The 57169-nt window shown below is 50.1% G+C and carries 61 protein-coding genes and 1 other annotated feature (1 of these 62 only partly in view); of the genes, 33 read left to right on the top strand and 28 right to left on the bottom strand.

All coding sequences use genetic code 11. The features are described from left to right. Positions 1-329: 329 nt before the first annotated feature. Positions 330-860 (top strand): disulfide bond formation protein DsbB, encoded by a 531-nt coding sequence (gene dsbB / locus B4923_RS14195; RefSeq protein ID WP_109055015.1) that lies wholly within the window; start codon positions 330-332, stop codon positions 858-860. Between the two features lie 74 nt (positions 861-934). Here the strand turns inward: dsbB and B4923_RS14190 are convergent, their stop codons facing one another. From B4923_RS14190 to B4923_RS14175, 4 genes are all read right to left on the bottom strand, one after another. Beyond that, a complete protein-coding gene (locus B4923_RS14190; protein WP_109055014.1) occupies positions 935-1132 on the bottom strand; it encodes a DNA polymerase III subunit theta in 198 nt (65 codons plus the stop codon). A gap of 84 nt (positions 1133-1216) precedes the next feature. After that, positions 1217-1663 carry a YcgN family cysteine cluster protein gene (locus B4923_RS14185; protein WP_109055013.1) on the bottom strand — a complete coding sequence of 149 codons (447 nt, stop codon included), beginning with the start codon at positions 1661-1663 and terminating at the stop codon, positions 1217-1219. 100 nt (positions 1664-1763) lie between these two features. Then, entirely contained in the window at positions 1764-2420 is a 657-nt protein-coding gene (locus B4923_RS14180) for a fumarylacetoacetate hydrolase family protein (RefSeq protein ID WP_109055012.1), read from the bottom strand. 417 nt (positions 2421-2837) lie between these two features. Next, positions 2838-3095, bottom strand: coding sequence for a YcgL domain-containing protein (locus B4923_RS14175; protein WP_109055011.1), 258 nt, complete (start codon positions 3093-3095; stop codon positions 2838-2840). Positions 3096-3232: 137 nt separating this feature from the next. Between B4923_RS14175 and minC the strand changes: the two genes are divergently transcribed. From minC to minE, 3 genes are all read left to right on the top strand, one after another. Then, positions 3233-3919, top strand: coding sequence for a septum site-determining protein MinC (minC, locus tag B4923_RS14170; protein ID WP_109055010.1), 687 nt, complete (start codon positions 3233-3235; stop codon positions 3917-3919). A 91-nt stretch (positions 3920-4010) separates the two neighbouring features. Further along, positions 4011-4823 (top strand): septum site-determining protein MinD, encoded by an 813-nt coding sequence (gene minD, locus B4923_RS14165; protein ID WP_109055009.1) that lies wholly within the window; start codon positions 4011-4013, stop codon positions 4821-4823. Positions 4824-4826: 3 nt separating this feature from the next. Next, positions 4827-5096, top strand: coding sequence for a cell division topological specificity factor MinE (gene minE / locus B4923_RS14160; protein WP_015840174.1), 270 nt, complete (start codon positions 4827-4829; stop codon positions 5094-5096). A gap of 297 nt (positions 5097-5393) precedes the next feature. Here minE and rnd read toward each other — a convergent pair whose 3' ends face one another. The 5 genes from rnd to yoaA form a co-directional block, all read right to left on the bottom strand. Continuing rightward, entirely contained in the window at positions 5394-6515 is a 1122-nt protein-coding gene (gene rnd / locus B4923_RS14155) for a ribonuclease D (protein WP_109055008.1), read from the bottom strand. A gap of 209 nt (positions 6516-6724) precedes the next feature. Then, positions 6725-8416 carry a long-chain-fatty-acid--CoA ligase FadD gene (gene fadD, locus B4923_RS14150; RefSeq protein WP_146187260.1) on the bottom strand — a complete coding sequence of 564 codons (1692 nt, stop codon included), beginning with the start codon at positions 8414-8416 and terminating at the stop codon, positions 6725-6727. 229 nt (positions 8417-8645) lie between these two features. Beyond that, complete coding sequence (locus tag B4923_RS14145; RefSeq protein ID WP_170116065.1) at positions 8646-9242, bottom strand: Slp family lipoprotein; 597 nt, start codon at positions 9240-9242, stop codon at positions 8646-8648. A 150-nt stretch (positions 9243-9392) separates the two neighbouring features. After that, entirely contained in the window at positions 9393-10091 is a 699-nt protein-coding gene (gene tsaB, locus B4923_RS14140) for a tRNA (adenosine(37)-N6)-threonylcarbamoyltransferase complex dimerization subunit type 1 TsaB (protein ID WP_109055005.1), read from the bottom strand. Between the two features lie 130 nt (positions 10092-10221). Then, on the bottom strand, positions 10222-12141 hold the full coding sequence (gene yoaA / locus B4923_RS14135) for a DNA repair helicase YoaA (RefSeq protein WP_109055004.1): 1920 nt from the start codon (positions 12139-12141) through the stop codon (positions 10222-10224). A 190-nt stretch (positions 12142-12331) separates the two neighbouring features. Between yoaA and B4923_RS14130 the strand changes: the two genes are divergently transcribed. Next, positions 12332-12676, top strand: coding sequence for a RidA family protein (locus B4923_RS14130; RefSeq protein ID WP_109055003.1), 345 nt, complete (start codon positions 12332-12334; stop codon positions 12674-12676). 35 nt (positions 12677-12711) lie between these two features. Here B4923_RS14130 and B4923_RS14125 read toward each other — a convergent pair whose 3' ends face one another. Then, positions 12712-12954, bottom strand: a complete 243-nt coding sequence (locus tag B4923_RS14125; RefSeq protein ID WP_109055024.1) for a YoaH family protein — start codon at positions 12952-12954, stop codon at positions 12712-12714. A gap of 125 nt (positions 12955-13079) precedes the next feature. Here B4923_RS14125 and pabB point away from each other — a divergent pair, with 125 nt between their 5' ends. The 3 genes from pabB to sdaA all read left to right on the top strand — a co-directional run bounded on the left by pabB (position 13080) and on the right by sdaA (position 16725). Continuing rightward, positions 13080-14504: an aminodeoxychorismate synthase component 1 gene (gene pabB / locus B4923_RS14120; protein WP_109055002.1), complete on the top strand. Its 1425-nt coding sequence runs from the start codon at positions 13080-13082 to the stop codon at positions 14502-14504. Next, the gene (locus B4923_RS14115) at positions 14485-15090 is read left to right on the top strand and encodes a CoA pyrophosphatase (RefSeq protein ID WP_109055001.1); all 606 of its coding nucleotides are present in this window, start codon (positions 14485-14487) and stop codon (positions 15088-15090) included. Before pabB ends, B4923_RS14115 begins: the two co-directional genes overlap by 20 nt. A 270-nt stretch (positions 15091-15360) precedes the next feature. Continuing rightward, positions 15361-16725 (top strand): L-serine ammonia-lyase, encoded by a 1365-nt coding sequence (gene sdaA, locus B4923_RS14110; protein WP_109055000.1) that lies wholly within the window; start codon positions 15361-15363, stop codon positions 16723-16725. Positions 16726-16954: 229 nt separating this feature from the next. Here sdaA and B4923_RS14105 read toward each other — a convergent pair whose 3' ends face one another. The 3 genes from B4923_RS14105 to B4923_RS14095 all read right to left on the bottom strand — a co-directional run bounded on the left by B4923_RS14105 (position 16955) and on the right by B4923_RS14095 (position 20746). Beyond that, entirely contained in the window at positions 16955-18505 is a 1551-nt protein-coding gene (locus tag B4923_RS14105; protein ID WP_109054999.1) for a TerC family protein, read from the bottom strand. Positions 18506-18830: 325 nt separating this feature from the next. Continuing rightward, positions 18831-19934 carry an amidohydrolase gene (locus B4923_RS14100; RefSeq protein WP_109054998.1) on the bottom strand — a complete coding sequence of 368 codons (1104 nt, stop codon included), beginning with the start codon at positions 19932-19934 and terminating at the stop codon, positions 18831-18833. A gap of 158 nt (positions 19935-20092) precedes the next feature. After that, positions 20093-20746 carry a YitT family protein gene (locus B4923_RS14095; RefSeq protein WP_245929590.1) on the bottom strand — a complete coding sequence of 218 codons (654 nt, stop codon included), beginning with the start codon at positions 20744-20746 and terminating at the stop codon, positions 20093-20095. A gap of 193 nt (positions 20747-20939) precedes the next feature. Here B4923_RS14095 and B4923_RS14090 point away from each other — a divergent pair, with 193 nt between their 5' ends. The 6 genes from B4923_RS14090 (at position 20940) to mntP (ending at position 26013) form a co-directional block, all read left to right on the top strand. Further along, positions 20940-21410, top strand: coding sequence for an Lrp/AsnC family transcriptional regulator (locus tag B4923_RS14090; RefSeq protein WP_109054997.1), 471 nt, complete (start codon positions 20940-20942; stop codon positions 21408-21410). 372 nt (positions 21411-21782) lie between these two features. After that, positions 21783-22748, top strand: a complete 966-nt coding sequence (gene manX, locus B4923_RS14085; protein WP_109054996.1) for a PTS mannose transporter subunit IIAB — start codon at positions 21783-21785, stop codon at positions 22746-22748. A 68-nt stretch (positions 22749-22816) separates the two neighbouring features. Continuing rightward, positions 22817-23614: a PTS mannose/fructose/sorbose transporter subunit IIC gene (locus tag B4923_RS14080; protein ID WP_109054995.1), complete on the top strand. Its 798-nt coding sequence runs from the start codon at positions 22817-22819 to the stop codon at positions 23612-23614. 14 nt (positions 23615-23628) lie between these two features. Beyond that, positions 23629-24471: a PTS mannose transporter subunit IID gene (locus B4923_RS14075; RefSeq protein ID WP_109054994.1), complete on the top strand. Its 843-nt coding sequence runs from the start codon at positions 23629-23631 to the stop codon at positions 24469-24471. Between the two features lie 96 nt (positions 24472-24567). Next, positions 24568-25026: a DUF986 family protein gene (locus tag B4923_RS14070; protein WP_109054993.1), complete on the top strand. Its 459-nt coding sequence runs from the start codon at positions 24568-24570 to the stop codon at positions 25024-25026. Positions 25027-25440: 414 nt separating this feature from the next. Further along, positions 25441-26013, top strand: coding sequence for a manganese efflux pump MntP (gene mntP, locus B4923_RS14065; RefSeq protein ID WP_109054992.1), 573 nt, complete (start codon positions 25441-25443; stop codon positions 26011-26013). An 87-nt stretch (positions 26014-26100) separates the two neighbouring features. Here the strand turns inward: mntP and rlmA are convergent, their stop codons facing one another. From rlmA to B4923_RS14050, 3 genes are all read right to left on the bottom strand, one after another. Continuing rightward, the gene (rlmA, locus tag B4923_RS14060) at positions 26101-26931 is read right to left on the bottom strand and encodes a 23S rRNA (guanine(745)-N(1))-methyltransferase (protein ID WP_109055022.1); all 831 of its coding nucleotides are present in this window, start codon (positions 26929-26931) and stop codon (positions 26101-26103) included. A 112-nt stretch (positions 26932-27043) separates the two neighbouring features. Next, complete coding sequence (gene cspE, locus B4923_RS14055) at positions 27044-27253, bottom strand: transcription antiterminator/RNA stability regulator CspE (RefSeq protein ID WP_005968829.1); 210 nt, start codon at positions 27251-27253, stop codon at positions 27044-27046. Between the two features lie 39 nt (positions 27254-27292). Next, positions 27293-27409 carry a DUF2627 domain-containing protein gene (locus B4923_RS14050; protein ID WP_109054991.1) on the bottom strand — a complete coding sequence of 39 codons (117 nt, stop codon included), beginning with the start codon at positions 27407-27409 and terminating at the stop codon, positions 27293-27295. A gap of 934 nt (positions 27410-28343) precedes the next feature. Here B4923_RS14050 and B4923_RS14045 point away from each other — a divergent pair. The 5 genes from B4923_RS14045 (at position 28344) to B4923_RS14025 (ending at position 33057) form a co-directional block, all read left to right on the top strand. Continuing rightward, positions 28344-29258, top strand: a complete 915-nt coding sequence (locus tag B4923_RS14045; protein ID WP_109054990.1) for a metal ABC transporter substrate-binding protein — start codon at positions 28344-28346, stop codon at positions 29256-29258. Then, positions 29255-30145 (top strand): manganese/iron ABC transporter ATP-binding protein, encoded by an 891-nt coding sequence (locus B4923_RS14040; RefSeq protein ID WP_109054989.1) that lies wholly within the window; start codon positions 29255-29257, stop codon positions 30143-30145. The genes B4923_RS14045 and B4923_RS14040 overlap by 4 nt, the downstream gene beginning before the upstream one ends. After that, on the top strand, positions 30145-31008 hold the full coding sequence (locus B4923_RS14035) for a metal ABC transporter permease (RefSeq protein WP_109054988.1): 864 nt from the start codon (positions 30145-30147) through the stop codon (positions 31006-31008). The genes B4923_RS14040 and B4923_RS14035 overlap by 1 nt, the downstream gene beginning before the upstream one ends. Beyond that, the gene (locus B4923_RS14030; RefSeq protein WP_109054987.1) at positions 31005-31865 is read left to right on the top strand and encodes a metal ABC transporter permease; all 861 of its coding nucleotides are present in this window, start codon (positions 31005-31007) and stop codon (positions 31863-31865) included. The genes B4923_RS14035 and B4923_RS14030 overlap by 4 nt, the downstream gene beginning before the upstream one ends. A 331-nt stretch (positions 31866-32196) precedes the next feature. Next, positions 32197-33057: a fructosamine kinase family protein gene (locus tag B4923_RS14025; RefSeq protein WP_109054986.1), complete on the top strand. Its 861-nt coding sequence runs from the start codon at positions 32197-32199 to the stop codon at positions 33055-33057. 55 nt (positions 33058-33112) lie between these two features. Here B4923_RS14025 and B4923_RS14020 read toward each other — a convergent pair whose 3' ends face one another. Beyond that, positions 33113-33661: a YniB family protein gene (locus B4923_RS14020; protein WP_109054985.1), complete on the bottom strand. Its 549-nt coding sequence runs from the start codon at positions 33659-33661 to the stop codon at positions 33113-33115. A 340-nt stretch (positions 33662-34001) separates the two neighbouring features. Between B4923_RS14020 and hxpB the strand changes: the two genes are divergently transcribed. Then, positions 34002-34667, top strand: a complete 666-nt coding sequence (gene hxpB / locus B4923_RS14015; protein ID WP_109054984.1) for a hexitol phosphatase HxpB — start codon at positions 34002-34004, stop codon at positions 34665-34667. A gap of 75 nt (positions 34668-34742) precedes the next feature. Here hxpB and B4923_RS14010 read toward each other — a convergent pair whose 3' ends face one another. Then, positions 34743-35075 (bottom strand): cupin domain-containing protein, encoded by a 333-nt coding sequence (locus B4923_RS14010; protein ID WP_109054983.1) that lies wholly within the window; start codon positions 35073-35075, stop codon positions 34743-34745. A gap of 331 nt (positions 35076-35406) precedes the next feature. Here B4923_RS14010 and kduI point away from each other — a divergent pair, with 331 nt between their 5' ends. The 8 genes from kduI (at position 35407) to B4923_RS13970 (ending at position 44404) form a co-directional block, all read left to right on the top strand. Continuing rightward, entirely contained in the window at positions 35407-36243 is an 837-nt protein-coding gene (kduI, locus tag B4923_RS14005) for a 5-dehydro-4-deoxy-D-glucuronate isomerase (protein ID WP_109054982.1), read from the top strand. Positions 36244-36324: 81 nt separating this feature from the next. After that, entirely contained in the window at positions 36325-37086 is a 762-nt protein-coding gene (gene kduD / locus B4923_RS14000; RefSeq protein ID WP_109054981.1) for a 2-dehydro-3-deoxy-D-gluconate 5-dehydrogenase KduD, read from the top strand. A gap of 280 nt (positions 37087-37366) precedes the next feature. Beyond that, positions 37367-38998: a pectate disaccharide-lyase PelW gene (gene pelW, locus B4923_RS13995; protein ID WP_109054980.1), complete on the top strand. Its 1632-nt coding sequence runs from the start codon at positions 37367-37369 to the stop codon at positions 38996-38998. 45 nt (positions 38999-39043) lie between these two features. Next, a complete protein-coding gene (locus tag B4923_RS13990) occupies positions 39044-39934 on the top strand; it encodes a carbohydrate ABC transporter permease (protein WP_109054979.1) in 891 nt (296 codons plus the stop codon). Then, on the top strand, positions 39927-40832 hold the full coding sequence (locus tag B4923_RS13985) for a carbohydrate ABC transporter permease (RefSeq protein ID WP_109054978.1): 906 nt from the start codon (positions 39927-39929) through the stop codon (positions 40830-40832). The genes B4923_RS13990 and B4923_RS13985 overlap by 8 nt, the downstream gene beginning before the upstream one ends. Positions 40833-40845: 13 nt before the next feature. Next, positions 40846-41973: an ABC transporter ATP-binding protein gene (locus B4923_RS13980; RefSeq protein ID WP_109054977.1), complete on the top strand. Its 1128-nt coding sequence runs from the start codon at positions 40846-40848 to the stop codon at positions 41971-41973. A gap of 15 nt (positions 41974-41988) precedes the next feature. Continuing rightward, positions 41989-43278, top strand: coding sequence for an ABC transporter substrate-binding protein (locus tag B4923_RS13975; RefSeq protein WP_109054976.1), 1290 nt, complete (start codon positions 41989-41991; stop codon positions 43276-43278). A gap of 406 nt (positions 43279-43684) precedes the next feature. After that, complete coding sequence (locus tag B4923_RS13970; RefSeq protein ID WP_109054975.1) at positions 43685-44404, top strand: oligogalacturonate-specific porin KdgM family protein; 720 nt, start codon at positions 43685-43687, stop codon at positions 44402-44404. Positions 44405-44740: 336 nt separating this feature from the next. On the opposite strand, the gene B4923_RS20925 is transcribed toward B4923_RS13970, so the two are convergent. Then, positions 44741-44878: a hypothetical protein gene (locus B4923_RS20925; RefSeq protein WP_170116063.1), complete on the bottom strand. Its 138-nt coding sequence runs from the start codon at positions 44876-44878 to the stop codon at positions 44741-44743. Positions 44879-45092: 214 nt separating this feature from the next. Between B4923_RS20925 and B4923_RS13965 the strand changes: the two genes are divergently transcribed. Further along, a complete protein-coding gene (locus tag B4923_RS13965; protein WP_109054974.1) occupies positions 45093-46487 on the top strand; it encodes an L-cystine transporter in 1395 nt (464 codons plus the stop codon). 103 nt (positions 46488-46590) lie between these two features. Here B4923_RS13965 and B4923_RS13960 read toward each other — a convergent pair whose 3' ends face one another. Together B4923_RS13960 and osmE are read right to left on the bottom strand one after the other, a co-directional pair. Then, entirely contained in the window at positions 46591-47076 is a 486-nt protein-coding gene (locus tag B4923_RS13960; RefSeq protein WP_109054973.1) for an RcnB family protein, read from the bottom strand. 361 nt (positions 47077-47437) lie between these two features. Next, positions 47438-47770, bottom strand: a complete 333-nt coding sequence (osmE, locus tag B4923_RS13955; protein ID WP_109054972.1) for an osmotically-inducible lipoprotein OsmE — start codon at positions 47768-47770, stop codon at positions 47438-47440. A 225-nt stretch (positions 47771-47995) separates the two neighbouring features. Between osmE and nadE the strand changes: the two genes are divergently transcribed. The 4 genes from nadE (at position 47996) to B4923_RS13935 (ending at position 52090) form a co-directional block, all read left to right on the top strand. Continuing rightward, entirely contained in the window at positions 47996-48820 is an 825-nt protein-coding gene (nadE, locus tag B4923_RS13950) for an ammonia-dependent NAD(+) synthetase (RefSeq protein ID WP_109054971.1), read from the top strand. Positions 48821-48904: 84 nt separating this feature from the next. Continuing rightward, positions 48905-49792: an aromatic amino acid DMT transporter YddG gene (yddG, locus tag B4923_RS13945; protein ID WP_109054970.1), complete on the top strand. Its 888-nt coding sequence runs from the start codon at positions 48905-48907 to the stop codon at positions 49790-49792. Positions 49793-49882: 90 nt separating this feature from the next. Next, positions 49883-51601, top strand: a complete 1719-nt coding sequence (locus B4923_RS13940; protein ID WP_109054969.1) for an ABC transporter ATP-binding protein — start codon at positions 49883-49885, stop codon at positions 51599-51601. A gap of 135 nt (positions 51602-51736) precedes the next feature. Next, the gene (locus tag B4923_RS13935; protein ID WP_109054968.1) at positions 51737-52090 is read left to right on the top strand and encodes a nitrous oxide-stimulated promoter family protein; all 354 of its coding nucleotides are present in this window, start codon (positions 51737-51739) and stop codon (positions 52088-52090) included. Between the two features lie 54 nt (positions 52091-52144). On the opposite strand, the gene ihfA is transcribed toward B4923_RS13935, so the two are convergent. From ihfA to infC, 7 genes are all read right to left on the bottom strand, one after another. After that, positions 52145-52441 (bottom strand): integration host factor subunit alpha, encoded by a 297-nt coding sequence (ihfA, locus tag B4923_RS13930; protein WP_009112984.1) that lies wholly within the window; start codon positions 52439-52441, stop codon positions 52145-52147. Positions 52442-52445: 4 nt separating this feature from the next. Continuing rightward, positions 52446-54833, bottom strand: a complete 2388-nt coding sequence (gene pheT / locus B4923_RS13925) for a phenylalanine--tRNA ligase subunit beta (protein WP_109054967.1) — start codon at positions 54831-54833, stop codon at positions 52446-52448. Between the two features lie 15 nt (positions 54834-54848). After that, positions 54849-55832 (bottom strand): phenylalanine--tRNA ligase subunit alpha, encoded by a 984-nt coding sequence (pheS, locus tag B4923_RS13920; protein WP_109054966.1) that lies wholly within the window; start codon positions 55830-55832, stop codon positions 54849-54851. Between the two features lie 104 nt (positions 55833-55936). Further along, positions 55937-56062: a sequence feature (Phe leader region), on the bottom strand. Further along, entirely contained in the window at positions 56012-56056 is a 45-nt protein-coding gene (gene pheM, locus B4923_RS20790; protein WP_121514181.1) for a pheST operon leader peptide PheM, read from the bottom strand. It overlaps the preceding feature by 45 nt. Positions 56063-56203: 141 nt before the next feature. Continuing rightward, complete coding sequence (gene rplT, locus B4923_RS13915; RefSeq protein WP_109054965.1) at positions 56204-56560, bottom strand: 50S ribosomal protein L20; 357 nt, start codon at positions 56558-56560, stop codon at positions 56204-56206. A 42-nt stretch (positions 56561-56602) separates the two neighbouring features. Further along, complete coding sequence (gene rpmI, locus B4923_RS13910) at positions 56603-56800, bottom strand: 50S ribosomal protein L35 (protein ID WP_109054964.1); 198 nt, start codon at positions 56798-56800, stop codon at positions 56603-56605. 98 nt (positions 56801-56898) lie between these two features. Further along, positions 56899-57169, bottom strand: partial view of a translation initiation factor IF-3 gene (gene infC, locus B4923_RS13905; RefSeq protein WP_109054963.1) — the 3' portion only. It continues 272 nt past the right edge of the window; the window shows 271 of its 543 coding nt (coding positions 273-543); the start codon falls outside the window, past its right edge; it ends in the stop codon at positions 56899-56901.

Below are 57169 nucleotides of genomic sequence, written 5' to 3'. Positions count from 1 at the left end.
ATATTCCCGCTTGATTATAAAAAATTTCAGATATGATGCTACTCCCTGCCGGAGTTGAATTCACGCTCGTGCCGCTTATCGTTTCCTGCTACGACGCTGGATTTGCATGAGCAGGCAGCCACTAATCGTCACAATCGTGTATAGTAGTTGGACGGTGGGAAAGTGATGGCGGAGAACCCGATAGCTTCTTCGCCATCGCCGTACCGTCATAGAATTAAAGAAAAGAATCAAATAAATAGATTGTTACGTTTTGCACAGTGAAATGATGGTGGTGAAACCAAATCGGTTTACACTGCTGATTCGATCATTTTTAGCATGGAATACTTGTTATGTTGCGATTTCTTAACCGTTGCTCACGCGGGCGCGGTGCCTGGTTGTTACTGGCGTTGACAGCCTTGATTCTGGAATTGGTCGCGCTTTATTTCCAGCACGTCATGCTCTTGAAGCCTTGCGTACTTTGCATCTATCAACGCAATGCGCTTTTTGGTGTGATGGGCGCAGGTTTGCTGGGGGCAATTGCCCCGGCCAGCTTGCTGCGTTATCCCGCGATCGGACTTTGGATATACAGCGCATTTGAAGGTCTGCGCCTCGCCTGGAAACATACGGATATACTGCTTAACCCGTCACCTTTTAACACCTGTGACTTCTTTGTCAGTTTTCCATCATGGCTGCCGCTGGATAAATGGATTCCAGCGGTGTTCAATGCTTCGGGAGACTGTTCCGAACGTCAATGGCAGTTGTTGTCGCTGGAAATGCCACAGTGGTTAGTCGGTATTTTCGCGGCTTATTTACTGATTGCGGTATTGGTCCTGATTGCTCAGCCTTTCCGTCCTAAACGTCGCGACCTCTTCAGTCGCTGAGTATCAGAAAAAAACAAAAAGCCCGGGATCACACCCGGGCAGAGTGTGATCAGGTTGAAACACAGAACGCTCCTTCACTGCTGAGGGCGATAGATACGCCGGTAATGGACTAATCTCTCTTTGAAAAATTGTCTCTTCTCTTTAGGAATATTTTTCGACACCTCATCAGCGTTGATCGCTTTCTGCTGACTTTCCATAAAAGCGATCGTGGAGGCAGCAAAATCAGTGTACTGATCGCTGTATTGAATAATGATTTTTTCAAAGTTAATCATCTGTTCTTCCTCCTGTGCTTATTGCTGGTGTATTAAAATTATACAGCATATTGGAAATTGCACAGGGAAGAACACGGATTATGGCTACCTTGCCCACGCCGGTTTGTTCAAAATGTGATCTTGCCAGTCAATAACCTCACTTTCACGCACGGCAATATGGCGCACAGAAATCCGTTCACCATGCATCGCGGCCTTGGAGCCGGTAATCAGCGGGTGCCAATGCGGCAACGTTTTCCCTTCATTAATCAGACGATAGGCGCAGGTTGCCGGTAGCCAGTTGAAAGTCAACAGGTTTTCTCGAGTCAGCTTGATGCAGTCAGGCTCATACTCAAAACGACGTTCATAGTTCCGACATTGACAGCTTTTTATATTCAGTTGATTACAGGCTACGTTGGTGAAATAAATTTCCTCCGTATCCTCATCAATCAGCTTATTCAAACAGCACTGACCGCAGCCATCGCACAGCGACTCCCATTCATCATCGGACATCTCTGACAATGTCTTGTGCTGCCAAAAAGGGCGTTCAGTCATTTTCTTTTCCAGTTAATCTTTTTTGGGTGCTCTGTATAACGGGTTTAGCAGGCGGGAGCAAGTTTTGCTACCCATCCGCGCGGAACGGGTAGCCAGATAATCAGATAATGCGGGTGTTCAGGGTACGATCGTTGACGGTGATTTTCAGCATATCGCCGGATTGAATCGGCCCGACGCCTTGCGGCGTACCGGTCAGGATGATGTCACCCGCACGCAACGTAAAGAAGCGGCTCATATAGGCAATTAACGGCAGAATCGGCGTAATCATGTCACGGGTATTCCCCTGCTGACGAACCTCGTCATTCACTTTGACACCCAGTTCAGTTTGCTGCGGATCGCCGAACTCGGATACCGGAATGAAACCGGAAAGAGGACAGGAGCCATCAAACGCCTTCGCTTTTTCCCATGGCCGTCCGGCCTTTTTCAATTCGGACTGCAAATCACGCAGCGTCAAATCCAACGCGACGCCGTAACCGGCAATTGCCCGCGCGACACGTTCTTCATTCGCCTGCTTCAGCGGCGTACCGATAAGTACGGCCAGTTCAACTTCATGATGGACGGTGCCAAGGTTTTTAGGAATGGCCACTGGCTGACGCAAATCACACAGTGACGTTTCAGGTTTGATGAACAACACTGGCTCGGTTGGCGTTGCGCTGCCCATTTCTTTGATATGTTCCGAGTAGTTACTACCGACACATACTACTTTGTTGACTGGGAAATCAAGCAATGCGCCTTGCCAGTCTCTGTGTTGATACATGGATATTCTCCTGCCCTGTCTGTTGAGTGATTATGTAAAAACAGTTCGTTCCCGCTGTCTTGCGCCGTCGGCTATCGCCCTGAAGGCAACCGCATACCTATCATAATGCCAACGCACGACAAAGAGTATGGCATCGCCGATGCTGAAACAGGAACCTCTTCTACATGATTCCGGATAGCAATTCTGCCACCAGCGTCACCAATCGCTGTAGAGAACGCCACAGTATAAAACAAACGGACAAATTTCTATCGCTGACAATAGTGAGTAAAGTCATCCGGCGATGATGCCGGTTAAATACGACGCTGACGATTCCAACGAGAGATCTGATTATTTAGGTTGCTTTTTGGAATACGCCACAGCGTAATATTACGGCTAAGGCATTATCTGAAAATAAACGCCGGTATTAATTTTTTACATTTACCAAAGCGTCTTTAATAACGTTTCCACCGGAGGTGGGATCTGCAGATAAAAGCCCTGATCCCGGAGTGCTTGTTTCACCTTTTCAATATCGGCATTGGCCAATTTCTTACTGCCATCCAGCGGCAATAACATGGCTAAATGCGGCGTACCAAAACTTTTCATCAGATCTTCCGGAACGCGAGAAAAATCGTCTTTTTTTTCGACATAAAGATATGTCTGGTCACGTTTGGCACTTCGATAGATCACACAAAACATCTTTTTTACTCTGTTTAATGGGAATGGCGTCTTGCCTGTATATAATTGTGACTATAACATGCTTACAGCGCTCTGGAATATCATGTCTCAAATGTTACTCTGGGGATTAAAAAGATGCTGAAACTGAGTCAGGATAGATGTCACTAACGCCAATTGAGCTAAAAGGCAGCAGCTTTACCTTATCGGTTGTTCATTTGCATGATTCCCAACCCGAGGTAATTTATCAGGCACTGCAGGAAAAGATCGAGCAAGCGCCCGCTTTTCTGAAAAATGCCCCCGTTGTCATTAATGTCGCCGCATTGACGGCGGAAACCGACTGGATAACATTACAACAGGCTATTTCATCGACCGGACTGCGCGTCGTTGGCGTCAGCGGCTGTAAAGACGAACAGTTGAAACAGGCGATTACGCTGGCAGGCTTACCTTTGCTGAGCGAGGGCAAAGCGCAACGCCGTCCGATCGAACCCGTTGCTGATGTTCCTGCCGCGGTAAAAACCAAAGTCATCAATACACCGATACGCTCCGGTCAGCAGATTTACGCCCGGAACTGCGACTTGATTGTAACCAGCAGTGTCAGCGCGGGCGCCGAGGTGATTGCCGATGGCAATATTCATATTTATGGCATGATGCGTGGCCGCGCCCTCGCCGGCGTGTCTGGCGATGTACAAAGCCAGATATTTTGCACGCATCTGGCCGCTGAGCTTGTATCCATCGCCGGCCGTTATTGGCTGAGCGATCAGATACCCGCTTCATACTCCGGGCAGGCTGCAAGGATAAACCTGAACCTGCTGGACAATGTTTTAAACATAAAACCTCTAGACTAGTACCTATGCCAGCGGGCGTTGTCGTCACCGACCGTGACAATGAGAACAGCCTGACGGGATACGTTCTGAACCCTTTGACAAGGAAACATTTATGGCACGCATCATTGTTGTTACATCGGGTAAAGGGGGCGTTGGCAAGACCACTTCAAGCGCGGCCATTGCTACCGGTTTAGCCCGGAAAGGGAAAAAAACCGTTGTCATCGATTTTGACATCGGTTTACGTAACCTCGACCTGATTATGGGATGCGAGCGTCGCGTGGTTTATGATTTTGTTAATGTTATTCAAGGTGATGCGACACTGAATCAGGCGCTGATCAAAGATAAGCGCACGGATAATCTGTACATTCTGCCCGCGTCGCAAACGCGTGATAAAGATGCGTTGACCCGTGAAGGCGTCGAGAAAATACTGAACGATCTGGGCGAAATGGAATTCGACTTCATCGTTTGTGATTCGCCGGCGGGCATCGAAACCGGCGCGCTGATGGCGCTTTATTTCGCCGATGAAGCTATCATCACCACCAACCCGGAAGTGTCTTCCGTTCGCGACTCCGACCGTATTCTTGGCATTCTCTCGTCAAAATCGCGCCGGGCGGAACGTTCAGAAGAGCCTATCAAGGAACACCTGCTGCTGACCCGCTATAACCCAGGCCGGGTAAGCCGCGGCGATATGCTGAGCATGGAAGATGTGCTTGAGATCCTCAGAATTCCGCTGGTGGGCGTGATTCCTGAAGATCAGTCAGTACTCCGCGCGTCGAACCAGGGTGAACCGGTTATTCTGGATGTCGAATCCGATGCCGGCAAAGCCTATGCGGATACCGTAGACCGCCTGTTGGGCGAAGAGAAGGCTTTTCGCTTTGTAGAGGAAGAGAAGAAAGGTTTCCTTAAACGACTTTTTGGGGGATAAATCATGGCATTACTCGACTTCTTTCTGTCCCGCAAAAAAACGACAGCCAATATTGCCAAGGAACGGCTGCAAATTATTGTCGCGGAGCGACGTCGGGGAGATAGTGAACCCCATTATCTGCCGCAACTAAAACGGGATATACTTGAGGTCATCTGTAAATATGTACAGATTGACCCGGAAATGGTAACCGTTCAACTAGAGCAAAAAGGAGATGATATTTCCGTACTTGAGTTGAACGTCACATTGCCAGAGGCGGAAGAAACACCTAAATGATTTTTCTGCCATAACTATCCCCTGCTAATTTTGCAGGGGATATTGTATATATATCCAGTCTTTATTGGCCATCCAGACTTTGTATTTCCTTTTTTATTCCTGCTTTTTATTTCTGGACGATCGTTTTATCTGACGCTCGCCGCCGTCTCGTGTTTAAAAAACAAACGCCCAATAAATAGATTGGTGCAAAAACGCCGTCAATATTTTCTGAGAAATATCTGAAATAATCGCTCCCCCCATATTGAAAATACGTCTATCAATAATGGGTGAACAGCGATTAATTTCAGTTAGCGCTGATTAATATCCCCGCAGGATTTCCCGTAGCGCATCGCCATATAAATTATTGCGCCAGCCGGAGAACATTTCAGGTAAGGCATCCTGCCCGGTTAATTTCCAGTGCCAGTTAAGCACCCGGTTAATTTGACGCCGTGACGCCAGCAGTTCAGCAGATAATCCACTGCTTTCGCTGTAGCGTTGCACCATGGCTTTAATATCCTTGAATGCCTTTTTATAGCCAGGGTAATCAATCAAATTGATTACCGGCGCCGGGCAGTCAGCGTCGGCAATACCGCTCGTTTGCGCGACCAGAGACAATAGCGTTTTACCGTGGTAACGAATTTCCGGACCGCTAAGCCCCAAAGAGTCCAACTCCCCTAATGACGATGGCAGGCATCGGGCAACCTGTAAAAGGTTTTCCTCGCGCACTACAAAATTTACCGCGCTGTCGCGCTCACGGGCCTTACGCAAACGCCACTCGGCAAGGCGTTGCAGGCAAGCCAGATGACGACCGTGTAACTGCCAGGCATTTCCTATCTCACGATAAGCCACCTCGGGCGCCAGAATTTCCTGTTTGCGCTGACAAAGCAGGCGACACTCATCCTGCGCGGCCATTGTCCATCCGGCAGCGTTGATTTCTTCGACCAGTTTAATCGCCATCGGCAATAGATAGAACACATCCGCAGCCGCATAGTCACACTGTTTTTCACTCAGCGGACGAGCCAGCCAGTCAGTGCGTGATTCACTTTTATCGAGCGTCACGTCCATATACTCGGCGACCAGCGCAGCAAAGCCGTAAGAAAGTGGTTTACCCAGGAAAGCGGCCAGAATCTGGGTATCAATAAATGGCGTAGGCGACAGATCAAAAGCATTGAGAAATACTTCCAGATCTTCGCTGCCGGCATGCAGAAATTTGGTGACCTGCTCATCGCGCAACAGTTCCTGAAAAGGAAGCCAGTTGGTAATCTCCAGCGGATCGATAAGCGAAAGCTGTTCGCCATCATACAATTGAATCAACCCTAACTGCGGGTAGTACGTCCTCGTTCTGACGAACTCCGTATCCAACGCGATCCGTTGATACTGGCGCGCCTGTGTGCAAACTTGTTTTAACCCGGTATCGGTGGTGATCAACTGATAATTCAAAACATCATTCTCTTGATAGCTTATAAATATAAAAAGTCACGCCGGACGAACCGGCGTGAATGGGATAACAGGGGCTGACGTCCCTCTTGCGGATCTATTCCCGCAAGCCGATCGACACGACGCCACTTTCTATGGCGATAGCCATGATATCGTGTCCTTCCGGCTTCTGGCAGACGTTTATTGATAAATCATCGCAATTGCTCCGGAATTCAGGCGTTGACAGCCTTTTTCATCTGAGGATTTTTATCATCCCGCAACTCCCGGCGCAGAATTTTTCCTACGTTTGATTTGGGTAAATCCTCACAAAATTCAATTTCCTTCGGCACTTTATACCCCGTAAGATTACGGCGGCAATGCGTAATCAATTCATCTTTTGTTAACGAACGATCCCGGCGCACCACAAAGGCCTTCACGGCTTCTCCCGACACGTCGTTCGGTATCCCCACCACCGCAGACTCAGAAACTTTTGGATGACGGGTCAGCACATCTTCAATTTCCGTAGGATAAACGTTAAAGCCGGATACCAGAATCATGTCTTTCTTGCGGTCGATAATCCGCAGAAATCCTTCATCATCAGAAGTGACAATGTCACCGGTTGCCAGCCAGCCCTCTTTCAATACTTCATCGGTGGCTGCCGGCTGCTGCCAATAACCCAGCATCACCTGCGGGCCGCGAATCCATAGTTCGCCAGACTCACCGGGGCCGACGTCATTGCCATCATCATCAAGGATCCTGACATCCGTGGAAGGAACCGGCAATCCGATGCTGCCAGTGTAATGCTTCATGTCATAGGGGTTACCCGACACCAGGGGTGAACTTTCCGTCAGCCCATAGCCTTCCAGCAGATGTTTACCCGTGAGTTTTTCCCAACGTTCGGCAACCGCCTGCTGTACCGATGCGCCGCCGCCTACAGATAATCTCAGGGTGGAAAAATCGAGCTCATGAAATTCTTTGTTATTCAGCAAGGCATTAAATAATGTGTTCACCCCGGTGACCGCCGTAAAGGGATATTGTTTCAATTCCTTAACGACGGCCGGAATATCACGCGGATTGGTAATCAACAGATTTTTGCCGCCCAGTTCAAGAAACAGCAGACAGTTCACCGTCAGCGCAAAAATGTGATACAGCGGCAGTGCCGTCACCACCAGCTCTTGCCCCTCCCGCAGTACGGGTCCGTAAGCGGCTTTACACTGCGCCAGATTCGCCTGCATGTTGCGGTGCGTCAGCATCGCGCCTTTGGCAACGCCAGTCGTTCCCCCGGTATATTGCAGAAAAGCCAGATCGGTATTGATAATGTCAGGCTTGACATATTGCAGTCGGCGCCCCTCCTGCAATGCCCGACGGAAAGAGATCGCATCCGGCAGATGATATTTCGGCACCAGCCGCTTGATATATTTGACAACAAAATTGACTAACGTCCCTTTTGCCGTGGAGAGTTGATCCCCCATTCGGGTCAGGATAACGTGCTTTATCGGTGTACTATCGACAACCTTCTCCAGCGTATGGGCAAAATTGGACACGATGACGATCGTGCTGGCCCCGCTATCTTTAAGCTGATGTTCCAGTTCCCGCGGCGTATACAGCGGATTCACGTTCACCACCACCATTCCTGCCCGCAGCACGCCAAATAGCGCGACCGGATATTGCAACAGGTTGGGCATCATCAAGGCGACGCGGTCACCTTTTTTCAATCCAAGCCGGTTTTGCAGATAGGCCGCGAAAGCCCGGCTACGCTCTTCCAGTTTGCGGTAGGTCATCACTTCACCCATGTTGATGAATGCCGTCTGATCGGCATACCGCGCTACCGTACTTTCAAACATGTCAATCAGTGAGGCAAAACGATCCGGATCGATTTCGGCAGGCACCGCGGCCGGATAGCGTGATAACCAGATTTTTTCCAAGACGTCACTCCCGAGATATTTTTTCAGTGGCATCGCTCACCTCAGCATTAAACCATCAATTAACATTATTTTAACTCAGCTTACCAGTTGGCTAGCAAACAATGTCAAGGTTGCGAGAGCGATCACTTATTTAATGTTAATAATTTGTTCAAAAAATGCAGGAGCGGCAGGCCACAAAAAAAATCAGGCAACCTAAGTCGCCTGATTTTCTTTCATCCGTAACAACTTTTTATTCTGTTACGACATTTTCAACCTGCACAGGACCATACCAACCGCCGCCGAAACCCCATCCGGGTCCCCAGCCTCGGCCATAGCGCATATCCCATCCCCACGGACCATAAGCGCCAGGCGGCATCATCACCTGCTGTCTTACATTCCAGCGCTTGTATCCCTGCACGTCCACCACGACAAAGCGGTAGGGTTTGTCACCGATGGCACCTTGCTCAGATCCCGTAATGGGGCCGACGACGGTGATCAATCGATTTTTAAAATCAACCGGCTCCAGGAAGCGATTCACATAGGCAACGAAACGGCCTTCCGAAGGCTGATTCAGTTGCGGCCTGGCTCCGCTGTCGAGAGGCAGGCTGACGATTTCCAGTCGGGTTCGGTTGGCATCATTGTGCACATTGACCACCCGGCCACCAAAACGCGATTCCTGACCGACATACAGCTGCGGTGCATTCATTACCCGCACGAGATCGTCCTGCGGGGTTGGGGACGTTCCCTTAATTGCATCAGGCACACTCACGCAACCAGACAGCATCAACACAGCAGCAACAGCAATACCGCGCCATGCGGTCCGTATCGGCAATGTTTTGGGTTTCATATGCATTGTAATCATTGTCATGACATACACCTTTTTCAATGTCTGATAATTAGACTATAACGCATCGAATAAGTTGCTGTTTTCTTCCATCCGGGAACAACGGCTCCCATGACTGAAAGCCGTCATCTTATAGGGTAATAGTTTGGATATTCAACGTCCCGGCAGTTTTTTCCAGGCCACTTCGTTACGCAGATAACGCGGCTGGGCCTGTTCAACGCTCACCGCCCGCCCGGCACGCCATTGCTGGTACGCCAGCGGCAACATATCCTCGGCCTGCGGTAACAACATGTCGCCATCACGCAAGGTCAACGCAGCCTGGCTCACCAGACCGGGATAGGTTTGCCAACCCGTTCCCGCCGTTGCCCATTCCCCCTGCAACCCGGCCGTCAGCGTTTGCACCTGCTGTGGCGTCAGGACGGCCTCGGAAGCGTCGCCTTGCCAGACGCCATCGACATCACGCTGATACTGCGCCCAGTAAACTTCACCCATGCGGGCATCAATGGCGGCCAATACCTGTGAGGCATTAACCCGCCGAAACGCGCCCTGAGCCAGAGTTGCCAGTGTGGAAACGCCAATCATCGGCAATTCTGCGCCTAATGCAAGCCCCTGAGCGATGCCAATACCAATTCGCACGCCAGTAAAACTACCCGGCCCCTGACCAAACGCCACCGCATCCAGTTCGCCAAGCGTTACGCCGCTTTCAGCCAGCACCTGCTGGACCATTGGCAACACTCGCTGAGTATGCTCACGAGGACAAACTTCAAACAAAGAATGAATTTCACCATCATTCCAGAGAGCGACAGAACAGGCTTCCGTCGCGGTATCAAGCGCTAGAATTCGCGTAGACATGCCAACCTCAGGCGGGGATATAAATCTTAACGGCGCGCATGATAACATACCACCCGGCACCCTCGTCATCTTTCAAACCATCAGCGTATTGCATTCCTTCATCTCACGGTCTATCCGACATCATTACCCGTTACGCTTTTTGGGTAAGAAATGCAATGGCCTGCGCCATATCCCGGGTGCGGGGAGCGGGAGGCAGACTGTTGAGGAAAACGGCGCCATAAGGGCGCATCACTAATCGGCTATCGCAAATCACCAGTACCCCGCGATCGTCCGTGTCACGAATCAGACGGCCAACGCCCTGCTTTAACGTAATTACGGCGTCAGGCAGTTGGACGTCGTCGAACGGCTCCCCGCCACGCAGGCGACAATCTTCAATGCGCGCTTTCAATAACGGATCGTCTGGCGAAGTAAAGGGTAATTTATCGATGATCACGCAGGACAAGGCGTCGCCGCGTACGTCAACACCTTCCCAGAAGCTGCTGGTTGCCACAAGAAGCGCATTCCCCGCAGACACAAACTGCGACAGTAGCTGCGCTTTGCCGGTTTCCCCCTGCAACAGCACAGGCAATGTCATCGTGGCGCGAAATTCGGCGGCCAAATCGCGCATCATCTGGTGCGATGTGCACAGCATAAAACAGCGACCCTGATTGGCCTCAATCAACGGGCGCAAGATGGCTGCCAGCTTACGCGCGGCGCCCGGCTGATTCGTTTCCGGCAGATAGCGCGGCACACAGAGCAACGCCTGGCGCGCATAGTCAAACGGACTGGGCAATAACAGCGTACCGGCCTCTTCCAGACCAAGCCGATCGGTAAAATGTTTCAGCTGTTCGTTGACGGATAACGTGGCGGAGGTAAATATCCACGCCGCCGGTTTTTCTTTCATCAGTTCCCGGAAGCGATCGGCGACGGACAGCGGCGTCAGCGCCAACACAAAGTGGCGGGAATTGCACTCATACCAGTAACTGTAGCCCGGTTGTTGAACATCCCGCAGGCGTTTCAGGCGACTGCGATATAACGTTGCCCGCTCAAAGGCGGCATCAAGCAGCGCGGAGCGTCCCAATGAGAGCCTGGCGACGTCATAGCAGAGTTCCAACGCGTCATCCAACAGCACCAGCGCACGCTGAAGATGGGGTTGGTTGAGCACTTCCCGCAGATTGCCGCGAAAGCCGGGGTCGCCCAATGCCAGCCGAAAATCCTGCGTACTCTGGCTCAGACGATCGGCGCTTTTCTGTAGCTGAGCCGCATCCCGCACTTCCGTCCGATAGGCAATGATAATGTCCTTGGCCAAATCCATCAGTTGGCGACTGGAGAGCTGCTGACCAAAATACTGACTGGCAATATCTGGGATCTGGTGCGCCTCATCGAAAATAACCACGTCACTTTCCGGGATCAGTTCGGCAAAACCGCTTTCTTTCACCACCATATCCGCCAGATAAAGATGGTGATTTACCACGACGATATCGGCATCCATCGCCTTGCGACGGGCTTTTACCACAAAACACTCTTTGTAACGCGGACAGTCGCTGCCCAGACAATTGTCGTTGGTGCTGGTTACCAGCGGCCAGATCGGACTGTCTTCCGCCACACCGCCACAGGTGGTTACGTCGCCTTCCGTTGTTTCAGAAGACCAGCCCCGCAGCCGGACCAGTTCACTGAGTGTTTCCGCGGATAAGTCCCCTCCCGCCAGCGATTGCTGATCGAGCCGTTCGAGACAAAGATAATTGGAGCGGCCTTTAAGCAGCGCCAGTTTGCCCTTGTATTTCAGCGCCTGCGCGACCGTGGGCAAATCCCGGCTGTAAAGCTGATCCTGTAAGGCTTTTGACCCCGTTGAAATGATGACTTTTTTATCCGACCGCAGCGCAGGCGCCAGATAAGCGTAGGTTTTCCCGGTACCGGTTCCCGCCTCGACCACCAGCGCCCGCTTGCTGTCAATGGCCTGAACCACCGCCTGCGCCATCTGTCGCTGCGGTTCACGCGGTTTAAATCCGCTGATAGCCTTGGCTAACGCCCCATCGGTTGCAAAATCATCAATTACACGATCGCTTGTCACGCTGTCTCTCTTAAGTCAGGTTCAGACTGCCAGCGCTATCCAGTGACGCCGCCCGGCTGATTATGCCAATACTCCACTATCACTACCACTCTAAATCCGCCCGGACTTTCCCCTGAGAAAGTAATGAACGCGGAAAAGATTATGTTACGCTTAGCGCCATTATTTACCCCCAAATGGAGACGATATCCTCATGCCAATTCAGCGAATCAATCCTGAAGACCGCTGGTCTGACGCGGTTATTCACAACAACACGCTGTACTACACCAGCGTGCCGGAGAATCTGGATGACGGGGCGCAAGCCCAGACAGAAAATGCGCTGGCCGCGCTGGATGCGATCCTGCAACGGGTGGGAACAGATAAAAGCCGGCTTTTGGATGTCACGATCTTTTTGGCTGACGCCGGTGATTTCGAGGCCATGAATGCCGCCTGGGATGCCTGGGTAGTACCGGGCCACGCGCCCGTGCGTTGCACCGTACAGGCCAAGCTGATGCACCCGAAATTTAAAATCGAAATCAAAGCCATCGCGGCGGTATAGCGGTGTATTAATTCGTATCAGGAGAGGAATAACGATCAGTGTTCTTCCTCTTCTTCACCATCGTCAAACGTACCCTCGTCGTCGTCCTGACCGTTGTCCCGATCGTCTTCATCATCGAACATTGCAGTGACACTGTCACCTTGATGGGTTTCACGAATTTCTGCCGCGACCTGCGCAATCGCCTGACCACTGCTCATTCCCTGTGACATCAGTTCCTGAATCCGTTCTACTGCTTCTTGCTGCTGTTGATGCGTCAACGCGGGCATGCCTGCAATCATGATAAATTCCTGATAACCAATCTGGCGCGTATCATCGCACGCTCTTTCGGTCATACACCAGCAGTTATGGTTTGTGATACGCTAGCCGAACAGACAGAAAACAAAATAAACGTCACCTGCCAAGCATGAAATTATACGAAAACATCCCGAGCGCCTCCTGTGTCCATCATGCGCTACCGTATCGGCCGGATGCACTCTTGACGCGCTTTGCCGCCTTTTCCCGGCAGCCGTGGGCGATGCTATTGCACTCAGGTTTTGCCGATCATCCACACAATCGTTTCGACATTATGGTCGCCGACCCGCGAATGACCCTTTCCACCCGCGGCGAAAAAACGACGATAACGCAGAACGGAACAACGCAAATAGTGGAAGGCGATCCGTTTGCGCTTTTACAGCAAGCGCTGGCGGACTGCGGCATTGCCGCAGAAACGCAGCCTGATTTTCCTTTTCAGGGCGGCGCGCTCGGCCTGTTTGGCTACGATTTAGGACGTTGTATTGAAATACTGCCGGTTCGGGCCGAACGGGACATTCATTTACCCGATATGGCCGTCGGTATTTATGACTGGGCATTGATCGCCGACCATCAGCGTCAGACGCTAACCCTGATCGTACAAGGCTCACTTCAGGAACGACTCGACTGGTTGTCAACACCGCCCGCTGATGATGATCGGGCGACGTTTCAACTCAGCGGCCCCTGGCACGCCAACATGTCCCGCACGGAGTACGGCGAGAAATTTCGCCGGATACAGGACTACCTGCTGGCGGGAGACTGCTATCAGGTTAATCTGGCCCAGCGTTTTAGCGCGGAATATGAAGGGGATGAATGGCAGGCGTTTCTGCGTCTGTCTGCGGGCAACAAGGCCCCTTTTTCCGCTTTCATCCGTCTGCCTGAAAATACGGTGATCAGCGTCTCTCCCGAGCGTTTCCTGTGGCTTGAAAATAACCGCATTCAGACCCGACCGATCAAAGGCACGCTGCCTCGGCTGGCCGACGAACACGCTGATGCCTTGCAGGCCGAACGCCTGGCACAGTCCGATAAGGATCGCGCCGAGAACCTGATGATCGTGGATTTATTGCGTAACGATATTGGCCGGGTTGCAGAACCCGGTAGCGTCCACGTTCCTGAACTGTTCGTCGTTGAACCCTTCCCGGCCGTCCACCACCTGGTCAGCACTATTGAAGCCCGACTTCCAGATACATATCATGCCGCCGCGTTACTGCGAGCCTGTTTCCCCGGCGGTTCCATTACCGGCGCCCCCAAGATTCGGGCAATGCAGATTATTGAAGAACTGGAGCCTCAACGGCGTAATGCCTATTGCGGCAGTATTGGCTATCTTAGTTTCTGTGGCACCATGGACACCAACATCACCATCCGCACGTTATTAACCGAGCAGGGGAAAATATACTGCTGGGCAGGCGGCGGTATTGTGGCAGACAGTCAGGAACAGGCGGAATATCAGGAAACCTTTGATAAGGTCGGCCGCATTTTACCCTTATTGGATCATCAACCAAACGTTCAGGTAGAGAGTCGTGACCCATTCAGTCATTGACAGGCAAATCGCGTCAGCGCCATTTGATTTGGCGGCGTTTATTACTCGTTTTCAATTGCAAACACTGCGCCCCCGCTCTCCGGCGCATCAACCGCGTCAGGCGGCCGTACTGGTGCCGATCGTTTGCCGCCCTTCCCCGACATTACTGTTGACCCGGCGTGCGCCGGGTTTACGAAAACATGCGGGTCAGGTTGCGTTTCCCGGAGGGGCGGCCGACCGGGAAGATGGTTCGCTGATCGCGACGGCGCTACGCGAGGCGCAGGAAGAAGTCGCGATTCCACCACAGAATGTGACGGTGCTCGGCACATTGTCGCCCACGGACAGTATCAGTGGATTTCAGGTCACGCCGGTTGTCGGATTGATCTCGGCCCAGACCCATTTTCACCAAAATGAGACGGAAGTTGCCGAACTATTTGAAATGCCGCTGGAAGATGCCTTTGCGCTGGCACGCTATTACCCGTTGGATATCGAACGACAGAAGAAGCGCCACCGCGTTTACCTTTCCTGGTATCAGCAGCAGTTTGTCTGGGGATTGACCGCCGCCATCATCCGCCAGCTTGCCCTGCACGTTTCCAGTACGCCATAACCGCTATTAACGCATAAGCACTTTTTTTGCACCACCAATTATCCCCACCAACAGCATGGGTATGGCGCTGTTTAATTCTCCTTTTTCGACTATTCTGTAAGCAATACCGGCTATCGCATCCTCTCTGATATAAGTTCTATTGTGAATTAGCATAAGTTTATTTCATGCGAAAAAGAAAACTTTGCAACATATTCCACACTACAATAGCGTGATTTAACGAGTTTTATTCTAACCTCCGGGTGTAACCTGCGCTTTTTAAGGAGTTTTTGCGTGATAAGCGTTTTCGACATGTTTAAAATCGGTATTGGCCCCTCTAGCTCTCATACGGTTGGACCGATGAAAGCCGGTAAGCAATTTGTCGATGATTTGATAAATCAGGATTTACTGATCTCCATCACGCGCATTGCCGTCGATGTCTACGGCTCACTGTCATTGACGGGAAAAGGTCACCATACCGATATCGCGATCATCATGGGGCTTGCGGGCAACATGCCTGATACGGTCGATATCGATGCCATTCCGGGGTTCATCCGTGATGTCGAACAGCGCGAGCGTCTGTTACTGGCCGGCGGTCGACATGAAGTCGACTTTCCACGCGAAGGCGGCATGGTTTTTCGCAGCGAAAACCTGCCGTTGCATGAAAACGGCATGACGATCACGGCATTTGCCGGAAGTAAAGCGGTTTACAGCAAAACCTATTACTCAATTGGTGGTGGGTTCATCGTCGATGAAGAGAATTTCGGTAAGTCTTCGCAAACGGAAGCCTCTGTCCCCTATGCCTTTCACTCCGCCAAAGAGATGTTGGCGCATTGCAAACAAAGCGGCCTCTCGCTGTCCGGCATGGTGATGCGTAACGAACTGGCGCTGCATAGCCGTCAGGATATCGAAAATTACTTCGCAGATATCTGGCAAACCATGCGGGCCTGTATTGACCGCGGTGTCAATACCGAAGGCGTTCTGCCCGGTCCACTGCGTGTTCCACGTCGCGCGTCTGCGCTACGCCGGATGCTGGTTTCCTCGGACAAAAACTCTAACGATCCGATGAACGTCGTCGATTGGGTAAACATGTTTGCTCTGGCGGTGAATGAGGAAAATGCGGCAGGCGGACGTGTGGTCACCGCGCCAACCAACGGCGCATGCGGTATCGTCCCGGCGGTATTGGCGTACTATGATCACTTCATTGAACCCGTAGGACCTGGCATCTATACCCGCTATTTCCTCGCGGCAGGCGCAGTTGGCATTTTGTACAAAATGAATGCCTCAATCTCTGGCGCAGAAGTCGGTTGTCAGGGTGAAGTCGGCGTTGCGTGTTCCATGGCGGCGGCAGGTTTGGCGGAGCTGATGGGCGCCAGCCCGGAACAGGTTTGCATCGCGGCTGAAATCGGGATGGAGCATAATCTGGGCTTAACCTGCGATCCGGTTGCGGGTCAGGTTCAGGTCCCCTGCATTGAGCGTAATGCGATCGCCTCGGTGAAAGCGATCAACGCCGCCCGTATGGCGATGCGCCGCACCAGCGAACCTCGCGTCTCTCTGGATAAGGTCATTGAAACCATGTACGAAACGGGTAAAGACATGAATGCCAAATATCGCGAAACCTCTCGCGGCGGTCTGGCGATCAAGGTTCAGTGCGACTAATTCCCTTTAGTTCATGATCCCTCGGCGGGAAGCCCTTTCCGCCGATAACCTGCTCCCTCGTTTTTGTTGGCCTTCACCGTCTATGCATTGGTTAAAGGCCGAGACCAGCCCCTCGGATTCACGCCGCATCGCCGCATGCGCAAACGCGATCAACGTTATTGATTTAGCGGCAACACCGCCGGCTAGCGGCAATGTTGCGCGCAAATTGTTTGTTGCGTACAAATGGTTATTACGCGTCTTCGTCCTCAACCGGGTCGGCGATTTTCTCTACCCTCACCAGCTCGATACGATATTCCGAGACTTCGAGAATCTGAAAGCGCAGTTGGTGTAATTCGATAATTTCACCCACTTTAGGAAACTCATCGCTGTGTGCCAGCAACAGCCCGGCCAGCGAGGCATAATCCTCTTTGGGACTCACCAAATCGCTGCTGTTGACCACCTGCTGTAACGAGTGCAGATCCGTGCCCCCTTTTACCAGCCAGCCGTCGCCATCAGCCACAATATCCAGCGTTTCATCTTCGTCAGGAAACTCACCGGCAATCGCTTCCAGCACGTCCAGCGGCGTCACCAACCCCTGGACCACGCCAAACTCATTGCTCACCATAACCAGGCTGCCTTTGGCGCGGCGCAGGACAGGAAGCAGATTAATCACATCCAGCGTTTCCGGTACGACGATAGGCGGGTTCACCGCTGCGAAGCTTTCCACATCAGTATGCGTTTCAAGCGCGACCAGCAACTCTTTGGCCCGCACCACGCCAACCAGCTCATCCAGCGAGCCGCGGCAGACCGGAAAAAGACTGTGCGGCGTATCCAGCAGTTGCAATCGAATATCATCGACGGAGCGTTCACAGTCTACCCAGGAAATCTCGGTTCGCGGCGTCATGACACTGCGCAGAGAACGTGATGCCAACGTGAGCACACCGCTGATCATGTAGCGTTCTTCCTCTGCAAAGGTATCCGTCGTCACTTTTTTCGGTTCAGTATCCACTTCATCCGTTGTTTTCCGGGTTCCCATCAGGCGTAAAATCGCCTCGGCGGTACGCTCACGCAAAGGACGCCGCGACTGATGCTTCATGAAGTTATGTCGGGCAATCTGGTTGAACAGTTCGATCAGGATAGAGAATCCGATCGCAGCATACAGATAGCCTTTAGGAATATGGAAACCAAAACCTTCCGCCATCAGGCTCAAACCAATCATCAACAGGAAGCTGAGGCAGAGTACAACCACCGTCGGGTGCGCGTTGACAAAGTTGGTCAGCGGTTTGGAGGCCAGCAGCATGACGCCCATCGCGATCACGACGGCGGTCATCATCACCGCAAGGTGATTAACCATGCCTACGGCGGTAATTACGGCATCAAGTGAGAACACCGCATCCAGCACGACAATCTGTGCAACGACCACCCAAAAACTGGCATGTGCGCGATTGCCATTTTCGTCATGGGATTTATTTTCCAGCCGTTCATGCAGTTCCATCGTCGCTTTAAACAACAGAAATATCCCGCCGAATAGCAGAATCAGGTCGCGGCCGGAGAAGCTGAAATCACCAACGTAAAACAATGGCCGGGTCAGCGTGACCATCCAGGAAATCAGAGACAACAGGCCCAGGCGCATTAACAGCGCCAGCGACAGACCGATAATGCGAGCTTTATCTCGCTGCCTGGGTGGCAATTTATCCGCAAGAATCGCGATAACCACCAAATTGTCGATACCCAGAACAATCTCAAGTACCACCAACGTCAGTAGGCCTGCCCAGATTGAAGGATCCAGCAAAAATTCCATGTCAGACTCCGAAAAATGAACGAGCAAATGACTTCAATGCGTTATTTACATTGAATGGTAATAGAAAGAATAGGAATGAATCAGAGTAACTCAGAGAATGGCCGGAAAAACCAACCGAGTACAGAAAACCACCAGCGCGTGCAGGTAAACAGTTAACGTTTTGTCGGTGACAGTCCATGGGAAGGGCTGATGCCCAGTGCTCCTAAGCAATTTAAGGGAAGATTACTCTAACAGGTTGTTTAGACTTTTTCACAAAGATTTTCTTCCCCCTTTCTTCGTGACAAACAGGATGTTCTACACCGCATTGGCGGGGGATCACAACGTTTCACCCTAATACTTTTTTCACACAGGCTTTAAAAACCCTGACGCCAATATCCATCGATTCGAGGTCAAATTGCATATCAGGATGGTGTAGCCCCGGCGTCAGGTTGGTTCCCAATCCCCAAAAGCCGCATTTGACATGCGGACGCTGGCGTCCGTAATGGAAGAAATCTTCACTGCCGGGGGTAAGCTTAGGTTCCGTCACCCCATCCGCGCCCAGCACATCCGCAATGGCACCGGCAATCAGCGCGGTCACCTCATCGTCAACCACCGCCGCCGGCATTTCTTTCATCACGCTAACATTTGCGGTCGCACCAATCGCCGCCACGCTATGTTCAATCGCGCTGATGACTTTAGCCTTTAACTCATCCATCGGCTCATTGTATTGCGAACGCAGATCCCAATATACGCGAGCTTCGGCAGGCACCGAATTGGTTACGCCGGCATCGCAGATAAAACGTGTCGCCTTGACGCTGTAGGTCAGCGTGGGGGCGAGATGAATCATATTAACCGCCTGCACCGCGGCCACGGCCGCATCCAGCGCATTGATGCCCAAATGCGGGCGGGCCGCGTGGGACGGGATACCCGCGATCGCGGCTTCAATGGTCGCACAGGACGAATAAAGCATCGCCGGGATAGCCTGTCCCATTGGACACTCTTCAAGAGGGCGCAGGTGAAAACCCAGCAGCATATCGACATCATCGATAGCCCCTCCCGCCACCATCGCCAACGCGCCCGTCCCCAGCTCTTCAGCGGGTTGGAACAGGATCTTCAAACGTCCTTTTTTAACTATCGCCTCGCTCATCACTTCCTGGGCCGTGGTTAGCACGACAGAAGAATGCGCATCATGGCCGCAGGTATGACGCGCGACCAGCTCACCATCAATGATGTGGCCGAGCGCATCCATATCCGCACGGAGCGCCATCACCGGCCCCGGAACACCACTATCCAACTCGGCGATAATGCCTGTTGTACCATGTACATTGCGCGTAACGTTAAAACCCGCGCGTGCCAAAACATCCGCAAGGTATGACGAGGTGTTAAATTCCTGAAATCCCAGTTCAGGGATTTGATGCAAATGTTGATAATGTTCGAGCGTTTTGGACACAGGGGACATCTCCGGCAAAAAGTCAGCAATCGATTCAGTTAAAAAGCCTGATTATCCGGCCAGGACCGGCACAGTAATCAATAGAGAAGGTACACAGACTGAGGTTTCCGGGGTAAGAGCGTTATCTTATCCATCCGCGTAGTCGCACGAAGACCTGTTCATCCGCCCTGATAGCGGCCCGGTTTGTGCCAGTTCATCAACATCGCATTCATCGCCAATGCGCTGACCGCAGACCAGAACAACAGCATGGCAGGCATTTTGAACAGTGACAGCAGGAACACCAGTATATCCAGCAACATCTGTGTCTTGCCGACATTGATATTGAAGCGTCGGTATAGCCACATGGTAACCACCCCGGTGCCGCCCACGGACGCATTGTGCCGGGCCAGAGAAAGAATCCCCATGCCAAGAAAGGTACCGCCAACCAAAGCAGAAAACAGCGGGTGGATATAGCTGATGGTAATAAAGTGCGGGACAGCCTGCGTCGTCAGGCCGAGAGCTACGTTGACGATCAGGGTTTTCAACGTGAAACTGCGCCCCATGCTGAAGTAACAGAAAATCATGAACGGAATATTGGTCAGAATAAACAACAAGCCAATAGACAGCGGGACATAATAGGAAATCAGTAATGCGATACCGGCAATGCCGCCGGTTACCATGCCGGACAGCTTGAGCATATTCAGCCCCACGGCGATAAACATCACGCCCAGCGTCAGCCCATAAATGTCATCTTTCAGCGTATGGGCTGCGCCTGTTTGAAAAACCCCATCCGGCCCTTTTCGCAGCGCCACCGATTTTCTTAGCACACGCATCAATCTCTATTCCCACCGAATGTTTTTAGCCATAAGAAATGCATATATTTGCATTTTATTCGACTGACGATTCACCTGATGCACTTAAATTATCATTGATTACAGAGTGACTTTTAACTAAAAATAACCCTGATAGCATTATAAATGAGTGATTTCATCTCATTACCAATAGGAAAACAGCGAGTATCACCCAATGAAAATCGATCGCATTGATGCGCAAATACTGAATGAATTACAGCAGGACGCCAGGTTAAAAACTACCGAACTGGCGGAGCGGGTTTGCTTGTCTGCCACTCCCTGTACCCGCCGGCTCAAAAATCTGGAAGACGCTGGCGCGATCGCCCAATATGTCGCGCTGCTCGATCAGGAAAAGGCCGGCTTTCCGGTAAACGCTTACATATCCCTGACGCTGGAGCCAAAATCAGAGGCAACCTTCCGTAAATTTGAACAACAGATTGCGACGTTTGATGAAGTAATGGAGTGCCACCTGATGTCAGGCAGCCATGATTTTATGCTGCGGGTTGTGGCTGCCAGCCTGTCGGATTTCGAGCGTTTCCTGCAGAAAAAATTGATCAAGATTGAAGGATTGCGTGATGTTCAATCCTCTTTCTCCCTGCGGCGGTTGATTTATAAAACCGCCCTCCCTGTGAAAGCTAGCGTGTAACTGTCGAGATTTCATCACAAATTTTCTCGTCCGCATCGCTTTCGCTCCCCAGGGTAAAGCGCATGTAGATAAAAATGTGCGCAACCCAGACATAACCATTCTTAACTAATCAGCATTAGAGCAACGTCACACTATTTATTTTTTCGATGGCTAAAATAAATCTGTCAAACCGTAGTGTTACGTTTAGGCGCCGGCATCTACTTGCTGAAAGTATTGGGTTAATAGTGACATTTATTTACCGGATAAGTAAGCAAGTTAGATTGTTACGTCCATACTGATACCGCGACGGTTAACTTTCAGCACATGAGCGTTAACCCTGTTTCCTGACGCATTACACATTCAATTTGATCGTGAATAATGAGGAGGTAGCAAGTGAGTATTGCGATAATGTTATGCACTCACGGAGCCACTGCGGGGCCGCTGTTAAAAACGGCTGAAATGATTCTGGGCGAACAGAGCAACGTCGCCTGGATCGATTTCGTCCCCGGAGAGAACGCTGAAACACTAATAGAAAAATATCAGGAGAAGTTATCCCAATTAGACACGGCAAATGGCGTGTTGTTCCTGGTCGATACCTGGGGAGGCAGCCCATTCAACGCGGCCAGTCGCCTGGTAACGGACAAGGAGAATCATGAAGTTATCGCCGGGGTAAATATTCCGATGCTGGCGGAAACCTTCATGGCGCGGGATGACAATCCTGCATTCGCCGATCTGGTTTCCATTGCTCTGGAAGCAGGCAGAGATGGGGTCAAGGCGCTGAAACAGCAGACAACTGCCGGGCCTGTTGCCGCGACCCCATACAAAGCGCAGGCCGCCACGCCCACGCCCATAAGCGGCACTGGCGAACACATGAAGATCGGGCTGGCCCGTATTGATGACCGTTTAATCCATGGTCAGGTGGCTACCCGCTGGACCAAAGAAACCAATGTATCGCGTATTATTGTCGTCAGTAACGAAGTTGCAGCCGATCACGTGCGTAAAACCCTGCTGACTCAGGTTGCTCCTCCGGGCGTCACGGCGCATGTTGTGGATGTTGCCAAAGCCATTCGCGTTTATGACAACCCCAAATATGCATCCGACCGCGTCATGTTTTTATTTACCAACCCGACCGATGTCGTCACGCTGGTTGAAAACGGCGTAAAAATAACATCCGTTAATATTGGAGGAATGGCGTTCCGTCAGGGCAAGACTCAGGTCAATAACGCTGTCTCTATCGACGAAAAAGATATTGCTGCGTTTAAAGAACTGGATAAGCGCGGAATTGAATTAGAAGTCAGGAAAGTATCGTCGGATACCAAGCTCAAAATGATGGACTTAATTAATAAGATGGCTCGTTAACACAATTAATAAATATCGCTGTGTAACGAATTATTTTACTCAGAAACGTTATCCATAGGAGAAGTACAATGGAGATCACCACACTTCAAATTGTGCTGATATTTATCGTAGCTTGCATCTCGGGGATGGGATCTATTCTTGACGAATTCCAATTCCATCGCCCTTTGGTGGCCTGTACGCTTATCGGCGCCGTTCTGGGCGATTTGCAAACCGGGATTATTATCGGCGGTACATTGGAAATGATCGCCCTGGGCTGGATGAATATCGGGGCGGCCGTTGCACCTGATGCCGCCCTGGCTTCCATTATCTCGACCATTCTGGTTATTGCCGGCGGTCAGAGCGTGGGCGCGGGGATCGCGCTGGCCATTCCGCTGGCTGCCGCAGGACAGGTTCTGACGATCATTGTTCGAACCATCACCGTCGCCTTCCAGCATGCCGCTGACAGCGCCGCTGAACGCGGTAATTTAAGCGCGATCAGTTGGATTCATGTCTCCGCCCTGCTGCTTCAGGCAATGCGTATCGCGATCCCTGCCGTTATCGTCGCGATTTCCGTCGGTACTGATGCCGTTCACGCCATGCTGAATTCGATTCCGGAAGTCGTGACCAACGGCCTGAATATCGCGGGCGGCATGATTGTCGTCGTCGGTTATGCCATGGTTATCAACATGATGCGCGCAGGCTATCTGATGCCGTTCTTCTATCTCGGCTTTGTTACCGCTGCCTTCACCGACTTCAACCTGGTTGCATTGGGTGTGATTGGTATTGTGATGGCCGTGCTGTATATCCAACTGAGTCCGAAGTACAACAAGTCTCAGGGCCAGCCGGTGGCCGCCAGCAGCAACGACCTTGACAATGAACTGGACTAAGAGGAGTGAGAAAAATGGGTGAAACAACTGAAGTTAAAAAACTCACTGCCAGCGATATTCGCGCGGTGTTTATTCGCTCCAATCTTTTCCAGGGTTCATGGAACTTTGAACGTATGCAGGCACTGGGGTTCTGTTTTTCCATGGTGCCGGTAATCCGCCGTCTTTATCCTGAGAATTCGGAAGAGCGTAAACAGGCGATCAAACGCCATCTGGAATTTTTCAACACCCAGCCGTTTGTTGCCGCCCCGGTGCTTGGGGTAACTATGGCGATGGAAGAACAGCGCGCCAACGGCGCGCCCATCGATGATGGGGCGATCAACGGTCTTAAAGTCGGTCTGATGGGACCGTTGGCAGGCGTAGGCGACCCGATATTCTGGGGGACGGCCCGCCCGGTGTTTGCCGCGTTGGGGGCCGGTATTGCCATGAGCGGCAGTTTGCTGGGGCCCGTGCTCTTCTTCGTTCTGTTTAATCTGGTACGCCTGCTGGTCCGCTACTACGGGGTTGCCTACGGTTATCGGAAAGGTGTGGATATCGTTAACGATATGGGGGGCGGCTTCCTGCAAAAGATGACGGAGGGGGCATCCATTCTCGGCCTGTTTGTCATGGGGGCGCTGGTTAACAAGTGGACCCACGTCAACATACCGCTTGTGGTATCGAGGGTCACCAACCAGAATGGCGAAACCACGGTCACCACGGTCCAGTCGATTCTCGACCAGCTCATGCCAGGATTAATTCCTTTGCTGCTGACGTTCGGCTGTATGTATCTGCTCAGACGAAAAGTCAACGCGCTGTGGCTCATCGTCGGTTTCTTTGCCATCGGTATATTTGGTTATTGGATCGGCCTGCTTGGCGTGTAATCTGTCAAATCGCCGGGGGTGCAACCCCCCCGGCCCTATTTACCTCTTCCCCCTTCATGTTAGATTCAACGTTGCTAATTACCCATGGAGTTTCTCATGACGTTTACGGATATCGCGCTGGTGGTGTTGATCGGATTGGCGCTGCTTTATGCCATCTACGATGAATTCATCATGGACCGGTTAAAAGGCAAAACCCAACTACGCGTTATGCTTAAGCGCGTCAGTCGTCTGGATGCCCTTATTTTCATTGGTCTGGTGGGAATTCTTATTTATCAGAATGTCATGAATAATGGTGCGGTAATAACCACTTCCCTGTTACTTTTCCTGGCATTCATGGCGTTCTATCTTGCCTATATCAGACGCCCAAAACTGTTGTTTAAATTAACAGGGTTCTTTTATGCCAATATATTTATTGCTTATAACCGCATTCAGAGTATGAATTTATCTGAGGATGGTGTTCTGGTTATTGATTTGGAACGGCGTCGCTTATTAATACATGTTAGTCAGATTGATGATTTGGAAAGAATATATAATTTCATGGTTGAAAATCAATAAGATAAAGATGGCTCAATATAAATTTGAATTATTATTAAACATACCCATAACATATTGATGGTATTTTAACCTTATTAACGCTGACGTTATTTTGTGCTTTTTTAAACTCCTTTTATTTAAATGAAAATAATTATCAATTGCATCAATAACCCATAAAACTTTTATTGTTGTTTAATCCATAAATAATATGTTAAGGTTGCGCCGTCATTGGGGAGTAGCCGGTTTCTGACAAATCTTACCGTCAGAAATGCTCGTATCAACATACTCGTTTTCTATCCTTATGCCTTTGAAGGGTAGTTTAAAGCGTGGTGCGGGCGGCCGATTGGCAGGCGAGACCATAGACACGGGGGGTCATCATCTGGTTGGGGATGATCAACGTGGATATGGAGAACCGCCCAGCCGAGGCTATTTAAAATGAACTTATCAGCAACTCTCATTCTGGCTTTTGGTATGTCTATGGATGCGTTTGCCGCATCTATCGGTAAAGGTGCCGTACTGCACAAGCCCCGTTTTCGGGACGCCATTCGCACAGGCCTCATCTTCGGCATCATTGAAGCTATCACACCGTTAATCGGTTGGACCTTAGGCTTTTTTGCCAGCCAATACGTTCTCGAATGGGATCACTGGGTTGCATTCACCTTACTGGTGATCCTTGGCGGCCGCATGATTGCCGAAGGCTGCAAAAAAACAGATACCTGCCACAGCGAGAAAATCAAAAAACATAGTCTGGCACTTTTGATGTGTACAGCGGTTGCCACCAGTCTCGATGCCATGACGATTGGTGTCGGACTTGCCTTCTTGCAGGTCAATATCTTCCATACCGCCATGGTTATTGGGATGGCGACCATGATCATGGTGACGTTAGGTATGCTGATTGGACGTTACATCGGTCCGCTGCTCGGTAAAAAGGCCGAGATTGTGGGCGGCGTGATCTTGATTGGTATCGGCTGTAATATCCTTTATGAGCATATCGGTAATTTAGCCTGACATTTCCGACATATTCTAAAAAAGGGGTAGGATCGCCGTGATCCTGCCCCTTTTTTATCGCCGGCATCCAGTCGCATCAGACCGCGCTTACGATGCGGATGCCGGTTCGATGCGCTGATGCAATCGGATAATAAAATCTGTCTCACAGGCGAATTGCGCCGCGTCCTGCAAGCGCTGGCTGACTTCCGGAGTCGCCCGCCAGGCAAATGGGGTCATTTGCAACAGTGCCGCCCCCTCCTGCCCCGACAACTGCATCGGATAGGCCAGCGTTTGTTGTTCGATAAGTTCAAACCCCGTCAGCCTCTCATCTTTGACCGGGTGCAACTGCACCCGATCGTAAACTTCGGCCTTGAGCTGATAAAGGTGGCGAGGTCCTGGTGATACCGTCATCACCCATCCACCCATTTTCACCGTGCGCAGCAATTCGGCATCGTTACAAGGCGCATAAATTTTTAATATGGCGTCAAACGACCGATCGTTGAATGGCAGACGCTGGCTTGACGCCACGCAAAAATCAACGTTCTGATAACGCTTCGCCGCCCGCTGGATCGCCGCTTTTGAGACGTCCAGCCCATAGACCGCCATTTCTCTGCGTTGTTTCAGATGTTTCGCCAGAGCGGCGGTGTAATACCCCTCGCCACAACCTATGTCGAGCAATGCGGTCGCTTCATCCGCCAGTTTTTCATCGAGCCGCTGCGTAACCCATTCCCGCAGCGGCTGATAATGGCCCGCCTCCAGAAACATCCGACGCGCCTGCATCATCTCAGCGCTGTCACCCGGTTGCCGGGAACGTTTAAATTGTACCGGCAGCAGATTTACGTAGCCTTCTTTCGCACAATCAAAGCTATGTTGGCCACAAGACCATTGCCGCTCGCGGCGGTATAACGGATGCTGACACAGTGGACATTGGTAAGACATCAGTACCATTTCCTCATTCGCCACAGCGCGGTTCCATCGTCATATCAGGAACTCAAAACGGCCAAAAACAAAAAACCCGCACCATGGCGGGTTTTGCAACGGGCTCTGTAAATTACAGCGCAGTGACGTTTACTGCTGATGGGCCTTTCTGACCGTCTTGGATTTCAAACTCTACGTTCTGGCCTTCAGCCAGAGTTTTGAAGCCGTTGCCTTGAATTGCAGAGAAATGTACGAATACATCTTTGCTGCCGTCAGCTGGAGTGATAAAGCCGAAGCCTTTAGACTCATTGAACCACTTAACCTGACCTTTAATCTTTGCCATTTCAAATATTTCCTTTAATTGTTTAAACCGCCAGAGGCGTTATACAGACAAACCAAAGTCGTTACTGCTTGAGGCACTAAGATAAGGATCGGCAGAGAAGCGGTATTCAACGCTAACGTTTGTACTCAAGTCTTCTTTACTGAAAATGCCATTCATATACAGAACTGTACCTCGTTTTACCCAGATGCGTTATTACACACTCTGTAATCGATGGCAAGCCATTTTTTATCAGTCATGGACATGCCGCACAGATTAGAGCCATCAATGACGCAATAATATGCGATTACGCGCTAAGCCGCTCTATTGATAAGATTAAATACATCTTTACCCAATAAGTCCAATTAGCCGCTTATTGATATAAAGAAGATACGCGGAGAAACGCGTACACTGCGGATAGTCTGTTCGCTTGATCATAATAATTCATTATTATTCGTACCCTTAAATTTCAGGATACGGCTGTCAGGCCCGACGCCAAAGTCCCCCGCTTTCAAGCCTTATAGAAATATCGGATATCCATTCCTACTTTTTCCTCTAAGCGCCCAATTTGGGCCTCACAGCGAAATGAAAATGACTTTCCCGCTAAATTTTATCGCTTTTCTCCGTTAATCAATCTGCAACATCACCACAAATAACACAACCAATACGATCAGTAAAATTATGCTTGCCAGCTTCCAACGTCTTTCTGATTTTGTACTCATAGTGTTTCCACACCTTCCTGATTAAATATGCCACATTCATATAACTTATATTATATCGGCAGGACCTGCCGTTTCGTTAATTTATCTCCCTATGTTCTATGGTGTTTTTATGTCATCTTCTATACTTGTCCTGAAAAGCGCGATTTTCCCCGGTTATCGTTAGAGTTACGTTGCAACACTACTTACGATTTATTAAATTAGATCACAGTTTTTGTTATCGAAGGAGCATTATGGGTTCCTTACTCATGTGCATGCACAGACAGCCATCACCCGTGTTGCCAGTCGAACACGCTATCACCTTCTTCTACCTTTCTTTTCCTGTGTCTTGACTTAAATGATATTGATAATTATTCTCATATGACACATTCACGCTTTGTAAGGATATTATTTGCATGATCGGTTTTCAGGTTTGTCTCTCCCCCCTCCTGCGACGTGTTGCCTTGCCGTGCGCATTACTCCTGCTAGCCAGCGGCCATACGCAGGCGGCAGAAAAACTCAAGGTGGTTACTACCTTTACTATCATCCAGGATATTGCGCAAAACATTGCCGGTGATGCCGCGACGGTAGAGTCAATTACCAAACCGGGTGCAGAAGTTCATGACTATCAACCAACGCCACGAGATATTGTCAAGGCGCAGTCAGCACAGTTGATTCTGTGGAATGGTATGAATCTGGAGCGCTGGTTTGAGCGTTTCTTTGAAAATGTCAAAGATGTTCCCGCTGTCGTCGTGACGGAAGGCATCACACCATTGCCCATCCGTGAAGGTGCCTACAATGGCAATCCCAATCCCCATGCCTGGATGTCGCCATCCAATGCGCTGATCTATATTGAGAATATTCGCGCGGGCCTGGTGAAATACGACCCGGATAATGCAGAAATCTATAATCGTAATGCCAACGCTTATGCGGAGAAAATCAAAGCGATCGATTCCCCTTTACGTGAACGTCTCTCACGTATTCCTGAACACCAACGGTGGCTGGTGACCAGTGAAGGCGCCTTTAGCTATCTGGCCAAAGATTATCAATTTAATGAAGTGTACTTATGGCCAATCAACGCGGATGAACAGGGCTCACCGCAACAGGTACGCCGCGTGATTGATACCGTCCGGGAGAAACACATTCCTGTCGTATTCAGTGAAAGTACTATCTCGGACAAACCGGCAAAACAGGTCAGCAAAGAGACAGGCGCCAAGTATGGCGGCGTGCTCTATGTTGATTCGCTGTCAAATGAAAAAGGCCCGGTTCCTACCTACATTGATTTGCTGAACGTCACGGTAGAAACCATCGCCAAAGGATTTGATCAATGAGCAGTGATACCGCAACACAATCATTAGACGTCGATGATGTCTCCGTCACTTACAGTAACGGGCATCAGGCTATCCGACATGCCTCTTTTTCACTGAATGGCGGAACGATTTGCGCGCTGGTCGGGGTAAATGGCAGCGGAAAATCAACGTTATTCAAAAGTATCATGGGGTTGGTTAAACCAACCACCGGACAAGTCCGGCTTAACAAGCAGCCTATTTTTCAGGCCCTGAAGCAGAATCTGGTTGCCTATGTTCCACAAACCGAAGATGTGGACTGGAACTTTCCGGTACTGGTTTCCGATGTCGTCATGATGGGGCGCTATGGCAAAATGAATTTTCTGCGCATTCCCAGTCAGCAGGATCGGGCCATCGTTACCGAGTCGCTGGAACGCGTGGGGCTTTCCAGCCTGCGCCAGCGTCAGATCGGCGAGCTTTCCGGCGGACAGAAAAAACGCGTCTTCCTTGCCCGTGCGCTGGCGCAACAAGGCAGCGTATTGCTGCTGGATGAACCGTTTACCGGCGTCGATGTGAAAACTGAAAACGCAATTATCGATCTGCTTCGCACGCTGCGCGACGAAGGGCATTTGATTCTGGTGGCCACGCACAATCTCGGGAGTGTGCCCGAATTTTGCGATAACGTGATCCTGGTCAACCGGACCGTTCTGGCTGCCGGCCCCACCCACAGCACGTTCACGCAAAGCAATCTGGAAAAAACCTTTGGCGGCGTGTTGCGCCATATTAATCTTGGCGGCCCGCACCTCCACGACGATGATGATACGCGTTCAGTGACGGTACTGACTGATGATGAACGTCCAGCCGTTTTCTATGGTTCAACCAAAAGCGATCCTCCCGCTTTGCGTTCAGCTCTGGAGGAAAAGAAAGACTGATGGTCGATATTCTATTGCAGCCCTTTGGCTACAACTACATGGTCAAAGCGATCTGGGTCAGTGCGATTGTCGGTGGCGTCTGCGCATTTTTGTCGGCATACCTGATGCTCAAAGGCTGGTCGTTAATGGGCGATGCGCTGTCGCACTCGGTTGTTCCCGGTGTAGCGGGCGCGTATGCGCTTGGTTTACCGTATGCCGCTGGGGCGTTTTTTACCGGCATGCTGGCCGCGTTGGCCATGACGCTTATCCGGCATATTACCCGACTGCGCGAAGACGCCATTATTGGCTTCATTTTTTCCACGTTCTTTGCGGTCGGTCTGTTAATTATTTCACTTAATCCGACGTCGGTTAACGTCCAGTCAATTATCTTCGGCAATATTCTGGGTATTGCCGATGAAGATGTGTTACAGGTGGAAATCATCATCGGCGTCACGTTCGTAATCCTGTGTCTGTTATGGAAGGATTTGCTGGCGGTGTTTTTTGATGAAAACCATGCGCGATCGATTGGGCTTTCTCCACTGAAACTGAAAATTCTTTTCTTTACCCTGCTCAGCGCCTGTACCGTTGCCGCATTGCAAACCGTGGGGGCCATTCTGGTCATCGCGATGGTGATCACGCCGGGTGCGACCGCCTACCTTCTCACCGACCGATTTGAACGCCTGGTGCTGATTTCCATTACGCTGGGCGCCATCACCAGCGCCGGCGGCGCCTATTTGAGCTTTTTCCTCGATGGTGCAACGGGTGGCGTTATCGTCACCCTGCAAACCATCGTATTCCTGCTCGCGTTTTTATTCGCGCCCAAGCATGGTTTACTGGCATCGCGCCGCGCCCGACGCCGCGATCAGACGGGAGACGCGCTATGAACATGCTCATCAGTTGGATAACTGAACCTCTCGCCTTTCCGTTTATGCAGCGAGCGCTCATCGCCGCCATCGTCACGGGAACCGTATGCGCCGTACTGTCATGCTATCTGGTGCTGAAAGGCTGGTCACTAATGGGGGACGCAATCTCCCACGCCGTGCTGCCCGGCATTGTTCTGGCATTCTGGCTTGGCATTCCTTTGGTGATCGGTGCTTTTGCATCCGGAATATTCTGTGCTGTCGCCACCGGCTATGTTAAAGAGCATAGCCGGGTAAAAGAAGATACGGTCATGGGGATTATTTTCTCCGGCATGTTCGCGCTTGGTCTGGTGATGTTCGCGCGTATCGATACCGATCAGCACCTCAACCATATTCTGTTTGGCAACGTGCTGGGTATTACCGGGCAAGAGCTGACGCAGATTCTGTTAATTGCCGGCATCACGTTGTCGGTCATCCTGCTGAAACGACGTGACTTCATGCTCTACTGCTTCGATCCCGACCACGCGCGCGTTATCGGCCTGCCAGTGAAGCTGCTGCATTACGGTCTTCTCTGTCTGCTGGCCTTAACCATCGTGGCCTCATTGCAGGCGGTCGGCGTAATTCTGGTTATCGCTATGCTGATCGCGCCAGGGATCATCGCGTTTATGGTATGCAAACGCTTTGACCGTATGTTGATCCTGGCAACGATCGTGTCTGTCGTGTCCTGTATTGCCGGCACATTAATCAGTTTCTACATTGATGGTGCTACCGGCCCTTGTATTGTGATCGTTCAGGCCGCGTTCTTTACGCTGTCCCTGATTTATCACCAGTGGAAACAGCACCGGCGTTCAACGTTGACAGCCCCGGCGAAAATTGCATAAACCGAGAAACATCAGCCGGTTGCCCGGTCATAACCTAAGCTCAGGGATGGTCTGCCATTCCTGAGCTATTCACCCCGGAAAACATCGTCTCTCCCCGCACTGTCCCTTATATTTCGTTTACCTGGTGGGCGGTACAGGGATAACTGCGTTATTTTTCAACTGCGTCTATACTCTTCTCCTGAGCACTTTTACTGCCGTCATCCATCATCACTGTGTCACAGGTCCAGTTTTTATCGTGCTCAATGGGCTACCGTAGTGATAGCCAGCTACTACCGGGTGACTGAAGCGAGAAGATCAGGGTATCTGGCAACATCAATGGGAGGATGACCTTATGTGGCAAGCAATCAGCCGACTTTTGGAAGAACACCTCGGTACCGCTGACATTCAGGAGCGCCGCGAATTGTCAGGCGGGGAAATTCACGCCGCATGGTATGCCCGATATGGTGACCGCGAGGTCTTCGTAAAATGTGATATCCGTGAAATGCTGCCCAAATTCACTGCCGAGGCCGACCAGCTCACCTTACTGGCCCGCAGTAATACCGTTAATGTCCCGGAGGTCTACGGTGTCGGCAGTTCCCGCGATCACAGTTTCCTGCTGTTGGAATATCTGCCGGTAAAACCGCTGGATGCGCATAGCGCCTGGTGCCTTGGCGAACAGTTGGCGCACCTGCACCAATGGAGCGACCAACCGCAGTTCGGTCTGGATTTTGACAATGACCTGTCGACGACGCCCCAACCTAACTGCTGGCAACGCCGGTGGTCATCCTTCTTTGCAGAACAACGAATTGGCTGGCAACTTCAGTTAGCCGCCGAAAAAGGCATGCATTTTGGTCACATTGAAACCCTGATTGCCCGAACGGAGGAAAGACTGGCGGGCCATCAGCCCCAGCCTTCATTGGTGCATGGCGATTTGTGGCCCGACAATTGCGCAAACAGTCACAACGGATGCTACCTGTTTGATCCGGCCTGCTACTGGGGCGACCGCGAGAGCGACCTGGCGATGCTGCCGCTCTACCCTGCGCTGCCGCCGCAAATCTATGATGGCTATCAGAGCGTATGGCCGCTGGATAAAGGTTTTATTGAACGCCAGCCGGTCTACCAGATTTATTATCTGCTCAACCGAGCCAATCTGTTCGGTGGGAAAAACATCCTTGAAGCCCAACAGGCGATAGAAGAACAACTCAGCGTGTAACGTAACATCCGATGCCCTATAGGCGTTAACCGCGCCTATAGGGCATCTTATTCGATTATAACGGCATACCCAGCAGACGCAGAACCATATACCCGATAACCGCAATCACGATCGGCAGGATATAGAGAGGGAAAAACTGCAAAAAAATGGTGTGGCGTGGAACGACAACGCGCGCTTCCAGAACCTCGCGCGTGCGGCTTGCGTCACCTTTCACTTTTTCCAGAATCAGCTGATCTTCAATCCCCTCGCGAATCGCTTTCACCTGGCGCGACATACGTGCGCCAGACACCTGCAAGGCCAGTCCGATAAAAATCAGAATATAAATCAGCCAGAACATCAGGCTTGATGCAGTGAAAAAGCGGGAAAAATCAGGCACCGGCGAGTTATACCAGAAAATATTCAGAAATGGCGTATTGAAGCGAACCATATCAATCATCAAGTGCAGAAAATCCAGCAAAACCGCATCAATCCCCTGTTTTTTCTGCGTATAGGTATATAAATAGTTGGCTAATGAAACAAGTGTAGACAGCAGAGCCGGAATAAAAATTATCCATCCCGCGATACGCTTAACCACGGCAATACGGCCAGCCTGTTGATACGTCATGTGCTCCCCTTTTGAACGACGCAGTATCCATTGATCTCTTTCGTATCCCTGTCATCAGGCGCACTCGCGGCCCTCAATGACACGGCTCCTTCAGGGGTGCGACAAGCATCCCTTAACTCTGCCCATACATTGGCCCCCGAAGGCAGGCAGGATAACCCCGCATAAATCTATTGGGTATATAACGAACAGTGTAGACATAAAAAACCCGATAGCAGCCTACTGTAAGTTTATTATCAGTCAATGTTTTATCGCTCGACAACCTTTATGAGCCGCGAATTAGCATATAATTAACGCCTGTTATTATTGATTTCTGATTTTTCTATTCCGGGGAGCTGGTTGTATGACTTTTGATTCTTCTATCCGCGCGGCCATTTTTGATATGGATGGTTTACTGATTGATTCCGAACCCTTGTGGGATATGGCCGAAATTGAAGTCATCGCCTCGCTGGGCATTGACACCTCACTACGTCAATCCATGACCGATACGCTGGGATTGCGCATCGATATGGTGGTTGATCTCTGGTATCAGGTCGCCCCCTGGAAAACGCCGAGCAGAGAAGTCGTCGTTAGCCGAATTATCGAGCGCGCTATCGAATTAGTCGACGAGCGCCGCCCTTTATTGCCTGGAGTTGAACAGGCATTGCAGCTCTGCCGCCAACAGAATCTCAAAATCGGTCTGGCTTCAGCGTCACCGCTGCACATGCTGCAACAGATACTCCGCACGTTTCACCTTGAAACCTATTTTGACGTTTTGGTTTCCGCGGAAAAGCTACCGTATAGCAAACCGCATCCAGAGGTTTATTTGAATGCGGCCGATGGATTAGGGGTTTCGCCGTTACAGTGTGTCACGCTGGAAGATTCAATAAACGGAATGATTGCCACCAAAGCGGCCCGCATGCGTTCCATCGTCGTTCCGCAACCGGAGTTCAGCCAGGACCCTCGCTGGACACTGGCCGACCACAAACTGGGATCGTTGCAGCAGTTGAATATCGGGCATATTGCATAAAACGATGCGGTAATGGAAAACCGGTGGCGCACACCATTGGCCGGACGACACATCCGGCAATGGCGGGGGGAATAATTAAAGGAAATCGGCCCGTTTTGGCGAAAACGTATCAATCAACACGCTGCCGTCTTCCAGAGAAACCACACCGTGCATCTCATTTTTGACGGCCATATATGCATCACCCGTTTTCAGGATACGTTTTTCGCCTTCAATGACGACCTCAAAACTGCCGGCCGCGACATAAGCGATCTGATCGTGAATATCATGCTTATGAGGCGTACCGATTGCGCCTTTGTCGAAATGTACGCAGACCATCATCAGTTCATCACTCCAGGTCACGATCTTGCGTTTGATGCCACCGCCCAGTTCTTCCCATGGCGTTTCGTCGTCAATAAAATACCGTCTCATCATTTCTCCTTCTCTATTTCTATGTCTCATCCGCACCGCATATCAGGATGAGCGTGTAACTTCAGATACCGACATTCTAGTAACATCCTCACCAGATGAAACATAAAATAAGCAAAACCAGGACGTCCCTCAAGAAATAAATAAAACATTATTTCATTTTTATTGAATTCGCATCCCAACCAAACTATTATCCCCCTATAACAAGAAAGAACCGGGCAATCAAGGTTCAAGTGACGTTGTCACTGCCACGCAGCACCGCTTGTTCCGCCCGGTGCTTTCGCCAAGGGGTTATTGCAGTTTTTTATTTTATGTCTGAAAGAGAGGCGAAAAAATGCAAGTTCGTCAAAGCATTCACCGTGATCACGCAAAGCAACTCGATACAGCAGGTTTACGCCGCGAGTTTCTGATCGAACAATTATTTTCTGCCGATACCTACACCATGACATATAGCCACATTGACCGCATTATCGTCGGTGGCATTATGCCTGTTCATGATACTGTCGCCGTTGGCAGCGAAGTGGGCAAACAGCTAGGCGTCAGCTATTTCCTTGAACGCCGTGAACTGGGCGCCATCAACATTGGAGGTGCCGGTATCGTCACCGTTGATGGTGAACGCTACGACATCGGTAATGAAACAGCGATATATGTTGGTATGGGCGCGAAGGAAGTACAGTTCCGCAGCGTTGATGCAGCAAACCCCGCGAAATTCTATTACAACAGCGCACCGGCCCATACGTCGTACCCTACCCGCAAAATTACCCAGGCAGAGGCTTCGCCACAAACCATTGGTGAAGATGCCAGTTGCAACCGTCGTACCATCAACAAATACATCGTTCCTGACGTATTGCCAACCTGTCAGCTCACTATGGGACTGACCAGGCTGGCAGAAGGCAGCCTGTGGAACACGATGCCTTGCCATACGCATGAACGCCGGATGGAAGTGTATTTCTATTTTGATATGGACGACGAAACGGCCGTTTTTCACATGATGGGTCAACCACAGGAAACCCGTCACATAGTAGTACAAAACGAACAGGCGGTGATTTCACCGAGCTGGTCGATCCATTCCGGTGTGGGTACCAAACGCTACACCTTTATTTGGGGCATGGTTGGCGAGAATCAGGTTTTCGATGACATGGATCACGTCAAGGTTAGCGAGTTACGTTGATCGCTTGCAACCGGAATGACCGGTATTCCCTACAGTAACAGCTAACGACTCATTATTGTCGCTTACAGAGAGATTAAGGTTATGATTTTAAATTCCTTCGATTTACAGGGTAAAGTTGCTCTTATCACAGGTTGTGATACGGGGTTAGGTCAGGGTATGGCTATCGGCCTGGCGCAAGCCGGTTGCGATATTGTCGGCGTCAACATCGTTGAGCCCAAAGACACTATCGAAAAAGTCACTGCGCTGGGACGTCGTTTCCTCAGCCTGACAGCCGATATGAGCAATATCGCCGGTCACGCAGATCTGGTAGAAAAAGCCGTTGCCGAATTTGGCAAGGTTGACATTCTGGTTAACAACGCCGGTATCATCCGTCGTGAAGATGCGATCGAATTCAGCGAAAAGAACTGGGACGATGTCATGAACCTGAACATCAAGAGCGTTTTCTTCATGTCTCAGAGCGTTGCCCGCCAGTTCATTAAACAAGGTCACGGCGGCAAAATTATCAATATCGCTTCCATGCTGTCCTTCCAGGGCGGTATCCGCGTTCCCTCTTATACCGCGTCAAAAAGTGCAGTGATGGGTGTGACCCGCCTGCTGGCGAACGAGTGGGCGAAATACAATATCAACGTCAACGCGATTGCCCCAGGTTACATGGCCACCAACAATACCCAGCAATTGCGTGCTGACGAAGATCGCAGCAAAGAAATTCTGGATCGTATCCCGGCGGGTCGTTGGGGATTACCGCAGGATCTGATGGGGCCGGCAGTGTTCCTGGCTTCCAGTGCGTCTGACTACATTAACGGCTATACCATTGCGGTTGACGGTGGCTGGCTGGCCCGCTAATTTTTTATTTATCGCACGGCGTTTTCTTTTCACGCATTGCTTGACAAAAGGCACAACTTAGATTGTGCCTTTTGCTTTTTTTTCAATCAGTTATTTATTTTTTTATTCTCTTTTTTTTCACCAAAATTCCGCATTGAAAAAAAATCAAAACAACGTTCCGACTTTGATCACACTTTCGATATTGCGTGCATGACGGCAAGGCAACTCGCGCAATATAATCAATCAAAACAGTGTTTCTATTTATAAGGAACTGATATTCAGTTCCATAAGAAGGTACTCCATGAGTATTTTTGAAAGCTTGCACACCAGCAGAAAAACGAAGATTGATGAATGGGTTGATGCACTGAACAGTCATATCGAAACGGTTCAGACCGTGGCTCACAGCCGTACAAATCCAACGCCATTACTGGCGGATGGATTTGACGTACTGAGCCATGAACCGGTTGTCTGGCAGTTCCCTGACGGACACCGTGCGCCAATTTCCAACTTTGCCAGCCAGCAGAATTGGCTGAGAACGCTGTGTGCCATGAGCGCTGCCACCGGGGAAACCAGCTATCAGGAACAGGCTACATTGGTGAGTGATTATTTCCTGAATCACTTTGTTGATAAGACTAGCGGCCTGTTTTACTGGGGTGGCCACCGCTTTATCAATCTGGATACGCTGGCAAGCGAAGGTCCGGAATCAAAAGCGCAGGTGCATGAATTAAAGCATCATCTGCCCTATTACACGCTGCTGTATCGCGTCAACGCAGAAAAGACGCTGAATTTCCTTCAGGGATTTTGGCATGCGCACGTAGAAGACTGGAACGCCCTGGATCTGGGGCGTCACGGTGATTACACCAAAACCCGCGATCCTGATGTCTTTCTGCACGCGCGTCGTGACGTTGTCGATCCGGCGCAGTGGCCCGTTCTGCCACTCACGAAGGGACTGACCTTTGTCAATGCCGGCACTGACCTGATTTATGCCGCCTTCAAATACGCAGAATACACTGGCGATAAGCATGCGGCTGACTGGGGTAAACACCTGTATCGCCAATATGTGCTGGCGCGTAACCCGGAAACCGGCATGCCGGTTTATCAGTTCAGCTCACCGCTACAGCGCGAGCCGGTGCCTGAAGATGACAATCAGACACAATCGTGGTTTGGCGATCGCGCTCAGCGCCAGTTTGGCCCGGAGTTCGGCGAAATTGCTCGTGAAGCGAACGTATTGTTCCGCGACATGCGTCCGCTGTTGATTGATAACCCATTGGCTATGCTGGATATCCTGCATAGCCAGCCTGATGACGAAATGCTTGGCTGGGTCATTTCAGGGCTGAAAAACTATTACCAGTACGCCTATGACGTTACCAGCAATACGCTGCGTCCCATGTGGAATAACGGTCAGGATATGACGGGCTATCGCTTCAGGCGCGATGGCTATTATGGGAAAGCCGGCACGGAACTGAAACCCTTTGCGCTGGAAGGCGATTATTTGCTGCCGCTGGTTCGGGCTTATTGCCTCAGCGGTGACGAAGATTTGTATGCACTGATCAATACCATGCTGACACGTCTGAATGATGAAGATATTTATGATGTTGCCAGCCCAATGCTACTACTGGCGATGATAGAACTGGCAGAGCACAAACAGTCAGAAAAATGGGCGGAAAACGCCTGGCAGCTCGCGGAGGTCTTGTTTGAAAAGCATTGCCATCGCGGTTTATTCGTTCGTTCGGCGCAACACCGTTATGTTCGCCTGGATGATCCATTTCCACTGGCGCTATTGACTCTTATTGCTGCTTGCCGCAACAAATTAAACGCTATTCCACCGTTCTTAACGCAAGGTGGGTATGTTCACGGTGATTTTCGCGTTAACGGGGAAAACAGAATTATCTATGACGTGGAGTTTATTTATCCAGAGTTATTAACACTTTGATTTTATGTTTTTTAATGATTCACAATTACTTAATAGGTAAGCATTATGAATGAAAACAGAATGCTGGGGTTAGCCTATATCTCCCCCTATATAATAGGGCTGATAGTGTTTACCGCTTTCCCCTTTGTTTCATCATTTTTTCTCAGTTTTACTGAGTATGATTTGATGAGTCCGCCTGAATTCACCGGTATGGAAAACTACCACCGAATGTTTATGGAGGACGATCTCTTCTGGAAATCAATGGGCGTGACCTTCGCCTATGTATTTCTGACCATTCCACTGAAATTAATCTTCGCATTGTTAATTGCGTTTGTGCTTAATTTCAAACTGCGTGGTATCGGTTTCTTCCGTACCGCTTACTATGTACCGTCCATTCTGGGCAGCAGCGTGGCCATCGCCGTTCTGTGGCGGGCTCTGTTCGCCATCGATGGTCTGTTGAACAGTTTTCTGGGCGTATTCGGTTTAGACGCCATCAACTGGCTGGGCGAACCGTCACTGGCGCTGATGTCCGTCACCCTGTTACGCGTATGGCAGTTTGGTTCGGCCATGGTTATCTTCCTCGCCGCCTTGCAGAACGTACCGCAGTCGCAGTATGAAGCCGCCATGATTGACGGGGCATCCAAATGGCAAATGTTCCTGAAAGTGACGGTGCCGTTAATTACGCCGGTGATTTTCTTCAACTTTATCATGCAGACCACTCAGGCATTCCAGGAGTTTACAGCGCCTTACGTCATTACGGGCGGGGGACCAACGCATTACACCTACCTGTTCTCACTCTATATCTATGATACGGCCTTCAAGTATTTCGATATGGGCTACGGGGCGGCGCTGGCATGGGTTCTGTTCCTGGTTGTTGCCGTATTTGCGTCGGTTGCCTTCAAATCGTCCAAATACTGGGTGTTCTACTCCGCCGATAAAGGAGGAAAAAATGGCTGACATGCATTCAAATATGACTTCTGCGCAAGAAATTGCGGCACTGGAAGTTCGCCGGACGCTGCGTAAAGAGAAAATCAGCGCCGCCATCCGTTACGTGATCCTGTTGTTTGTCGGCCTGCTGATGCTCTATCCGCTGGCGTGGATGTTCTCGGCATCGTTCAAGCCGAACCATGAAATCTTTACCACGCTGGGTCTGTGGCCCGAGCACGCCACCTGGGACGGTTTTGTCAACGGCTGGAAAACCGGTACGGAATACAATTTCGGTCACTACATGATCAATACCTTCAAGTATGTGATCCCGAAAGTGATCCTGACCATTATCTCTTCCACCATCGTCGCTTACGGCTTTGCCCGTTTCGAAATCCCGTGGAAGAACTTCTGGTTCGCAACCCTGATCGCCACCATGCTGCTGCCAAGCACCGTTCTGTTGATCCCGCAGTACATCATGTTCCGTGAAATGGGCATGCTGAACAGCTACCTGCCGCTGTACCTGCCGCTGGCATTCGCGACACAGGGCTTCTTTGTGTTCATGCTGATCCAGTTCCTGCGCGGCGTGCCGCGTGATATGGAAGAAGCCGCCCAGATCGATGGCTGTAACTCCTTCCAGGTGCTGTGGTATGTGGTCGTGCCAATTCTGAAACCGGCCATTATCTCTGTTGCGCTGTTCCAGTTCATGTGGTCAATGAACGACTTTATCGGTCCGCTGATCTATGTCTACAGCGTGGATAAATATCCGATTGCGCTGGCGCTGAAAATGTCTATCGACGTCACCGAAGGCGCTCCGTGGAATGAAATCCTGGCGATGTCCAGCATTTCGATTCTGCCTTCCATCATTGTTTTCTTCCTGGCACAGCGTTACTTCGTACAAGGCGTGACCAGCAGCGGAATTAAAGGTTAATAGAGGATTTATCATGGCTGAAGTCATTTTCAACAAGCTGGAAAAAGTATATTCCAACGGTTTCAAAGCGGTACACGGCATCGACCTGACCATTAAAGACGGTGAATTCATGGTTATCGTCGGCCCGTCGGGCTGCGCCAAATCCACCACGCTGCGCATGCTGGCGGGTCTGGAAACCATCAGCGGCGGCGAAGTCCGTATCGGCGAACGCGTGGTGAACAATCTGGCGCCGAAAGAACGCGGTATTGCGATGGTGTTCCAGAACTATGCCCTCTACCCGCACATGACGGTAAAAGAGAACCTGGCGTTCGGTCTGAAACTCAGCAAAATGCCCAAAGATCAAATCGAAGCGCAGGTAACGGAAGCATCAAAAATTCTGGAACTGGAAGAGCTGATGGACCGCCTGCCCCGCCAGCTTTCCGGCGGTCAGGCGCAGCGTGTGGCGGTCGGCCGCGCCATCGTGAAAAAACCCGATGTCTTTCTGTTTGACGAACCGTTGTCAAACCTGGACGCCAAACTGCGTGCTTCGATGCGTATCCGTATTTCTGACCTGCACAAGCAGTTGAAGAAAAGCGGTAAAGCCGCCACCACCGTGTATGTTACCCACGACCAGACCGAAGCCATGACCATGGGCGACCGGATCTGCGTCATGAAACTGGGTCATATCATGCAGGTGGATACGCCGGATAACCTGTACCACTTCCCGGTCAACATGTTTGTAGCCGGCTTCATTGGCTCGCCGGAAATGAATATCAAACCGAGCAAACTGGTAGAAAAAGACGGCCAGATTGGGTTGACCGTCGGCCACTACACGCTGGTCCTGAACAGTGAGCAGCAGGATAAAGTGCGCTCCTATTCCGGTCAGGATGTTTTCTTCGGTATCCGTCCTGAATACGTGACCGTTTCCGAAACCCCGTTTGAGGCCAACCACTCTCAGGGTGAACTGGTGCGCGTAGAAAACATGGGCCATGAATTCTTTATGTACATAAAGGTTGATGGCTTTGAATTAACCAGCCGTGTCCCGTCCGATGAAGCGCGGTTGATTATCAAGAATGGCCTGCATCGCCAGGTATTCTTCCAGTTCGATATGGATAAATGCCATATCTTTGATGCAAAAACAGAAAAAAATATCTCTCTTTAACAGGAGTAGTAACCGATGAAAAAAGCGATCCTACACACGCTGATAGCGTCGTCACTGGCATTATTGGCCGCGCCGTCTTTTGCTGCCGATCAGGTTGAATTGAGAATGTCCTGGTGGGGTGGAAACACCCGCCATCAGCAGACACTCAAGGCCATTGAAGATTTCCATAAACAGCATCCCAATATTACCGTTAAATCAGAATACACCGGTTGGGACGGACACTTGTCCCGTCTGACCACCCAGATTGCCGGTAACACTGAACCTGATGTCATGCAAACCAACTGGAACTGGCTGCCGATTTTCTCTAAAAACGGCGATGGTTTCTACGACCTGAATAAAGTCAAAGACACGCTGGATCTGACTCAGTTTGATCCAAAAGAGCTTCAGGGTACGACGGTCAATGGCAAACTGAACGGTATTCCTATTTCTGTTACGGCCCGTGTGTTCTATTTCAACACCGAAAGCTGGAAAAAGGCCGGACTGGAATATCCCAAAACCTGGGATGAACTGCTGAACGCCGGTAAAGTGTTTAAAGAAAAACTGGGTGACCAATACTACCCTGTGGTGCTGGAGCATCAGGATTCACTGGCGCTGTTAAATTCCTATATGGTTCAGAAGTACAATATCCCGGCCATTGATGAGAAAGGTCAGAAGTTCTCATATAGCGATGCGCAATGGGTAGAGTTCTTCAACATGTATAAGACGCTGGTTGATAGCCACGTTATGCCTTCAGCGAAATACTATGCCTCTTTCGGCAAGAGCAACATGTATGAAATGAAGCCATGGATTAATGGCGAGTGGAGCGGCACCTACATGTGGAACTCTACGATTACCAAGTACTCTGACAACCTGCAACCTCCAGCAAAACTGGAGTTAGGTAGCTATCCAATGTTGCCTGGCGCTAAAGATGCCGGTCTGTTCTTTAAACCCGCGCAAATGTTGTCAATTGGTAAATCAAGCAAACATCCCAAAGAAGCGTCTCTGCTGATTGACTTCTTGTTGAACAGCAAAGAAGGCGTTCAGGCTCTGGGATTAGAGCGTGGTGTTCCGTTAAGTAAGGCGGCGGTAGCTCAGCTAACTGCTGATGGCGTCATTCAAGATGATTCTCCGGCTGTTGCGGGTCTGAATCAGGCGCTGACACTGCCACATAGCATGAGCGTTTCGCCTTATTTTGACGATCCGCAAATCGTATCCCTGTTTGGCGATGCCATTCAGTCCATTGATTACGGTCAGAAATCTGTTGAAGAAACGGCAAAATATTTTCAACGTCAGTCTGAACGTATTTTGAAACGTGCAATGAAATAACCCCCCTGAAATTTATTAATTATCCAACCTGCCATTAACATGGCAGGTTTTATATAAATTGAAACAAGTGGTTTATTAAATTTCATTTAAAATGAAACAGGCCGTTTTCTTTATTATTTATAAAATAATAGAAACGGATTCTTATTCATTATTCAACCTGTTATTAACAATAACAGTGTTTTTATATAAATTGAAATAATGGATTTATTGAATTTTATTTAAATTAAAACAAAACCCTTGTTCAACTCGATCTCGTTCACATTTTGAAACTGTGTTTTACTTTTTGTTACCCAAGCAGATCGCGATCACAAAATGCAGTTTAATAATAAATAAAATAGAACTTGTATTAAAAAGAGTAATGCGTCTTTTGAATTAAGTATCATCCTAACCGATAGGGAATATAACAATGAAATTTAAATTACTAGCTTTGGCAGTCACCTCATTGATTAGTGTTAATGCAATGGCGGTGACTATTGACTATCGTCATGAAATGAAAGACACACCCAAAAACGACCATCGCGATCGTCTGTTAATATCTCATCGTTTTGCTAATGGATTCGGTTTGTCTGTTGAAGCAAGATGGAAAAATGGCGAACCCTCTTCTGAAGTCACGCCAAATAAGCCTTACCATGAAACGGTAAGCAACGGTACCGAAGTTGTTGCCAGCTACGTTTATAACTTCAATAAAACGTTCTCACTTGAACCCGGTTTTTCTTTAGATTCAGCCTCATCCTCTAACAACTACCGTCCTTACCTGCGTGGTAAAGTCAACATTACCGACAACCTGTCTTACTCACTGCGCTATCGCCCTTATTATCTGAGAAAAAGCGGAAATATTGGCGGCACCAGCAGCACGCAGGAAAATGGCTATAACCTTACCGGGTTGCTCGCCTATAAACTGCCGAAGGGCTTCCAGGTTGAATATGAAATGGACTATAAAAAAGCCAACAAGGCCGGGGCTTACCAATACGATAATGAAACTTATAACATCGACCATGATGTAAAACTGTCTTACGCATTGGATAAAAACTGGAAACCGTTTGTTGCTGTTGGTAACGTAGCTCAGGATGGCACCAGCGATCATCGCCAAACCCGTTATCGCGTTGGCGTACAATATAACTTCTAATATTCCTTGGATTATTTAAATATCCTTTAGTATTAGCAGTTAAAAAGGGATGTTGGAATTAATCCATTGACGTTTCATAAGTGAGCTTAATTTTTAACGTCCCTTCGTTAAGGGTATACTTTAACGAAAGTAGTCTGTCAGTGTTATTTTGTGTTAGCTGTAAGCGTTTTATCTTTTTTTAATTTCTGTGTCTAATTACCCTCTTCGTTTGTGAGTGTTATTTGTTAATTTATTTCTTGCGGTTCAGGGTGGTCATTTTTCCTCCGATGTAATGACTACCCTATTTTTTTGTTGCAACCCCATCAACACCACCGCTTCCGTTATGGTATCGGCTAGTTATGCGCAATCTGTTTTCCCTGTCTGGCTGACGACGTACAACGCGTAATAAGAGTAAGCGCGGATTTGGCATTCGTGGAACCCAGGGGATTCCTGCATCGGTCCGGCCACCGTTCCGGGATAACTGGATTCAGTCATTACCCGCCCCCATCGATGGCGCAATATCCCAGGCGCAAACTATTCAACTATTAAAGTAGCAAACCGAACGAATATTATTTCACCTATTAACCGTTGTTTGCTTAGATTATCACTCAGACGCCTATAACATGATGATAAAAGAACTGGTATCCTGTCGGCGTTTATCGACATTTTTGTAACAAATAACGGTTAGAACGATTAGGGAGAAATGAGGATGAATTTTCCTCTGTTATTAAACATTCTGGTGTTTGCCGGTTTACTGGTCATGCTGGCTTACAGCAGCAAAAACCGCAACTGGAGCTTGGCGAAAAAAGTCTTGCTCGGGCTCGTCGTCGGCGTTTTATTCGGATTAGCGCTACATCTTATTTACGGCGACAATACTGACGTCATCAACCAGTCGATTGCCTGGTTCAACATTGTGGGAAACGGATACGTCCAACTGCTGCAAATGATTGTGATGCCATTGGTCTTCGTTTCCATCCTCAGCTCGGTAGCAAAACTGCACAACGCTTCATCATTAGGCAAGATCAGCGTGCTGACGCTCTCTACCCTGCTGATTACCACGCTGATTTCAGCTCTGGTCGGCGTTTTCGTCACCAACCTGTTTGGCCTGACTGCCAGCGGATTGGTGCAGGGTGTGCAGGAAAGCGCACGGCTGACCGCGATTGAAAATAATTATGCGGGTAAAGTTGCCGATCTTAATGTGCCTCAGCTTATTTTGTCCTTCATACCTAAAAATCCATTCGCCGAATTAACAGGGGCTAATCCCACGTCGATTATCAGCGTCGTTATATTTGCCGCGTTTCTCGGTGTCGCCGCATTGCAATTGCTGAAAGACGACAGCGCCAAAGGTGAACGCGTACTGGTTGCGATTGATACGCTACAGTCTTGGGTAATGAAACTGGTTCGTCTGGTGATGAAGCTGACGCCATACGGGGTAATGGCGCTGATGACCAAAATGGTTGCCAGCTCCAATCTACAAGACATTCTGAAATTGGGGAGTTTTGTGGTGGCGTCCTATCTGGGACTGGCCATCATGTTCGGCGTACATGCCCTGATTCTGTCCTTCACAGGGATCAATCCAGCACGGTTCTTCCGCAAAGTCTGGCCGGTACTGACGTTTGCGTTTACCAGCCGTTCCAGTGCCGCCACAATCCCGTTGAGTATCGAAGCGCAAACCCGTCGTATTGGCGTGCCGGATTCCATCGCCAGCTTTGCCGCGTCATTCGGCACCACTATTGGTCAGAATGGCTGTGCAGGACTCTATCCGGCCATGCTGGCGGTGATGGTCGCGCCAACGGTGGGGATTAATCCGCTCGATCCGGTGTGGATCGCTACGCTGGTCGGGATTGTCACCATCAGTTCTGCCGGCGTTGCTGGCGTGGGTGGCGGCGCAACGTTTGCGGCACTGATTGTGCTGCCGGCAATGGGGTTACCCATTACGCTGGTTGCCCTGCTGATTTCCATTGAACCGTTGATTGATATGGGGCGTACTGCATTGAATGTGAGCGGATCGATGACGGCCGGCACCGTGACCAGCCAGTTGCTCAAACAGACCGATAAAACGATATTTGACGCCCAGGAAGACGCGGAGCTAGCGCACCGGTAGATAGCGTTTCATAAAACCGTGGACATAGTGGGATGTCGCCGGTGGATGATAAAACGATAAGGTGCCGGTAGTTGCTCTACCGGCACCTTAATAATTTTTACGGCTAGTTTAACGCACTATTCAAAAGGATAGCGGTGATTATCCCCGTGGCCGCCGCGATCAAAACGTAGTTTCCATCAATGTAGGCCCAGTGCTGACCGGCAGGTGGTTCATGTAACCCGCGGGCGCGCCAGTCATTGACTCGATAACTATCCCCACGAAAACGTTGAGGGGCGGGATGACCTTTTCTGAAATCATTGCCGCTCCACACAAAATGATCGCGTTCACGGAAGCTGGGCGCATTCTGCTGTCCACGGGCAGCCTGCTTTACCGGGGTCCCTTTGTCATTATTGCGGTTATTACCGTTAGGTACGTTTTTCTGCTTACTGCTGGCGGCAGGGGCATTCTTATGCTCGCCACCGTTTTGGTTATTAACCGGCTGCCGTTTCTGCTCTTGCGCTCCATTCGGACCTTCCGCAAAAGTCATGCCTGAAAAAGAACTGGTGACCAGCAGTAACGACATCATCAGTGCCAGTGTTTTTTTCGTCATTGTATTTTCCTCGACGCATTAACAATCTTGTAGAACTGGTTAACAGCAATATCGGTCACAATGTCGTTGGACGGAAGATGGAAATATCTTAAAACCCGTTATCTGACAGTATTTTACCAAATTCAGGCAAAATCTTAACACTACAAATAATTACTCATTATTCTGCCAAGGGCTATGGCAATTCATGATAGAAGGGGAGGTATTGGGTACACCGGGAACCAGAGATATTCACAAAGCATGCTGAAAGACATCTGAAGCGTGAACGCCCGTCTTCCAGCATGCTTTTAGAGATGAAAACACAGATATAACCAATGATCACGTAAGTCCATCGCCTACGTAATGACACAAGGATGTAGTTCTGTTATCGGTTCGGAGAAGTATCGTATGCCTGGCAGCTTTGGAAGCCTTTATTGCGAACATGCCCAGTTTCATCATAGCTGACAAAATAGTTCTGGGCCGTGCCGTCACGGTTCTTCAACAGATAATCGCTACACGTCCCCTTCGCGTTTACCAGCGTTCTTTCCATTCCTCCCGAACCCGCAAGCTGATGAACCTGTAGTTTTGTCATTCCTACCTTGACATCCTTCACCACCGGCTCATTGACATAGCTCTCTGCTTTGTTATAAGCCGAACATCCAGAAAGAAAGACTGCTCCTGCCGCAACAATACACCACATTAGTCGATTATTTTTCATTACATTACCTCATATGAATGGGTCATCAATGAGTCTAGATGGCAAAAGGCCTTTTTTCAAATGACGAGGTTGTGTAATAACGCCGTCATTGATAGAGAAAAGGTATCACTCATAGGTAATACCATTGGCAGAACGCTTGTTCTTTTTCTTCACGCCAATTCGTTTTACACTCAGGGGATTAAGATAATTATTCCGCAGGATCAATAAGTTCAGGAGGGGGAGATTATGTCATTACAGCAGGACATCATCACTGCACTGGGAGTCAAAAGCACCATTGACCCGGTGAAAGAAATTCGCGTTAGCGTTGATTTTTTAAAGAATTATCTGAATGCCCATCCATTTGTGAAATCTCTGGTATTGGGGCTCAGCGGTGGTCAGGACTCGACGTTAACCGGTAAACTCTGCCAAACGGCCATTACTGAGATGCGCAATGAAACCGGTGATGAACGCTATCAATTTATCGCCGTGCGTCTGCCTTATGGCACGCAGGCCGATGAATCCGACTGCCAGGACGCCATCGCTTTTATACAGCCGGACAAGGTTCTGACGGTCAATATTAAACCCGCGGTGGAAGCCAGCGAAGCTACGTTAAAAGCCATTGGCATTGAGCTTTCCGATTTCGTCAAAGGCAATGAAAAAGCCCGTGAACGGATGAAAGCCCAATACAGCATCGCGGGCATGAATGCGGGTCTGGTCGTAGGAACCGACCATGCGGCTGAAGCGGTGACCGGTTTTTTCACCAAATATGGCGACGGTGGAACAGACATCAATCCGATATTCCGTTTAAATAAACGTCAAGGGAAGGCGCTTCTGCGCGAACTGGGCTGTCCTTCTCACCTTTACACCAAGACGCCAACGGCCGATTTGGAAGATGATCGCCCTTCACTGCCCGATGAAATCGCGCTGGGTGTGACTTATGAAAAAATTGACGACTATCTTGAAGGCAAACAAGTGGATGCGAAAGACGCGGCGACCATTGAAAACTGGTATCGCAAAACCGAACACAAGCGCCGGCCACCGGTTACCGTTTTCGACGATTTCTGGCGTTAATCAGATGTAATGTGCTCTGGCGGATGCTGCCATCAGCATCCGCTTTTCTTGTTTTCACTGATACGTAGATACCACAGCATGAAGATGACGCCACAGCGTGCAACGCTCGTTGGTTTACTGGCCATTATTTTATGGAGTACGTCTGTCGGGCTGATTCGCAGCATTACCGAATCACTGGGCACCCTTGGCGGCGCCGCCATGATTTACACCACCAGTACGCTCTGTCTATTATTGTTTCATGGCGTTCCCAAAATAAAAACACTGCCCAAAGTCTATCTTCTGGCCGGGGGAATGCTCTTTATCTGCTATGAAATTTTTCTGTCCATCTCTATCGGTCTCGCCAACAACCGTTTGCAAGCGATAGAGCTGGGCATGATTAACTACCTGTGGCCCAGTCTGACCATCCTGTTCTCAATCTTCATCAATCAGCAAAAAAGCCGCTTCCTGCTGTGGGTAGGACTGGCTCTCTCGTTATCCGGTATTATCTGGATCATGAAGGGGGGCAACGCGTGGTCTCCTTACGTGCTATGGCAAAATATCCTGACCAATCCACTCGCTTACGGACTGGCCTTCTCGGCCGCCATAACCTGGGCCCTGTATTGCAATATCGCCAAACGGTTCGGCCACGGGGAAAGCGGAGTGCTGTTCTTTCTCCTCATCACCTCCATCGTGCTATGGCTGCAATATACATTCAGTGCGGAGAATGTCTTAGCCTTTACCATGACGAATGCCATTGAGCTGATTTTCATGGGCGCCTCCACCGCACTCGCCTACTCGGCGTGGGACTCGGGGATCCAGCATGGTAATCTGACATTACTGGCTACCGCGTCTTATTTTACCCCGGTGATATCCACTCTGCTGGCATCATTGTGGCTGAGAGTCTCGCCCGCGTATTCCTTTTGGCAAGGTGTTATCATGGTGACGCTGGGTTCATTGCTGTGCTGGTTCGCTACCCGCCAACCCCGGGAATAAGCAGTATGTTCCACGGGTTGTGGATATCCCTCTCGATGCAATAACCTGTTATAGTAGATTTCACATTTATTTAACGCAAAAAATAACGGTATGTTACGGCGCTTCTTCTCTTATTACTCCCCTTATAAAGGGTTATTTGTGCTGGATTTTGGCTGTGCCATTATCGCAGGGCTGCTTGAACTGGGTTTCCCGATGGCGATTAAAGCGTTCATCGACAAGCTGCTGCCAGAGCAGAACTGGTCGTTGATTCTGCTGGCCTCAGTTGCGCTATTGATCGTGTATTTGCTGAATACCGGACTCATGGCCATTGTTAACTATTGGGGACACGCGCTGGGCGTAGGCATCGAAACCGATATGCGTCGCCAGGCGTTTGAGCACCTGCAAAAGCTCCCTTTCCGCTATTACGACAATATGAAAACCGGGCATATCATTACCCACGTCACCAAAGATCTGGAGGAAGTGGGCGAAATTGCCCATCACGGTCCGGAAGACCTGTTTATCGCCATTATGACCTTCATTGGCGCGTTTATTCTGATGGCTACCGTACATCTGCCACTGGCTATGCTCACTATCGTCATCGTGCCGTTCATGACGTTTCTGGTCAGCCGCTATGGCGCCCGCATGACCGAGACCTGGCGCCAGTTATTTGGCCAGGTTGGTAATTTCAATGCCCGGATTGAAGAAAGCGTCGGCGGTATTCGCGTCGTCAAAGCTTTCGCCAACGAAGCGCATGAGAAAAAGCTGTTTTCCCATGACAATGAAAACTATCGCCGTACCAAACTTCAGGCCTATCGCATCATGACCGCCAGCTTGACGCTCAGCTACCTGAGCACACGTCTGATTCAGCTGATCGTCATGCTGGCAGGCATCTGGTATGTCATTGAAGGTGAACTGACCTACGGCGGTTTTATCGGCTTCCTGTTGCTGATCGAAGTGTTCTTCCGCCCCGTCGCCAAAATTACCTCTGTGCTGGAGAGCTATCCGAAAGGCATTGCCGGTTTCAAGCGTTTTACCCAACTGATTGATACCGTGCCGGAAATTGCTGACGCTCCCAACGCCCGCGATGTGGGTCCACTCAAAGGCGATATCCGGTTCAACCAGGTTGGCTTCGGCTATTCGCCCGGTCGTCCCATCATTCATAACGTTAACCTGTCGATTCGCGCCGGCGAAACGATCGCCTTCGTCGGACCTTCAGGCGCAGGGAAAACCACACTCTGTTCGCTGCTGCCCCGCTTTTATGATTTAACCAGCGGCAGCATCACCATTGATGGTATTGATATCCGCGACATGACGCAGGCTTCTCTGCGCAGCCAGATTGGTATCGTTCAACAGGATGTCTTTCTGTTTGGCGGCAGCATTCGTGAAAATATCGCCTATGGCAAATTGGGCGCCAGCGATGAAGAAATCATGCAGGCGGCGCAACGCGCCAGACTGGATGAACTGATTGAGAATCTGCCTGACGGTCTGGATACCATCGTTGGTGAACGCGGCGTCAAATTATCTGGTGGACAAAAGCAGCGTTTATCCATTGCCCGGATTTTTCTGAAAAACCCACCGATTCTGATCCTTGATGAAGCGACTTCCGCACTGGATACCGCCACCGAACAGGCGATTCAACAATCGCTCAGCGATCTTTCAGCGGGACGAACCACGCTGGTTATTGCCCATCGGCTGGCAACCATTCAGAATGCCGAACGCATTGTGGTGGTCGATCACGGCGGTATCATTGAGCAAGGCAGTCATCAGGATTTAATCGCGCATAGCGGGATTTACGCCAGTTTGCATCAGGCACAGTTCGGACACGCTTGATTCTCTTCTCTTCGCGAGGGCGTCTGTCCCTCGCCTCTTCCTTTATTTTCCCTCTGGATGTGATTCTGGTGGTTTTAACTCAAATAAATTGCATTTAAAATATATCTATTATTACTCCATCAGAAAATGACGGACATGGCGAGAAAACCTCTGGGCAAACACAGGCAACGTGAGATTCGCACCGTTGGGTTGATGATCGAATTGTACGAAAAGCATCACCCCGAAATCGACAGCAAAGACAAATATAACCGTCTATTTGATTACGCCATCAATCGTCTGGAACGTTGCTACTTTGGGGAAGAGAAACCCGCGTGTAAGCACTGCCCTATTCACTGTTATCAACCCGCCAGACGAGAAGAAATCAAAGCGATTATGCGCTGGTCAGGACCGCGCATGTTGCTTCACCATCCGATTCTGGCCATCCGCCATTTGATCGACGATCACCGTCCGGTACCGGACTATCCGGCATCAAAAACCGGCCCCAGATAGCCACGACCCTCTTAAAGAAAAAGGCCGCTTGCGCGGCCTTTTGGGTTATCTCGTTTACTCTTTGGGAGAGGCGTTCTCTACCCTGCTTTTTAACTTTTGCCCCGGACGGAACGTGACCACACGGCGCGCCGTAATCGGAATATCTTCGCCAGTTTTTGGGTTACGTCCCGGTCGTTGGTTCTTGTCTCGCAAATCAAAATTGCCAAAACCCGACAATTTGACCTGCTCGCCATTTTCCAAAGCGCGACGAACTTCTTCAAAAAACAGCTCGACTAGCTCTTTGGCATCCCGTTTGCTCAGCCCGAGCTTCTCAAACAGGTATTCTGACATTTCAGCTTTAGTAAGCGCCATAGGTTCAATCCCTCAAGGATGCTTGGAATCGCTGTTTTAATGCTGCTACACATTCTGCAACGGTAGCGGCAATTTCCTCTTCTGCCAGTGTACGCGAGGTATCTTGTAAGATCAGGCTGATAGCCAGGCTCTTGTAACCATCAGCTACGCCCTTTCCTCGGTACACGTCGAATAAGTTTACGCCAACTAACTGATTTGCGCCAACTTTCTTACACTCGGCTAAAACATCGCCTGCGGGGATATTTTCAGCCACTACCACAGCAATATCACGACGGTTTGCAGGGAACCGGGAAATGTCGCTCGCGTCAGGCAGAATGCGGTTTGCAACCTTATCCCACAGCAACTCAAACACGACTGTGCGTCCATTCAGATCCAGCTTGCGCTCCAGTTCCGGGTGGATAACACCAATAAATCCAATACGTTCCCCGCAAAGATAAATAGCAGCACTTTGCCCTGGATGCAATGCCGGATTACTTTCAGCCTTGAACTCAAGGTCAGACAGTTTACCCGTCAACGCCAGCACCGCTTCCAAATCTCCTTTTAAATCATAGAAGTCAACGGTCTGACGCGCCAGATCCCAATGTTCTTCGTAGCGAGTGCCGGTAATCACACCTGCCAACATGAAATCCTGACGAATTCCCAGGTCGGCACTGCTGTCCGGCACAAAACGCAAACCGCTTTCAAACAGGCGCAGACGGCTCTGCTGGCGGTTCTGGTTATACACCACCGCGCCCAGCAGCCCACTCCACAAGGAGAGACGCATCGCTGACATCTCTGCTGAAATCGGGCTGGGAAGAATCAACGCGTCTTCGCCGGGATGGATCAGCGATTGAATTTTCGGGTCAACAAAACTGTAAGTAATTGCTTCCTGATAGCCATGATCGACCAATAACGTCTTGACGCGCTTGAGAGAAAGCGTCGCCTCACGATGTGAAGTCATGGTCAACGGTGCGAGCGTGGCAATATTCGGGATATTGTTGTAACCGTAAATACGGGCAACTTCTTCGATCAGATCTTCTTCGATCTCCATATCGAAACGCCAGCTTGGCGCAACCGCTTGCCAACCCGCCTCTGTTTTGGTCACGTTGCAGCCGAGACGCTGCAAAATATCGGTTACCTGCTCGTCCGCAATGACGTGACCAACCAGGCGATCCAGTTTTTCACGACGCAGCGTAATCGTCGCCCGCGCAGGTAAATTCGCCTCGCTGGTCACATCCACCACCGGGCCCGCTTCACCGCCGCAAATCTCGATCAGCAAACGCGTGGCTCGCTCCATTGCTTTATGTTGCAATGCGGGATCGACACCGCGTTCGTAACGATGGGATGCATCGGTATGTAAGCCATAGCGGCGCGCACGCCCGGTGATGGACAGCGGGTTAAAATAAGCACATTCCAGCAGGACATTCTGCGTGTCTTCATTAACGCCGGAATGCTCCCCGCCGAAAATGCCGCCCAGGGCCAGCGACTTTTGTTTATCGGCAATCACCAGCGTATCCGCATTCAGCTTCGCTTCATTGCCGTCCAGCAGCGTCAGCGTTTCGCCATCGTTAGCCAGACGCACCACGATCCCGCCTTCCAGACGGTCGAGATCGAACGCATGCATCGGCTGGCCCAACTCCAGCAAAACATAGTTGGTGACATCAACTACCGGATCGATAGAACGGATACAGCTGCGGCGCAGCTTTTCACGCATCCACAGCGGCGTAGCCGCTTTAACATTGATGCCTTTGACGACGCGCCCCAGATAACGAGGACAAGCCTGCGGCGCCTCAACCTGAATCGGGAACGTATCCTGAATGGTTGCCGCAACAGGCTGAATTTCTGGTTCTGTCAGCGGTAATTGGTTCAGTACGGCCACATCGCGAGCAACGCCAATGATGCCAAGGCAATCGGCACGATTTGGCGTTACGCTGATTTCAATGGCGGTATCGTCCAGTTGCAGATATTGACGAATATCCGTGCCAATCGGCGCATCCAGCGGTAATTCGATAATGCCGCTATGATCGTCAGAAATACCCAGCTCGGAGAATGAGCACAACATCCCTTCAGACGGCTCGCCGCGCAGTTTGGCCGCTTTGATTTTGAAATCGCCTGGTAACACCGCACCAATAGTGGCGACCGCCACCCTTAAGCCTTTGCGGCAATTAGGCGCACCGCAAACAATATCCAGCAGGCGATCGCCGCCCACATTAACTTTTGTCACACGCAGTTTATCGGCGTTCGGATGTTGTCCGCACTCAACGACTTCCCCCACGACAACGCCGTGGAACGATCCGGCAACAGTCTCAACACCATCAACTTCAAGGCCTGCCATGGTGATTTGTTCAGATAATGCTTCGCTGTCAATCGCCGGGTTTACCCACTCGCGCAACCAGAGTTCACTGAATTTCATGATGATATTCCCGCCTTACTTAAACTGTTTGAGGAAACGCAGATCGTTTTCAAAGAATGCGCGCAAATCGGTTACGCCGTAACGCAGCATGGTAAAGCGCTCCATGCCCATGCCGAAGGCAAATCCGGAGTATACTTCCGGGTCGATGCCCACGTTACGCAGTACATTGGGGTGCACCATGCCGCAGCCCAGCACTTCCAGCCACTTTCCGTTTTTACCCATGACATCAACTTCGGCCGACGGTTCGGTAAACGGAAAATAGGAAGGACGGAAACGAACCTGGAGGTCTTCCTCAAAAAAGTTTTGCAGGAAATCGTGCAAGGTCCCTTTCAGATTGGTAAAGCTGATGTTTTTATCCACAATCAGCCCTTCCATCTGGTGGAACATTGGCGTATGCGTCTGATCGTAGTCATTGCGGTATACGCGGCCAGGAGCAATGATGCGGATAGGCGGTTGCTGTTTTTCCATGGTGCGAATCTGCACGTTGGAAGTCTGCGTACGCAGCAGACGCTGCGCATCGAACCAGAAAGTATCGTGATCGGCGCGCGCCGGGTGATGCCCGGGAATGTTCAGCGCATCGAAGTTATGATAATCGTCTTCGATTTCCGGCCCTGTCGCCACGGAAAAACCCAACTCGCCGAAAAAGGTTTCGATGCGATCGATGGTGCGGGTCACCGGATGCAGGCCACCGTTTTCGATGGTACGGCCAGGCAGCGACACATCAATCGTTTCTTCCGCCAGCCGGGCATTCAGCTCAGCCGTCTCCAGCACTTGCTTCCGGGTATTCAACGCTTCCTGCACGTCTTGCTTGGCCTGATTGATAACAGCGCCTGCCGCAGGACGCTCTTCAGCCGGCAGCTCGCGTAGCGAGGTCATCTGAAGGGTTAAGTGACCTTTTTTGCCAAGATACTCGACGCGCACATTTTCCAGTGCGGTAATGTCCTGGGCCTCTTCTATGGCTGTTCTGGCTTTGGCAACCAGCTCTGCGAGATGTGGCATTGCATTCCTCTTCTTCTGCCTGTATGGCCAACTGTCATGATTGGAAAATATTTTATTCAATAACGCGTGATGCTTTTTCCGCATATTGAAAATTATGCTTATTAAACAAAAAAGCCTCCCTGAGGGAGGCTTAGGCGCTACTTTTCGTTTCTTTTCTTACGCGCAAAGCCACCCTGAAATCAGGCGCTAAAGTAAAAAAAGAAACGGAAAATAGCAGTATGCATACTTGCGTTACCTTGTCGTCATCGTAAAACGGAAAAATAAAACTGCTTTATTGAAAGATGAGACACACAAAATGTCAACAGGAATACTTGTTTATCTGAGCGTTAACGCAACTAAAAGAGGGAGCAATGCTCCCTCTTTTAACTGACTTATGCCAGTGCTGCTTTCGCTTTTTCAACCAGTGCGCTGAATGCGACTTTGTCGAATACGGCGATATCAGCCAGGATCTTACGGTCAATTTCAACAGAGGCTTTTTTCAGGCCATTGATGAATTTGCTGTAAGACAAGCCATTCTGACGGGATGCTGCATTGATACGTGCAATCCACAGCTGGCGGAATTGACGTTTACGTTGACGACGGTCGCGGTAAGCGTATTGACCAGCTTTGATTACTGCCTGGAAGGCAACACGATAAACGCGCGAACGGGCACCATAGTAACCTTTCGCTTGTTTCAGTATTTTTTTGTGACGTGCGCGAGCAACCACACCACGTTTTACGCGAGCCATATGCTCTCTCCTAAAGTCTTATTCTAAATTCAAAAAGGTTACTTATGCGTAAGGCAGACATGCAACGACCAGGCCCAGATCTCCTTTGGAGACCATGCCTTTCGGACGCAGATGACGTTTACGTTTAGTCGCTTTTTTGGTCAGAATATGACGCAGGTTAGCATGCTTACGCTTGAAACCACCTTTGGCGGTTTTTTTGAAGCGTTTAGCGGCGCCACGTACTGTTTTAATCTTTGGCATGTTAATTTCCACTTCGCATTGTTAATTACAACGAATCAGATAAGGCGAACAAAACCCGCACAGCGCAAGCGCGGCGCGGGTTCGGTTACTTGAATGCCTTACTGTTTCTTCTTAGGTGCGAGCACCATGATCATCTGGCGGCCTTCAATCTTCGATGGGAAGGATTCAACCACTGCCAGTTCACTCAGATCGTCACGAACACGGTTAAGCATTTCGATACCAATCTGTTGGTGCGCCATTTCACGACCGCGGAAACGCAGTGTGATTTTGGCTTTATCGCCATCTTCCAGAAAGCGAACCAGGTTGCGTAGTTTGACCTGATAGTCGCCATCATCGGTACCAGGCCGGAATTTGATTTCCTTGACCTGA

The organism is Brenneria roseae subsp. americana (assembly GCF_003115815.1).
GTDB classification, from domain to species: domain Bacteria; phylum Pseudomonadota; class Gammaproteobacteria; order Enterobacterales; family Enterobacteriaceae; genus Brenneria; species Brenneria roseae.
Note: the sequence above shows the minus strand (reverse complement) of the source record. Positions and strands in the feature narration are given on the sequence as shown.

Coding starts and splice junctions, on each gene's coding strand:
- dsbB (WP_109055015.1), top strand. CDS start 330: ATGTTGCGATTTCTTAACCGTTGCTCACGCGGGCGCGGTGCCTGGTTG.
- B4923_RS14190 (WP_109055014.1), bottom strand. CDS start 1,132: ATGATTAACTTTGAAAAAATCATTATTCAATACAGCGATCAGTACACT.
- B4923_RS14185 (WP_109055013.1), bottom strand. CDS start 1,663: ATGACTGAACGCCCTTTTTGGCAGCACAAGACATTGTCAGAGATGTCC.
- B4923_RS14180 (WP_109055012.1), bottom strand. CDS start 2,420: ATGTATCAACACAGAGACTGGCAAGGCGCATTGCTTGATTTCCCAGTC.
- B4923_RS14175 (WP_109055011.1), bottom strand. CDS start 3,095: ATGTTTTGTGTGATCTATCGAAGTGCCAAACGTGACCAGACATATCTT.
- minC (WP_109055010.1), top strand. CDS start 3,233: ATGTCACTAACGCCAATTGAGCTAAAAGGCAGCAGCTTTACCTTATCG.
- minD (WP_109055009.1), top strand. CDS start 4,011: ATGGCACGCATCATTGTTGTTACATCGGGTAAAGGGGGCGTTGGCAAG.
- minE (WP_015840174.1), top strand. CDS start 4,827: ATGGCATTACTCGACTTCTTTCTGTCCCGCAAAAAAACGACAGCCAAT.
- B4923_RS14145 (WP_170116065.1), bottom strand. CDS start 9,242: ATGAAACCCAAAACATTGCCGATACGGACCGCATGGCGCGGTATTGCT.
- tsaB (WP_109055005.1), bottom strand. CDS start 10,091: ATGTCTACGCGAATTCTAGCGCTTGATACCGCGACGGAAGCCTGTTCT.
- B4923_RS14130 (WP_109055003.1), top strand. CDS start 12,332: ATGCCAATTCAGCGAATCAATCCTGAAGACCGCTGGTCTGACGCGGTT.
- B4923_RS14125 (WP_109055024.1), bottom strand. CDS start 12,954: ATGATTGCAGGCATGCCCGCGTTGACGCATCAACAGCAGCAAGAAGCA.
- pabB (WP_109055002.1), top strand. CDS start 13,080: ATGAAATTATACGAAAACATCCCGAGCGCCTCCTGTGTCCATCATGCG.
- B4923_RS14105 (WP_109054999.1), bottom strand. CDS start 18,505: ATGGAATTTTTGCTGGATCCTTCAATCTGGGCAGGCCTACTGACGTTG.
- B4923_RS14095 (WP_245929590.1), bottom strand. CDS start 20,746: ATGCGTGTGCTAAGAAAATCGGTGGCGCTGCGAAAAGGGCCGGATGGG.
- B4923_RS14090 (WP_109054997.1), top strand. CDS start 20,940: ATGAAAATCGATCGCATTGATGCGCAAATACTGAATGAATTACAGCAG.
- B4923_RS14080 (WP_109054995.1), top strand. CDS start 22,817: ATGGAGATCACCACACTTCAAATTGTGCTGATATTTATCGTAGCTTGC.
- B4923_RS14075 (WP_109054994.1), top strand. CDS start 23,629: ATGGGTGAAACAACTGAAGTTAAAAAACTCACTGCCAGCGATATTCGC.
- B4923_RS14070 (WP_109054993.1), top strand. CDS start 24,568: ATGACGTTTACGGATATCGCGCTGGTGGTGTTGATCGGATTGGCGCTG.
- mntP (WP_109054992.1), top strand. CDS start 25,441: ATGAACTTATCAGCAACTCTCATTCTGGCTTTTGGTATGTCTATGGAT.
- rlmA (WP_109055022.1), bottom strand. CDS start 26,931: ATGTCTTACCAATGTCCACTGTGTCAGCATCCGTTATACCGCCGCGAG.
- cspE (WP_005968829.1), bottom strand. CDS start 27,253: ATGGCAAAGATTAAAGGTCAGGTTAAGTGGTTCAATGAGTCTAAAGGC.
- B4923_RS14050 (WP_109054991.1), bottom strand. CDS start 27,409: ATGAATGGCATTTTCAGTAAAGAAGACTTGAGTACAAACGTTAGCGTT.
- B4923_RS14045 (WP_109054990.1), top strand. CDS start 28,344: ATGATCGGTTTTCAGGTTTGTCTCTCCCCCCTCCTGCGACGTGTTGCC.
- B4923_RS14040 (WP_109054989.1), top strand. CDS start 29,255: ATGAGCAGTGATACCGCAACACAATCATTAGACGTCGATGATGTCTCC.
- B4923_RS14035 (WP_109054988.1), top strand. CDS start 30,145: ATGGTCGATATTCTATTGCAGCCCTTTGGCTACAACTACATGGTCAAA.
- B4923_RS14030 (WP_109054987.1), top strand. CDS start 31,005: ATGAACATGCTCATCAGTTGGATAACTGAACCTCTCGCCTTTCCGTTT.
- B4923_RS14025 (WP_109054986.1), top strand. CDS start 32,197: ATGTGGCAAGCAATCAGCCGACTTTTGGAAGAACACCTCGGTACCGCT.
- B4923_RS14020 (WP_109054985.1), bottom strand. CDS start 33,661: ATGACGTATCAACAGGCTGGCCGTATTGCCGTGGTTAAGCGTATCGCG.
- hxpB (WP_109054984.1), top strand. CDS start 34,002: ATGACTTTTGATTCTTCTATCCGCGCGGCCATTTTTGATATGGATGGT.
- B4923_RS14010 (WP_109054983.1), bottom strand. CDS start 35,075: ATGAGACGGTATTTTATTGACGACGAAACGCCATGGGAAGAACTGGGC.
- kduI (WP_109054982.1), top strand. CDS start 35,407: ATGCAAGTTCGTCAAAGCATTCACCGTGATCACGCAAAGCAACTCGAT.
- kduD (WP_109054981.1), top strand. CDS start 36,325: ATGATTTTAAATTCCTTCGATTTACAGGGTAAAGTTGCTCTTATCACA.
- pelW (WP_109054980.1), top strand. CDS start 37,367: ATGAGTATTTTTGAAAGCTTGCACACCAGCAGAAAAACGAAGATTGAT.
- B4923_RS13990 (WP_109054979.1), top strand. CDS start 39,044: ATGAATGAAAACAGAATGCTGGGGTTAGCCTATATCTCCCCCTATATA.
- B4923_RS13985 (WP_109054978.1), top strand. CDS start 39,927: ATGGCTGACATGCATTCAAATATGACTTCTGCGCAAGAAATTGCGGCA.
- B4923_RS13980 (WP_109054977.1), top strand. CDS start 40,846: ATGGCTGAAGTCATTTTCAACAAGCTGGAAAAAGTATATTCCAACGGT.
- B4923_RS13975 (WP_109054976.1), top strand. CDS start 41,989: ATGAAAAAAGCGATCCTACACACGCTGATAGCGTCGTCACTGGCATTA.
- B4923_RS13970 (WP_109054975.1), top strand. CDS start 43,685: ATGAAATTTAAATTACTAGCTTTGGCAGTCACCTCATTGATTAGTGTT.
- B4923_RS20925 (WP_170116063.1), bottom strand. CDS start 44,878: ATGACTGAATCCAGTTATCCCGGAACGGTGGCCGGACCGATGCAGGAA.
- B4923_RS13965 (WP_109054974.1), top strand. CDS start 45,093: ATGAATTTTCCTCTGTTATTAAACATTCTGGTGTTTGCCGGTTTACTG.
- B4923_RS13960 (WP_109054973.1), bottom strand. CDS start 47,076: ATGACGAAAAAAACACTGGCACTGATGATGTCGTTACTGCTGGTCACC.
- osmE (WP_109054972.1), bottom strand. CDS start 47,770: ATGAAAAATAATCGACTAATGTGGTGTATTGTTGCGGCAGGAGCAGTC.
- nadE (WP_109054971.1), top strand. CDS start 47,996: ATGTCATTACAGCAGGACATCATCACTGCACTGGGAGTCAAAAGCACC.
- yddG (WP_109054970.1), top strand. CDS start 48,905: ATGACGCCACAGCGTGCAACGCTCGTTGGTTTACTGGCCATTATTTTA.
- B4923_RS13940 (WP_109054969.1), top strand. CDS start 49,883: ATGTTACGGCGCTTCTTCTCTTATTACTCCCCTTATAAAGGGTTATTT.
- B4923_RS13935 (WP_109054968.1), top strand. CDS start 51,737: ATGGCGAGAAAACCTCTGGGCAAACACAGGCAACGTGAGATTCGCACC.
- ihfA (WP_009112984.1), bottom strand. CDS start 52,441: ATGGCGCTTACTAAAGCTGAAATGTCAGAATACCTGTTTGAGAAGCTC.
- pheT (WP_109054967.1), bottom strand. CDS start 54,833: ATGAAATTCAGTGAACTCTGGTTGCGCGAGTGGGTAAACCCGGCGATT.
- pheS (WP_109054966.1), bottom strand. CDS start 55,832: ATGCCACATCTCGCAGAGCTGGTTGCCAAAGCCAGAACAGCCATAGAA.
- rplT (WP_109054965.1), bottom strand. CDS start 56,560: ATGGCTCGCGTAAAACGTGGTGTGGTTGCTCGCGCACGTCACAAAAAA.
- rpmI (WP_109054964.1), bottom strand. CDS start 56,800: ATGCCAAAGATTAAAACAGTACGTGGCGCCGCTAAACGCTTCAAAAAA.